Raw genomic sequence first — 51,628 nt, forward strand, 5'->3', positions numbered from 1 at the left:
TGGTACCCCGAAGGCGACCCGATGGGCGGGGTGCCGCCGGCCACCCGCCACTTCCGGAAGACCGTGGACCTGACCGCGGCGCAGCAGCGCCGCGACGGCGGCACCCTCCGGCAGGCATTCCTGGGCGAGCGCGGCCAGCGCGCCGTCGGGCCCCAGCTCGAGGAACCCCGTCACGCCGGCGTCGCGCAGCCAGTCGATCCCGTCGGCGAACCGCACGGCCTCGCGGACGTGCGCGACCCAGTAGTCCGGCGAGGTCAGCCGGTCGGCGAGGGCCCCGGTGAGGTTGGAGACCACCGCGATCTTCGGCGGGTGGAAAGTGAGCCCGTCGAGGACCTGCCGGAATTCGGCGAGCATGCCGTCCATGCGGGCGGAGTGGAACGCGTGCGAGACGTCGAGGCGCTTGGTCTTGCGGCCCAGCCCGGCGAAGTGGCCCGCCGCGGCCAGCACGACGTCCTCGTCACCCGACAGGACCAGCGAACCGGGAGCGTTCACGGCCGCGATCGAGAGACCGCCGGCCAGGTCGACCTCGTCTTCGGTCGCCTGGACCGCGACCATCGCGCCCCCCGCGGGCAGAGCTTGCATCAGCCGGCCGCGCGCCGCGACCAGCGTGCACGCGTCGGCCGGCGACAGGACCCCGGCGACGTGCGCGGCGACCAGCTCGCCGATCGAGTGGCCGAGCAGGTAGTCCGGGACGTAGCCCCACGACTCGGCCAACCGGTACAGCGCCACTTCGAGCGCGAAGAGCGCGGGCTGGGTGTACGCCGTCTCGTCGAGGTGCTCGCCCGATTCGATGACCGTCCGCAGTGGACGGTCGAGGTGCCGGTCGAACTCCGCGCACACCTCGTCGAAGGCGGCGGCGAAGACCGGGAACCGGGCGTGCAGCTCCGCACCCATGCCGGCGCGCTGGGAACCCTGGCCGGTGAACAGGAAGGCCAGCTTCCCGGGCCGGACCGTGCCCCGCACCAGGCCGGGCGCGACGCCGTCCGCGGCGAGCGCGTCGAGGCCGCGCAGCAGCTCGGCCCGGTCGCCGGCGAGGATGACCGCGCGGTCGTCGAGGGCCGCCCGGCCGGTGGCCAGCGACCACGAAAGGTCACGCGGTTCGACCTCGGCCACGATGGACCTCAGGCTCGCGGCCTGTTCCCGCAGGGCGTCGGCGCCGCGCGCCGAAACCAGGAAGGGCAGCTGCCCCTGGACGGCCGGCGGTTCTTCGGCCTCTTCGGCCGCCGGCGCTTCCGACAGCAGGACGTGGGCGTTGGTGCCGCTGACGCCGAACGCGGACACCCCGGCCCGGCGGGGCGCGTCGCGCTCCGGCCACGGCATCGGCTCGCCGAGCAGCTCGACGGCGCCGGCCGACCAGTCCACGTGGGATGTCGGCTCGTCCAGGTGCAGGGTCCGCGGGAGGTGCCCGTGCCGCAGGGCGAGGACCATCTTGATGACGCCGGCCGCGCCGGAGGCGGCCTGGGTGTGCCCGATGTTGGACTTCACCGCGCCGACGCGCAGCGGCCGGTCCGCCGGGCGGTGCTGCCCGTAGGTGGCCAGCAGCGCCTGCGCCTCGATCGGGTCGCCCAGCGTGGTCCCGGTGCCGTGCGCCTCGACGACGTCCACATCGGACGGCGCCAGCCCGGCGGCGGCCAGTGCCGCGCGGATCACGCGCTGCTGCGAGGGGCCGTTCGGCGCGGTCAGGCCGTTGGACGCGCCGTCGGAGTTGACGGCGGAGCCTTCGACCACGGCGAGCACCGGGTGGTTGCGGCGCCGCGCGTCGGACAGGCGCTCCAGCAGCAGGAGGCCGACGCCTTCGCCCCAGCCGGTGCCGTCGGCGGCTTCGGCGAACGGCTTGCACCGGCCGTCGCCGGCCAGCCCGCCCTGGCGGGCGAACTCGAGGAAGACCGCCGGGGTCGACATGATCGTGGCGCCGCCGGCCAGCGCGAGGGAGCACTCCCCCTTGCGCAGCGCCTGGCAGGCGAGGTGCAGCGCGACCAGCGCGGAGGAGCACGCCGTGTCGACGGTGACCGCCGGTCCTTCCAGGCCGTAGCTGTAGGCGAGCCGCCCGGACAGGACACTGCCCGCGTTGCCGGTGAGCAGGTGCCCGGCGACCTCGCCGGTCTCGCTGCCCACGCCGTACCCGGACGGCGTCGAACCGACGAAGACCCCGGCCGACGTGCCTTTCAGGGAGCCGGGGTCGATGCCCGCGCGTTCGAAGACCTCCCACGACACTTCGAGCAGGAGCCGCTGCTGCGGGTCGGTGGCGAGCGCCTCGCGCGGGCTGATGCCGAAGAACGCCGGGTCGAAGGTCGTGGCGGTGTCGACGAACCCGCCCGTGCGGGCGTAGTCGCCGCCGGTGGTGTCCCAGCCGCGGTCGGCGGGGAACGGCGTCATCGCGTCGGCGCCGCTCTCGACGAGGTCCCAGAGCTCCTCTGGAGAGGTCACGCCGCCCGGGAACCGGCAGCCCATCGCCACGATCGCGATCGGCTCCCGCTCCCCCGCCTCCAGGTCCTGGAGGCGTTGCCGGGTCTCGGCGAGGTCGGTCGTGACCCACTTCAGGTAGTCCCGGAGCTTCTCTTCGTTCACCAGCGCCCTCGCCCTTGTGGTCCTCGTGCGGTCCACCACCGGGCGCGGGCATCTCACGACCTGCCTAGCTCCCGGTGGATGAAGTCGAAAATTTCGTCGTCCGTCGCGGCTTCGAGCTGCTGGGCGACCCGGGGACGGCCGTCGTCGGACGCCCGCGCTTCCCCCAGCTTGTCCAGCATGGTCCGAAGGCGGCTGGTGATTTGACCAAAGGCGGCATCCTCTGGGGAAACCCCTGAAACCAGCGCTTCGATCCGGTCCAGCTCGGTCAGGAGCGGGACTTCCTCGCCGACCAGCGCCGCGAGCAGGAACCCGGCCAGCGCCGACGGGGTCGGGTGGTCGAAGACGAGCGTGGCGGGCAGCTTCAGGCCGGTCGCCGTGCGCAGGCGGTTGCGCAGCTCGACGCCGGTCAGGGAGTCGAAGCCGAGCTCCTTGAACGGCCGCTGCGCGTCGATCTCGCCGCCGCCCGTGTGCCCGAGCACCCGGGCGATGGCGTCCCGGACGTGGTCGAGGACCACGCGCTCCTGCTCGACCGGCGGCAGGCCGGCCAGCCGGCCGGTGAACGACTCCGGCGTCGCCTCCGGTTCGGCCCGCTGGGCGTCGAGCGCCCGGCGGACCGCGGGCAGGTCGTCGAGCAGCGGCCGCGGCCGCGCGGCGGTGAAGCCCCGCACGAACCGCTCCCAGTCGACGTCGGCGACGGTGAGCACGGTCTCGTCGCCGTCGAGCGCCTGCCCCAGCGCGAGCAGCGCCCGCTCCGGCGGCATCGCACCGACCCCGCGGCGGCGCAGGTGCTCCTCGGCGTCGTCGTCGCCCGCCATGCCCGCGCCCTGCCAGGCGCCCCACGCAACCGAAGTGGCGGTGAGACCGCGGTCCCGGCGGCGCTGCGCGAGCGCGTCGAGGAAGGCGTTGCCCGCCGCGTAGGCACCCTGGCCGCCACTGCCCCAGACGCCGGCGTTGGAGGAGAACAGGACGAACGCGTCGACGTCGGCCAGGAGTTCGTCGAGGTGCGCGGCGCCGTCCACCTTGGCCGCCACCACCTCGCCGAACTCGGCGAGTTCGGTGTCGTCCAGCGCGGTGCCCTGGACGATCCCGGCCGCGTGGAACACGGCGCGGACGGGCGTGCCCGCTTCGGCCAGCTCGTCGAGCAGAACTTTTACCGCCACGCGATCGGCCACGTCGCAAGCGGCGATCGTCGTTTCGGCGCCGAGCCCGGCCAGTTCGTCGCGGAGCTCGGCCGCGCCGGGCGCCGCTTCGCCACGCCTGCTGGTGAGGACCAGGCGTTGCGCGCCACGGCCGGCGAGCCAGCGGGCGACGTGGGCGCCGATCCCGCCGGTGCCCCCGGTGATCAGCACGGTGCCGGACGGCCGCCAGTCGCGGGCCGGGGCACCGTCGCCGAGCGGGGCGGGCACCAGGCGGCGGGTGAGCACCCCGGACGGCCGCACGGCGACCTGGTCCTCGTCGCCCGCCGCGGCGAGGATCCCGGCCAGCCGCCGCCGGTCGCGCTCGTCCGTCGTGGCGGGCAGGTCGACCAGGCCACCCCAGCGGTCGGCGTGTTCCAGGCCGACGACCCGGCCCAAACCCCAGATCTGCGCCTGTCCGGCGGCGGTGATCGTGTCGCCGCGGCCGGTGGCGACCGCGCCCGCCGTGGCGAGCCACAGCGGGGCGGTGATCCCGGCGTCGCCGAGCGCCTGGGTCAGGAGCAGGGTGTTCGCGACGCCGCGCTGCCCGGCCGGGTCGAGCGCCAGCAGCGAGAGCACGCCGTCCACCGGGCCGAGGTCGACCAGGCGCTTGCCGAGCGTGGCGCGGTCGGTGTCGCCGGCGGTCACCGGGACCACGGACTCGAAGATCCGCGGCGCCGCGTCGAGCCAGGGGTGGTCGCCGCCGTCCGGGGTGACGAGCAGCCAGGTGCCGTCGAGTGGGCGTTCGGTGATCGCCAGGGGCTTCCAGGTGATCCGGTAGCGCCATCCATCCACAGTGGACTGTTCGAGGCGGGTGCGCCGCCAGGACGCGAGCGCGGGCAGGACGTCGCCGAGCGGTTCCGGCGCGATCGCGAGGGTGCCGGCGAGGGCCGTCACGTCCTCCCGTTCCACGGCTTCCCAGAACCGCTCGTCGAGCGGGTCGCCGGCCGGCGCCGCGGGTGGCGCGGGCTTCGGCCAGTAGCGCCGGTGCTGGAACGGGTAGGTGGGCAGGCCGACCGTGCGCGTCCGCGGGACGAAGGCCGGCCAGTCGACGGCGTGTCCCTGCGTCCACAGCTCGGCGACCGAGGTCAGGAAGCGGCGCGGGTCGCCTTCGCCGCGGCGCAGCGTTCCGACGACGACGCCGGGGGTGTCGTCGAGGGTTTCCTGGATCGCGCTGAGCAGCACGGGGTGCGCGCTGACCTCGACGAAGAACCGGTGCCCGCCCTCGATGAGCGCCCGGGTCGTGTCGAGGAAGCGGACCGGTTCGCGGAGGTTCCGGTACCAGTAGTCCCCGTCGAGGGTGGCGGTGTCGACCGGTTCGGCGGTCACGGCGGAGTGGAACGGGATGTCGCCGGTGCGCGGCCGCAGGCCCGCGAGGGCGGTCCGGAGTTCGTCGCGGATGCCCTCGACGTAGACCGAGTGGGAGGCGTAGTCGACCGGGATGCGCCGGGCGCGGATGTCGTTCTCCGCGCAGTGGGTGATCAGCTCGTCCAGCGCGGCCGGCTCGCCGCAGACCACGGTCGACGCCGGGCTGTTGTAGGCCGCGATCGCGACCCCGTCCGGCAGCAGTTCCGCGACGCACCCGGCGTCGAGCGCGACCGAGGCCATGCCGCCGTGGCCGGCGAGCCCGGCGGCGATCGCCTTGCTGCGCAACGCGACGACCTTCGCGCCGTCCTCGAGGGACAGTCCACCCGCGACGACCGCGGCCGCGATCTCGCCCTGCGAGTGCCCGGCGACGGCGTCGGGTTCGACGCCGGCCGAGCGCCACAGCGCGGCCAGCGACACCATCACGGCCCAGGACGCGGGTTGCACGACGTCGACCCGCTCCAGCGCGGCGGCGTCGCCCAGGACGTCGGTCAGCGACCAGTCCACGTACGGTTCCAGCGCGGCGGCGCATTCGGCGAGCCGGCCGGCGAAGACGGGCTCGCCGAGCAGGCCGGCGGCCATGCCCGTCCACTGCGCGCCCTGGCCGGGGAAGACGAACACCGTCTCGCCCGCGGCCGCGGCGGTGCCGGTGACCACGGACGGCCCCGGCGCCCCGGCCGCCAGCTCCCGCAGCGCGTCGCGGTGATCGGCCAGGACGACCGCACGGTGCTCGAAGGTCGAGCGGGTGCCGACCAGCGACCACGCGATCTCGGCGTCGTCCCCGGAGACGTCGGCCAGGGCACCCGCCCGGTCCCGGACGGCGGCTTCCGACCGGCCCGACAGCACCCACGGCACCGGCCCCGAGTGCCCCGATGTGGCCTTCGGTGCGTCCGACACCACCAAGGCCGCATCGGGGCGCGCTGGCTCCTCGACGATGACGTGCGCGTTCGTTCCGCTGACCCCGAACGACGAGATCCCGGCGCGGCGCGGACCTTCGCGCTCCGGCCACGGCCGTGACTCGGTCAGCAGGGAGACCGCGCCGCTGTCCCAGTCGACGTGCCGGGACGGCTCGCCGACGTGCAGCGTCGCCGGCAGCACGCCGTGCCGGATCGCCAGCACCATCTTGATCACGCCCGCGACGCCCGCCGCGGCCTGCGTGTGCCCGACGTTCGACTTGATCGACCCCAGCCACAACGGCTCTTCGCGGTCCCGGCCGTACGTCGCCAGCAGCGCCTGCGCCTCGATCGGGTCACCCAGCGTCGTGCCGGTGCCGTGCGCCTCCACCGCGTCCACATCGGACGGTGCCAACCCCGCCGAAGCGAGCGCCGCCCGGATCACGCGTTGCTGTGAAGGGCCGTTCGGCGCGGTCAGCCCGTTCGACGCACCGTCCTGGTTCACCGCCGAACCCCGCACGACCGCCAGCACCGGGTGACCGTGGCGGCGGGCGTCGGAAAGGCGTTCGACGAGCACGACGCCGACGCCTTCGCCCCAGCCGGTGCCATCCGCCTCGTCGGCGAAGGCCTTGCACCGGCCGTCGGGAGCCAGTCCGCGCTGGCGGCTGAACTCGACGAACAGGCCGGGCGTGGACATGATCGTCACGCCGCCGGCCAGCGCCAGGGAGCATTCGCCCGAGCGCAGCGACTGGGCGGCCAGGTGCAGGGCGACCAGCGACGACGAGCACGCCGTGTCGACCGTCATCGCCGGGCCTTCCAGGCCGAGCTCGTAGGCGATCCGGCCGGACAGGACACTGCCCGCGCTGCCGGTGGCGAGGTAGCCGTCGACGCTCTCTTCGCCGAAGTGCAGGGCCGCGGTGTAGTCCTGCCCGTTGGTCCCCGCGAAGACCCCGACCGGCGCGCCGCGCACCGACAGCGGGTCGATGCCCGCCTGCTCCAGGGCCTCCCAGGACGCCTCCAGCAGCAGCCGTTGCTGCGGGTCCATGGCCAGCGCCTCGCGGGGCGAGATCCCGAAGAACTCGGCGTCGAACCGGTCGGCGCCGGTCAGGAACCCGCCTTCACGGACATACGTCGTCCCGGCGTGGTCGGGATCGGGGTCGTAGAGCGCGGCGGTGTCCCAGCCGCGGTCGGCCGGGAACTCCGTGACGGCGTCGCGGCCCTCGGCGAGCAGGGCCCAGAGCTCGTCCGGGTTGCCCACCCCACCGGGGAAGCGGCAGCTCATGCCGACGATGGCGATCGGCTCGTCGGTGTCCTTCGCGGCGGCCACCGGTGCTTCGTCGACCGCGCCCAGCAGCTCGGCGCGCAGGTACGCCGCCAGCGCGGTCGCGGTCGGGTAGTCGAACGCGAGCGTCGCCGGCAGCCGCAGCCCGGTGGCGGTGCCGAGGCGGTTGCGCAGCTCGACCGCGGTCAGCGAGTCGAACCCCAGCTCCTTGAAGGTCCGGCCGGCCGGGACGTCATCGGCCGAGCGGTGCCCCAGCGCGAACGCCACCTGCTCGCGCACCACCTTCAGCAGCAGCCGCTCGGCGTCCACTGTGGACAGATTGGCGAGCCGGGAGCCGAGGGAATCCGTGGCCGCGGCGGGCCGGACCTCGGGGAGACCGGCGAGCAGCGGGCTCGGGCGGTGCGCGGTGAGCGCGGCCGCGAACCGGTCCCAGTCGACGTCGGCGACCGTGACCGCCGCGCCGCCGCTCTCGACCGCGGCCCGCAGCGCGGCGATCCCCCGGTCGGGCCGCAGCGGGACGAGCCCGGTGCGGCCGAGGTGCTCCTCGGCGGCCGCCGTCGTGGCCATCCCGCCGTCGGCCCACGGTCCCCACGCGATCGACGTCGCCACCAGCCCGTGGGCCCGGCGCTGCTCGGCGAGGGCGTCGAGGAACGCGTTCGCGGCCGCGTAGTTGCCCTGGCCCGCCGCCCCGAAGGTGCCCGCGCAGGAGGAGAACAGGACGAACGCGGCCAGGGGGTGCCCGGCGGTCAGGTCGTGCAGGTTCCGGGCGGCGACGGCCTTGGCGTCGACGACCGCGGCGAGCCGCGCCGGGGTGAGGGCTTCGAGCACGCCGTCGGTCAGCACCCCGGCGGTGTGCACGACGGCGGTCAGCGGGCCGACGGTGTCCAGGGTCGCGGCGAGCGCCGCGCGGTCGGTGAGGTCGCAGGCCAGTACGTCGACGCGGGCGCCGAGCGCGGTCAGCTCCGCGCGCAGCTCGGTGGCGCCGGGTGCGGCGGGGCCGCGGCGGCTGGTCAGGACGAGGTGCTCGGCGCCCGCGCCGGCCAGCCAGCGGGCGACGTGCCGGCCGAGCGCGCCGGTGCCGCCGGTGACCAGGACGGTGCCGCTCGGCCGCCACGGCTTCGCCGGGTGGGCCGTGCGGCGAGTCAGCCGCCGGGCCAGCACCTTCGACCCGCGAAGCGCGACTTCGTCCTCCCCGGTCGCACCGCCGAGGACCGCGGGGAGGTGCGCGGGCACGGACCCGTCGGCGGGCAGGTCGACGAGCCCGCCCCAGCGGTGGGGGTGTTCCAGCGCGGTGGTCCGCCCGAGGCCCCAGACCATCGCCTGCGCCGGATCCGGCTCGTCGCCGTCGACCGCCGCGACCGCGCCGCGCGTCACACACCAGAGGGGTGCGTCGATGCCGGCGTCTCCGAGGGCCTGGACCAGCGCGAGCTGACCCTGGAGGTCCAAAGTGGACACGACGCCGGCGGGGTCGCGGTCCCGCAGCCGGGCGGCCAGGGAGGCCCGATCGTCTTCGGGAGCGACTTCGAGGACGTCGTCGAGGAGGTGAACGGTGCCGGTGGGCGCTACGGCGAGCCAGTTCCCGGGCAGCGTGCCCGCACCCGGGTCGGCGACGGGCTGCCAGGTGACCTCGTACTGCCCGATCGGAGCCGGCCCGCTTTCCAGCCAGAAGCGCCGGCGCTGGAACGGGTAGGTCGGCAGGGCGACCGTCCGGGCGACGTGCCCGGGGTGGGCCGCGCGCAGGACCGCGGTCCAGTCGACGGTGTGGCCGCGGGTGTGCGCGTCGGCCAGCGCGGTGAGCAGGCTCCGGTACTCCGCGCGGTCCTTGCGCAACACCGGCGCGGACGGGAAGGCCGCCAGGGCCGAGAGCACGCCGTCGGGGCCGAGTTCGAGCGCCCGCGTGACGCCGAGCCCGGCGAGGGTCTCGACCGCGGCGGCGAACCGGACGGTTTCGCGGACCTGGCGGACCCAGTAGTCCGGGCGCAGGACTTCGTCGCCGGCGATCCGGCCGGACACAGTGGACACCAGCGGGATCGTCGGCGCGGTGTAGGTCAGTTCCCCGGCCACGCGCCCGAACTCCGCGAGCATCGGGTCCATCGCCGCCGAGTGGAACGCGTGCGAGACGGTCAGCCGGCGGACCTTCCGGCCCAGCCCCGTGAAGTGGCTTTCGATCGCGTCGACCTCACCTGAGACCACGACGGCTTCGGGCCCGTTCACCGCGGCCAGCGACACCCGCTCGTCCAGCAGCGGGACGATCTCGTCTTCGGTGGCCTGCACGGCGAGCATCGCCCCGCCCGCGGGCAGCGCCTGCATCAGGCTCGCGCGCGCGGCCACCAGCGTGCAGGCGTCCTCGAGGGACAGTACCCCGGCGACGTGCGCCGCGGCCAGCTCGCCGATCGAGTGCCCGGCCACGTGGTCCGGAAGCACGTCCCACGACTCCAGCAGCCGGAACAACGCCACCTCGACGGCGAACAACGCCGGCTGGGTGTAGCCGGTCCGGTCGAGGAGCCCGGCGTCGCCGAAGACGACCTCCCGCAGCGGGCGGTCCAGCTCGGCGTCGAGGTGCGCGCACACCGCGTCGAAGGCCTCGGCGAACACCGGGAACCGCTCGTACAGCTGCGCGCCCATGCCGACGCGCTGCGAACCTTGCCCGGAGAACAGGAACGCCGTCTTCCCCGGCTCGGCCAGGACGATCGGCGCCGTCGCGGGGTCGTCCCCCACCACGACGGTCCGGTGTTCGAACACCGACCGCGCGGCCAGCGCGAACGCGATGTCCAGAGGATCGCCGTCGACCGCCGCCAGCCCGCTCGCGGCGTCGCGGACCGCCTGCTCGGTCCGTCCGGAAAGGACCCACGGAACCACGCCGGGTTCCGGGTCACCGTCGGCAGCGGGAACCGCCGGTGGTTCCTCGATGATGACGTGCGCGTTGGTGCCGCTGACCCCGAACGACGACACACCGGCGCGGCGCGGCCGATCGCCGGCAGGCCAGGGCTGTGCCTCGGTGAGCAGCCGGACATCGCCCGCGGTCCAGTCGACCCGGGTCGACGGCCGGTCGACGTGCAGGGTCTTGGGCAGCGTCCCGCCGCGCAGGGAAAGGATCATCTTGAGCACGCCCACGACACCGGACGCCGCCTGCGTGTGCCCCAGGTTCGACTTCACCGAGCCGAGCCACAGCGGGCGTTCGCGGTCCCGGCCGTAGGTTTCCAGCAGCGCCTGGGCCTCGATCGGGTCACCCAGGCTCGTGCCCGTGCCGTGCGCCTCGACGGCGTCCACATCGGACGGTTGCAGTCCGGCGTTCGCGAGCGCCGAGCGGATCACGCGTTGCTGGGACGGGCCGTTCGGGGCGCTCAGGCCGTTCGACGCGCCGTCGGAGTTCATCGCCGACCCTCGCAGCACCGCGAGCACGGGGTGACCGAGCCGCCGCGCGTCCGAGAGGCGCTCGACCAGCACCAGCGCGACACCTTCCCCCCAGCCGGTGCCGTCGGCCGCGTCGGCGAAGGCCTTGCAGCGGCCGTCGCCGGCCAAGCCGCCCTGCCTGCCGAACTCCTGGAACGCGCCCGGTGTCGCCATCACCGTGACGCCGCCCGCGACCGCCATCGACGACTCGCCGGAGCGGACCGACTGCGCGGCCAGGTGCAGCGCCACCAGCGACGACGAACACGCCGTGTCGACGGTGACCGCCGGGCCTTCCAGCCCGAGCACGTAGGACACCCGGCCGGACACGACGGCACCGGCGTTCCCGGTGAGCAGGTGTCCTTCGACCTCTTCGGGCGCTTCGGTGTGGCCGGTCGCGTAGCCCTGGGTGCCGCAGCCGACGAACACCCCGGCGGCGCTGCCGCGCAGCGAGCGCGGGTCGAGGCCGGCGCGTTCGAACAGCTCCCAGGCGCTTTCCAGCAGCAGCCGCTGCTGCGGGTCCATGGCCAGGGCTTCGCGGGGCGAGATGCCGAAGAAAGCGGCGTCGAACTCGTCGGCGTCGTGGACGAACCCGCCCACGCCGGCCACCTCGCCGAGGTCCCAGCCGCGGTTGACCGGGAAGGGCGTCAGGCCCTCGGCGCCCGCCGCGACCAGGGTCCACAGGTCCTCCGGCGACCGCACGTCCCCGGGCAGGCGGCAGGCCATCGACACGATCGCGATCGGGTCGTCGGCGTCCACCCGGGACACGAGCCGCTCGGCCGCCACGGGGCCGGCGCCGATCAGCTCGTGCCCCAGCCGCGCGGCGAGCCGCCGCGGGTCCGGGTGGTCGAACAGCACCACGGCGGGCAGCTTGAGCCCGGTCGCCGCGACGAGCCGGTTGCGCACCTCCAGGGCGATGAGGGAGTCGACACCGAGGTCGCGGAAGGCGCGGTCGGGCTCGACCGAGCCGGGTCCGGGGTACCCCAGCACGGCGGCCGTCTCGGCGCGGACGAGGTCGAGCAGCGCCTCGGCCCGCGCGGCCTCGCTCAGCCCGGAAAGGCGCTGGTCGACCCGCGATTCCGGGGCCGCCGCCTCCGCGCGGCCCCGGCGGACGTCGGGCAGCTCGTCGAGCAGCGGCCGCGGGCGGGCGGCGGTGAAGGCGGGGGCGAACCGCGCCCAGTCCATGTCCGCGACGGACAGGAAGGTCTCGTCGGCCGCGAGGGCCTGCCGCAGCACCGAGAGGGCGAGCGCGGGGTCCATCGCGCGGACGCCGCGGCGGCGCAGCTGCTCGCCGGAGGCGTCACCGGTCATGCCCGGCCCGGCCCACGCGCCCCACGCCACGGACGTCGCGGGCAGGCCGCGGTCGCGGCGGTGCTGCGCGAGGGCGTCGAGGTGTGCGTTGGCCGCCGCGTACGCGGCCTGGCCGCCGCCGCCCCAGACGCCGGCGTTGGAGGAGAACAGCACGAACGCGTCGACGTCCGGCAGGAGTTCGTCGAGGTTCCGCGCGCCGTCGACCTTCGCCCGCAGCGTCTCGGCGAGCTCGGCACGGTCGAGGCCGGCCAGCGCGGCCGAGCGGCCCACCCCGGCCGCGTGCACGACGACGCGGGGTTCGATGTCGGCCAGCAGGGCGGCCAAGGCATCGCGATCGGCGACGTCGCACGCGGCGATGGTCACCTCGACGCCGAGCGCGGTCAGCTCGTCGCGCAGCTCGGCGGCGCCGTCCGCGTCGGGGCCGCGGCGGCTGGTCAGGACGAGGTGGCCGGCCCCGGCACCGGCCAGCCAGCGGGCGACGTGCGCGCCGAGCGCCCCGGTGCCGCCGGTGACCAGCGCGGTTCCGCTCGTGCGCCACTCCCCCCGCGGCGCGCCGGCCGGGGCGGGGACCAGGCGGCGGGCCAGCACCCCGGACGCGCGGATCGCGACCTGGTCTTCCTCGCCGTCGGCGAGGACCCGGGCCAGGCGCCCGAGCGCGCGGTCGTCGAGCGTTCCGGGCAGGTCGACCAGGCCGCCCCAGCGGTCCGGGTGCTCCAGCGCCACGACCCGGCCCAGGCCCCAGACCTGCGCCTGGTCCGGGCTGGCCAGCCGGTCGGACCGGCCGGTGGACACGGCACCGCGGGTCAGCAGCCACAGCGGCAGCTTGTCCACGGCCCGGGCCAGCTCGACGGTGGCGTAGAGGCCGTCCTCGGCGAAGGCGAGCAAGGACAGGACGCCGGTGACGCCTTCGGTGGGCAGCTCGGGGAGTACCCCGCCGGGCTCGACCGTCAGCAGGACCGGCTCGGCGCCGTGCGCGGCCAGTCCGCCGACGAGATCGGCGACCGGGTGACCGGTGGGGGCGACGACCAGCCAGCGGCCGGTGAGGACCGCGTCCGGCGGAGTCGTGGGCCGCCAGGCGATCCGGTACCGCCAGCTGTCCACGACGGACTGCTCTCGGCGGCGCTTGCGGTACTGCGCGAGGGCGGGCAGGACACCGGTGACCGCCGCCGCGTCGACGTCGAGGGAGCCGGCGAGCACTTCGGCGTCACCACTGTCCACAGCGGACCAGAAGTCGCCGTCCGCTCCGGCGGTTCTTTGAGCAGGGGTCAGCCAGTAGCGTTCGCGCTGGAACGGGTAGGTGGGCAGCTCCACCGGCCGCGCGCCCGGGAAGAGGGTGGCCCAGTCGACGACGGCGCCGCGCGTCCACAGTTCGGCCAGGGACGTCAGGAAGCGCGGCAAGCCGCCGTCGCCTCGGCGCAGCGACCCGACGACGACGGGCTCGTCCAGGGTGTCCTGGATCGCCGCGGCGAGCACGGGGTGGGCGCTGACCTCGACGAACGTCGTGTACCCGGCTTCGGCGAGGCCGCGCACGGCCGTGTCGAACAACACCGGCCGGCGGAGGTTCCGGTACCAGTAGCCGGCGTCCATGGCGGCGGCCCAGTCGCCGAGCACCGAGGAGTAGACCGGGATGTTCTCTTCGCGCGGGGTGATCGGGGCGAGTGCTTCCCGGAGGTCGTCCTCGATGGCTTCGACGTGCGCGGAGTGCGAGGCGTAGTCGACCGGGATGCGGCGGGCGCGGATGCCTTCGGCCACGCAGGCTTCGACGAGTTCGTCGAGTGCTTCCGGCTCGCCGGACAGCACGACCGAGCCCGGGCTGTTGACCGCCGCTATGCTGACCCGGCCGTCCAATCGCCCGGTCATCTCGGCCTCGGGCAACGCGACCGACGCCATCCCGCCCTTGCCGGCCAGTTTCTCGGCGATGAGCTTGCTTCTGAGCGTGACCACCCGAGCACCGTCCTCAAGGGACAGGGCGCCCGCGACGACGGCGGCGGCGATCTCGCCCTGGGAGTGCCCGACGACCGCGCCCGGCCGCACGCCCGCCGACTGCCAGAGCGCGGCGAGGGAAACCATCACGGCCCAGGAAGCCGGTTGTACGACGTCGACTCGCTCCAAGGCTTCCGCATCGCTCAGGATGTCGGTCAGGTTCCAGTCCACATAAGACTGCAGCGCCGTCTCGCACTCGGCCAGGCGCGCGGCGAACACCGGGGACTGTCCGAGCAGGTCGACGGCCATCCCCGCCCACTGGGCACCCTGCCCGGGGAAGACGAAGGCGGTCCGGCCCGGCGGCGCGGCGATGCCCCGGACCACCTCGGCCGACGGCGTCGCGTCCGCGATCGCGTCCAGACCGTGGACCAGGTCCTCGACGGTGCCGCCGACGACGGCGGCGCGGTGTTCCCAGGCGGTGCGGGCAGCCAGTGTCCGGCCGACGTCGCGAGGGTCGTCTTTCACGGTCCTGCGCAGCAGGTCGGCCTGTGCGCGCAGGGCATCGGCGGTGCGGGCGGACAGCAACCACGTTGCCGGGCCCCGCGGCGCTTCGGCTCGCTCGGCTGCGGGCTCGGCCGCTTCCAGGACGACGTGGGCGTTGGTGCCACCGACGCCGAACGACGAGACGCCGGCCCGCCGGGGCGTGCCGGTCTCGGGCCACGGGGTGTGCTCGGTCAGCAGCTCGATCGATCCGCGCGTCCAGTCGACCTGGCCGGACGGTTCGGTGACGTGCAGCGTGCGGGGCAGTTCGCCGTGGCGCAGGGCCAGGACCATCTTCATGACGCCGGCCACGCCGGCGGCGGCTTGGGTGTGCCCGATGTTGGACTTGACGGAGCCGAGCCGGAGCGGGTGCTCGCGATCGCGGCCGTAGGTGGCCAGGAGGGCCTGTGCCTCGATGGGGTCGCCGAGGGTGGTGCCGGTGCCGTGCGCCTCGACGGCGTCCACTTCGGACGGTTCGAGGCCCGCGTTGGCGAGCGCGGCGCGGATGACGCGTTGCTGGGAAAGGCCGTTGGGGGCGGTGAGGCCGTTGGAGGCGCCGTCGGAGTTGACGGCGGACCCGCGCAGGACGGCGAGCACCGGGTGGCCGTTCGCGCGCGCGTCGGAGAGCCGTTCGACGAGCAGCACGCCGGCGCCCTCGCCCCAGCCGGTGCCGTCGGCGGTGTCGGCGAACGACCGGCACCGCCCGGACGCGGAAACCCCGCCCTGGCTGGTGAATTCGACGAAGACGGCGGGCGTGGCCATGACGGTGACGCCGCCGGCGAGCGCCATCGAGCACTCCCCCGCGCGCAGGGCCTGCACGGCGAGGTGCAGCGCGACGAGCGACGACGAGCAGGCGGTGTCGACGGTGACGGTGGGGCCTTCGAGGCCGAAGGTGTAGGCGAGCCGCCCGGAGGCGACCGACACGGCGCTGCCGGTGAGCAGGTGGCCCCGGACTTCGTCGGGGAGGGTGTCGAAGTCCGCGGAGCCGTAGGCCTGGTTGCTACAGCCGATGAAGACGCCGGTGCTGCTGGCTTTCAGGGCGTCGCGGTCGAGGCCCGCGCGTTCGAAGGTTTCCCAGGCGACTTCGAGCAGCAGGCGTTGCTGCGGGTCCATGGCGAGGGCTTCGCGGGGCGAGATGCCGAAGAAGCCGGGGTCGAAACCGGCGGCGTCGTCGAGGAAGCCGCCTTCGGCGGTGTTGCTGCCGGCGAGTTCTTCGGCGGTCCAGTTCCGGTCGGCGGGGAAGGCGCCGATGGCGTCGGTGCCGTTCTTCAGCAGGTCCCAGAAGTCGTCGGGGCCGGCGACCCCGCCGGGGAACCGGCAGCCCATGGCGACGATGGCGATGGGTTCGGTGGCGGCCTTGGCGAGCCGGTCGTTCTGTTCGCGCAGCCGCTTGTTGTCCCGCAGGGACGCCCGGAGCGCTTCGACGACTTTGTCCTTGTCCTTGCCCGCAGACAGTGCCACCAGGTACCTCCGGGTTCACGGCGTGGTCGCCCCGAGTGAACCGCATGCGGGACCCGCAAATCCCTAAACTTGGCGCTCGCGGGACTGGTTGTCCCCAGGGGTGGTCGGTTGTGGACAAGTTCGGCTGTGCGATGCCTTGCCCGGCCGTTTAGCCGGGGGTCGGCGATAGACTGGACCGGGGCCGGCCCCCAGGGAGGACGGGCCCCGGTCGGTGCTCAGCCGAGGTCGAGTTCGTCGATCAGGGCGAACATCTCGTCGTCCGTCGCGGACTCCAGCCGTTCCTCGACCGCCGTGACCGGACCGGAGCCGGTCACCCGGGACAGCAGCTCCTGCAGCCTCGACCCCAACGTCGCACGCGCCTGCGCGTCCGCCAGCAGTTCCGGCAACGCGAACTCCACCCGGTCCAGCTCCGCCAGCGCCGGCAGGATCGCCGCCGGGACGTCCGGGACCAGCTCCAACCGCAGGTACTCCACCAGCACCGTCGTCGACGGGTAGTCGAACAGCAGCGTCGCCGGGAGGCGCAACCCCGTTGCCGCGCCCAGCAGGTTCCGCAACTCCACCGCGCTCAACGAATCGAAGCCCAGCTCCAGGAACCCGCGGTCCGGCTCGATCGCGTCCGGGCCCGCGTACCCCAGTACCGTCGCCGCGTGCGTGCGGACCAGGTCCAGCAACGCCCCGTCGCGCTCGGCCTCGGACATCCCCGCCAGCCGGTGGGTCAAGCTGTCCACCGGGTCGACCGAAGCCGGCCGGACCGCGCGGCGGACCGGGGTGCGGATCAAGCTGCGCAGGATCACCGGGATCGCGTCCTCGCCCACCCGGTCGCGCATCGCCTCCACCACCAGCCGCACGGGGAGCAGCACCGCCTCGTCCAGCGCGCACGCGATGTCGAACAGGTCCAGGCCCTCGTCCGACGGCATCGGCTCGACGCCGCCACGCGCGAGGCGCGACAGGTCCGCCTCGCCCAGCTTGCCCGTCATGCCGCTGCGCTCGGCCCACAGCCCCCACGCCAGCGACAGCGCCGGCAGGCCCTCGGCCCGGCGGACGTGCGCCAGCGCGTCGAGGAACGCGTTCGCCGCCGCGTAGTTCGCCTGGCCTGTGCCGCCGAACGTGCCCGCCAGCGAGGAGAACACCACGAACCCGGCCAGGTTCATCCCCGCCGTCAGCTCGTGCAGGTGCCACGCCGCGTCGACCTTCGGCCGCAACGCCGTGTCCAGCTGCCGGGTCGTCAACGCCGACACCACGCCGTCGTCGAGCACCCCCGCCGTGTGCACCACCGCCGTCAGCGGGTGCTCGGCGGGGATCGCCGCCAGCAGCCCGGCCAGCGAATCCCGGTCGGCGACGTCGCACGCGGCCATCGTGACGTCCGCCCCCCGCGCGGTCAGCTCCGCGACCAGCTCGGCGGCGCCTTCCGCCGCCGGGCCGCGCCGGCTGGTCAGCACCAGCCGCTTGGCGCCGCGGGCGGTCACCAGGTGCCGGGCGACCAACGTGCCGAGCGTCCCGGTCGCCCCGGTGATCAGCACCGTGCCTTCCGGGTCCCACGCCGCGACCGGCGCCGGGCTCGCCGCCGGGACGCGGGCGAGGCGTGGCACCTGGATCGCGCCGATCCGGACCGCGACGTGCGGCTCGCCGCAGGCCAGGGCCGACGGCAAAGCCGCGTACGAGACTTCGCGGTCGTCGAGGTCGACCAGCACGAACCGGCCCGGGTTCTCCGACTGCGCCGAGCGGACCAGGCCGACGACCGCCGCCGTCGCGAGGTCCGTGATGCCCTCGCCGACCCGGGTCGCGATCGCGCCCCGGGTCACGAACACCAGCCGTGAACCGGCGAACAGGTCGCTCGCCAGCCACTCCTGGACCTGCTCCAGCGCGCCGTGGGTGGCGGTCCGGACCGCGCGCGTGACGTCCTCGTCGTCGTGCGGGCCGCTGGTCACCACGACGACCTCGGGCACCGGAGTACCCGCGATCACGGCCGCTTCGAGCGCGTCGAAGTCCGGGTAGGACTCGACCGGGACGCCCGCGGTCCCGAGTGCCTTGGTGACGCGGACGCCGACGTCGGACCCGACGACCGCCCAGCGTTCGGCCGCCGAGTGGCTGACCGGCGTGATCGGGGCCATCACCCAGCCCACCCGGAACAGGGATTCGTGGTACGCCGACCGTGCGACGTCGAGCTGCTCGGCCGACACCGGCCGCAGCGTCAGCGAGCCGACGGTGGCCACCGGCAACCCGTCCTGGTCGGCCACCGTCAACGCGACCGTGTCGTCGCCCTGGCCGGTGACCCGCACCCGCAGCGCCGACGCGCCGCCGGCGTGCAGGGTCACCCCGGCCCAGGCGAAGGGCAGGACCGCGCGGCTTTCGTCGCGCAGCGCGACCGTGTGCAGGGCCGCGTCGAGCAGTGCCGGGTGCAGCCCGAAGCGGCCGGCCTCGGCGGCCTCCGGCTCGGGCAGGCCGACTTCGGCGAAGATCTCCCCGCCGGCGCGCCACGCCCGGCGCAGCCCTTGGAACGCGGGGCCGTAGTCGAACCCGTTCCCGGCGATGCGGTCGTAGAGCCCGTCGAGGTCGATCGGCTCGGCACCGGCCGGCGGCCACGTGCCGGTGAGGTCACCGGCGGCCGGGGCGGGCGCGGCGGCGAGGGTGCCGCTCGCGTGCGTGGTCCACGGCTCGTCCTCCATGGCGCCGTCGGCGCGGGAGTAGATGTCGATCGACCGGCCGCCGAACCGGTCCGGCCCGCCGACGGCGACCTGCAGCCGGACGCCACCGGTCTCCGGCAGCACCAGCGGCGCCGCGAGGGTCAGCTCCTCGACGCGTTCGCAGCCGACCCGGTCCGCCGCGTGCACGGCCAGTTCCATGAACGCCGTCCCGGGCAGCAGCACGCTGCCGAGCACGACGTGCTGCGCCAGCAGCGGATGGCTCGACGCCGAGAGCAGGCCGGTGAACAGCGCACCGTCCGAACCGGCCAGGGCGACCGACGCGCCCAGCAGCGGGTGCCCGGGTTCGGTGAGGCCGGCGCCGGTGACGTCCCCGGGCGCGGCCGGCGCGTCCAGCCAGTACCGCTCCCGCTGGAACGCGTACGTCGGCAGTTCGACGTGCCGGCCGGCGCCGAGCATCGCGGCCCAGCCGACGTCGGCGCCCGCGGTGTGCAGCCCGGCGAGGGCGGTCAGCAGCGACCGTTCCTCGTCGTGTCCCTTGCGCAGCAGGGAAACCGAGATCGGGTCGGCCGGGCCGGCGCAGTCCGGGACGAGCGCGGCGAGCACCGCGTCCGGGCCCAGCTCGACGAACCGGGTGACGCCGTCGGCGACCAGCGTGGCGACGCCGTCGGCGAACCGGACGGTCTCCCGCACGTGCCGCACCCAGTACTCCGGCGTCGTGACGTCACCGGCCGCCACGACCGGGATCCGCGGCTGCTCGTAGGTCAGCTCGCCGGCGACCGAGGCGAACTCGGCGAGCATCGGGTCCATGAGCGGCGAGTGGAACGCGTGCGAGACGTCGAGGCGCTTGGTCTTGCGGCCCAGCGCGGCGAAGTGCTCCCGCACGGCCAGCACGGCCTCGGTTTCGCCCGAGACCACGACGGCCGCCGGCCCGTTCACCGCGGCCAGCCCCACCCGGTCGTCCAGCAGCGGGACGACCTCGGCCTCGGTGGCCGCGATCGCCACCATGGCCCCGGCCGAAGGCAACGCCTCCATCAGCCGGCCGCGCGCGGAGACCAGTTTCGCCGCGTCGGCCAGGGAAAACACCCCGGCGGCGTGGGCGGCGGCCAGCTCGCCGACCGAGTGGCCGGCGAGGAAGTCCGCCTGGACGCCCCACGACTCCAGGAGCCGGAACAACGCCACCTCGAGGGCGAACAACGCGGGCTGGGTGAAGCCGGTGCGGTCGAGCCGGGCGGCGTCGTCGCCGAACACGACGTCCCGCAGCGGGACGTCGAAGTGCGCGCACACCGCGTCGAAGGCGTCGGCGAACGCCGGGAACCGGTCGTACAGCTCGCGGCCCATGCCGAGCCGCTGCGCGCCTTGGCCGGTGAACAGGAACGCCGTCCGGCCGGCGCGCGCACTGTGGACAGGCCGGTCCGCGGCCAGCGCCGCCAGTCCGTCGCGGAGTTCACCGAGGGTTTCGCCGACGATCACCGCGCGGTGCCCGAACTTCGCGCGGGCGGCCAGCGAGCGGGCTACCGCAGCGGAGTCCGCTTCGGACTGGGTGAACGCCAGCAACCGACGGGCCTGATCCCGCAATGCGGCTTCGGACCGGGCCGACACCGGCCAGGCCGTGAACCGTTGCGACGTCTCGGCTTCCACCGGCTCGTCACCGGCGGGAGCCTCTTCGAGGATCGTGTGCACGTTGGTGCCGCTGACCCCGAACGACGACACCGCCGCGCGGCGCGGGTGGCCGTTCGCCGCCCATTCGACCGGCTCGGACAGCAGCCGCACACGACCGGCGGACCAGTCGATGTGCGGCGACGGCGTCTCGGCGTGCAGCGTGCGCGGCAGGACGCCGTAGCGCAGGGCCTGCACCATCTTGATGACCCCGGCGATGCCGGACGCGGCCTGCGTGTGCCCGATGTTCGATTTCACCGAACCGAGCCACAGCGGGCGGTCGCGGTCCTGGCCGTAGGTCGCGATGAGCGCCTGCGCCTCGATCGGGTCGCCCAGCGTGGTGCCCGTGCCGTGCGCTTCGACGGCGTCCACTTCGGACGGTGTCAGCGCCGCGTCGGCCAGCGCGGCGCGGATGACGCGCTGCTGCGCGGGTCCGCTCGGCGCGGTCATGCCGTTGGACGCGCCGTCCTGGTTGACCGCGGACCCGCGCACCACGGCGAGCACCGGATGCCCGCGCCGCCGCGCGTCGGACAGCCGTTCGACCAGGACCATGCCGACGCCCTCGGCCCAACCCGCACCGTCGGCGTCCGCGGAGAACGCGCGGCACCGGCCGTCCGGCGACAGCGCGCGCTGCCTGCTGAACTCGACGAACGTGTCGACCGAGGAGATCACCGTGACCCCGCCGGCCAGCGCGAGGTCGCACTCGCCCGAGCGCAGCGCCTTGACCGCCCAGTGCAGGGCCACCAGCGACGACGAGCACGCCGTGTCGACCGTGACCGCCGGGCCTTCGAAGCCGAAGGTGTAGGCGATCCGGCCGGACGCGACACTGCCCGCGCTGCCGGTCGCCAGGTGCCCTTCGAACTCGCCGGGCGCGTGCCGCAGCCGGGCGCCGTAGTCGTGGTAGTTGGAGCCGACGAACACGCCGGTCCGGCTGCCGCGCAACACCGAAGGGTCGATGCCGGCGCGTTCGACGGCCTCCCACGACGTCTCCAGGAGCAGCCGCTGCTGCGGGTCGATCGCGGGCGCCTCGCGGGGCGCGATCCCGAAGAAGGCCGGGTCGAAGTCCGCCGCGTCGTGCAGGAAGCCGCCGCCGCGGGTGTAGAACGTGCCCGGCTTGTCCGGGTCCGGGTCGTAGTGCCGGTCGAGGTCCCAGCCGCGGTCGGCGGGGAACCCGCCGACGGCGTCGACCCCGTCGGCGACGAGCCGCCAGAGGTCGTCGGGACCGGCGACGCCGCCCGGGTAGCGGCAGGACATCGCGACGATCGCGATCGGTTCGTCGGCGTGCACGACCACCGGGGCCGCGGTCTCGGTCACGGTGTCCCCGGCCAGTTCGCGCCGGACGTGCTCGGCGAGCGCGACGGCGGTCGGGTGGTCGAACACCAGCGTCACGGGCAGCCGCAGACCGGTGGCTTCACCCAGGCGGTTGCGCAGGTCGACGGCGGTGAGGGAGTCGAAGCCGAGGTCGCGGAAGGCGCGGTCGGGTTCGATGGCCTCCGGTGCGGGGTAGCCGAGTGCCACCGCGGCCTGGGCCTGGATCAGCTCCAGGACCAGGCGGTGCTGCTCGGCGACGTCGAGCCCGGTCAGGCGCCGGTCCCAGCCGGTCTCGACGGTCTCCGGCGCCGCGGCTTCGGAAATGCCCAGCAACGCGGCGCTCGGCCGGCCCTGCGCGAGGGTCTTGCGGTAGCGGTCCCAGCGGATGTCGGCGACGGCCAGCACGGTCTCGTCGTCGGCCAGGGCCTGTCCCAGCGCGAGCAGCGCCTGCTCCGGGTCCATGGCGGGCAGGCCCTGCTCGGCCAGGCCTTCGCCGCGGCCACCGCGCCACGCGCCCCACGCGATCGACGTCGCGGGCAGGCCCGCCGCCCGGCGTTCGCGGGCGAGCGCGTCGAGGTGGCTGTTGGCGGCCGCGTAGCTCGCCTGCCCCGGCCCGCCGAGCGTGCCCGCCAGCGAGGAGAACAGGACGAACGCCGCCAGCCCGCGGTCCGCGGTCAGCTCGTGCAGGTGCCGCGCGGCTTCGGCCTTGGGCCGGAGCACGTGCGCGAGCCGGTCGGGGGTGAGGCTGTCGATGACGCCGTCGTCGAGCACGGCGGCGGCGTGCACCACCGCGGTCAGCTCCGGCAGCTCGTCGAGGAGTCCGGCCAGCTGGGCGCGGTCGGCGACGTCGCACGCGACGACGGTCAGCTCGGTGCCGAGGTCGGCGAGTTCGGCGGTCAGCCCGGGCAGGTCCCGGCCGTGCCGGCTGGTGAGGACCAGGCGGTCGGCGCCGGCGCGGGCGAGCCAGCGGGCCAGGTGCGGACCGATCCCGCCGGTGCCGCCGGTGAGCAGCACCGTGCCCGACACCCGCCACGGCTGTCCGGCCCGGGCCGGTTCCGCACGGACGAACCGGCGGCCGAAGACCCCGGACGCGCGGACGGCGACCTGGTCCTCGGGACCCGGTGCCCCGAGCACGGCGGCGAGGCGGGCGACGGCGCGGGCGTCGAGGTCGGCCGGGAGGTCGACGAGGCCGCCGAAGCGCTGCGGGTACTCCATGGCCGCGATCCGGCCGAAGCCCCAGGTCGGCGCCTGGCCGGTGGCGCGGACCGGGTCCGCCGCGCCGGTGGTGACCGCGCCGCTCGTGGCGAGCCAGAGCGGCGCGTGGATCCCGGCGTCGCCGAGAGCGTGCAGCAGCGTCAGATTCGGTTCGAGCCCGCCGGCGGCCAGGAGGGACAGCACGCCTTCGCACGGACCCGCCTCGCGAAGCAGCTCGGCGCACCGCGCACGGTCCACATCGGACGGAAGCGTCAGGAGGCGCGCGCCGAGCCCGTCGGCGAGGGCCTGTGCGTCGTGTCCCGCCGGGGCGACGACCAGCCAGTCGGCCACGACCGTCCCGGAGGCGACGGCGAGGGGGATCCACTCGACCCGGTACCGCCAGTCGTCCACAGTGGACCCACTGGCTCGGCGGCCGCCGGCCGGGGCGTCCAGCCAGTACCGCTGGTGCTGGAAGGCGTAGGTCGGCAGCGGGATCCGGCGGGCGCCGGGGAACACCGGCGCCCAGTCGACGTCGACGCCGCGGACGTGCAGCTCGGCCAGCGACGTGCGGAACCGCGCCAAGCCGCCCTCGCCGCGCCGCAGCGTGCCGACGGTGATCGCGCCGGGCACGACCTCGGCGATCGCCGACGAGACGACCGGGTGCGGGCTGACCTCGACGAACACCGCGTCTTCGAACGCTCCGACGGTCTGGGCGAACAGCACCGGCTGCCGCAGGTTGCGGTACCAGTAGCCGGCGTCCAGCGTCGCGGTGTCGATCGGCTCGGCCGAGACCGTCGAGTGGAACGGGATGTCGCCGGTGCGCGGTTCGACCGCGGCGAGCACGTCCCGCAGTTCGCTCTCGATCGCTTCCACGTGCGCCGAGTGCGACGCGTAGTCGACCGGGATCAGCCGCGACCGGACGCCGTCGGCCTGGCACTGCGCGAGCAGTTCGTCCAGCGCGGCGGGCTCGCCGCACACGACGGTCGACGACGGGCTGTTGAACGCCGCGATCGAGATCCGGCCCGCCCATTCGGCGAGCAGTTTTTCCACGTGTTCGGCGTCGAGGGCGATCGAAGCCATTCCGCCCTGGCCGGCCAGGCCGGCGGCGATCGCCTTGCTGCGCAACACGACCACCCTGGCCCCGTCGGCAAGGGACAGTCCACCGGCGACGACGGCGGCGGCGATCTCGCCCTGGGAGTGCCCGACCACGGCGTCCGGCGTGACGCCGTGCGCCTGCCACAACGCGGCCAGCGAAACCATCACCGCCCACGACAGCGGTTGCACGACATCGACACGGTCCAGCACCGATTCGCGCAGGGCGGTGAACGGCGACCAGTCGACAAAGGACCCCAGTGCCGCCGCGCACTCCGCGAACCGCTCGGCGAACACCGGCGACGAGTCCAGCAGCTCCGCGGCCATCCCGGCCCACTGCGCACCCTGGCCGGGGAACACGAACACGGTCCGCTCGGCCGGGCCGGCCACCCCGGTGACGACCGACGCGCTCGGCGTCCCGGCGCCGAGCGCGCGCAGGCCGTCCAGGAGCTCCGCCCGGTCCTCACCGAGGACGACGGCCCGGTGCTCGAACGCGGTCCGCGTCGAAGCGAGGGACCAGCCGACGTCGGCGATGTCCGCGTCACCCGCGAAGCCTGCCAGTTTCGCCGCCTGCGCCGGCAAACCGGCTGCCGACCGCGCCGAAACCACCCACGGCACCGGACCCGGGACCGGCGCACGATCGAGGGCGGGTTCGGGAGTGGGGTCGTGTTCGAGCACGACGTGCGCGTTGGTGCCGCCGACGCCGAACGAGGAGACACCGACGCGGCGCGGTCCCGGCTTGTCCGGCCACGGCGTCGCCGACGTCAGCAGTTCGAGCGCCCCGGAAGACCAGTCGACGTGCGGTGACGGGCGTTCCGAGTGCAGCGACCGCGGCAGCAGGCCGTGGCGCATCGCCAGGACCATCTTGATGACACCGGCCGCACCCGCGGCCGCCTGGCTGTGCCCGATGTTCGACTTGACCGACCCCAGCCACAGCGGCCGTGAGCGGTCGCGCCCGTAGGTCGCCTGCAGCGCCTGCGCCTCGATCGGGTCGCCGAGCGTGGTGCCCGTGCCGTGCGCCTCGACGGCGTCCACATCGGACGGTTCGAGCCCGGCCGCGGCCAGCGCGGAGAGGATCACCCGCTGCTGGGACGGGCCGTTGGGCGCGGTGAGGCCGTTGGACGCGCCGTCCTGGTTGGTCGCGGTGCCGCGGACGACGGCCAGCACGCGGTGGCCCTTGCGCCGCGCGTCGGACAGCCGCTCGACGAGCAGCAGGCCGACGCCCTCGGCCAGGCCCATGCCGTCGGCGTCGGCGGAGAACGGCTTGCTGCGGCCGTCGGCGGCCAGCGCGCGCTGGCGGCTGAACGCGACGAACGGCGCCGGGGTCGACATGACCGCGACCCCGCCGGCCAGCGCGAGGTCGCACTCCCCCGACCGCAGTGCCTGGCCGGCCAGGTGCAGGGCGACCAGCGACGACGAGCAGCCGGTGTCGATCGTGACCGCCGGGCCCTCGAGCCCGAAGGTGTAGGCGACGCGGCCGGAGGTGACGCTGCCGGTGCCGCCGGTCACCAGGTGCCCTTCGACGCCTTCGGGGACTTCCCGCAACCGCGGGCCGTAGTCGTGGCCGCTCGCGCCGACGAACACGCCGGTGCGGCTGCCGCGCACAGCGGCCTGGTCGAGCCCGGCGTCTTCGAACGCCTCCCACGCGGCTTCCATGACCACGCGCTGCTGCGGGTCCATCGCGAGCGCTTCACGCGGGCTGATGCCGAAGAAGCCCGGGTCGAACTCGGCCGCGTCGTAGAGGAACCCGCCCGTGCGGGTGTAGCTGTGGCCGGCGCGCTCGGGGTCCGGGTCGTAGAGCGAGCCGGGCTGCCAGCCGCGGTCGCCGGGGAACTCGCCGATCGCGTCGGCCTCGGCCAGCATCAGCTCCCACAGCTGCTGCGGGCTGCCGACACCGCCGGCGAACCGGCAGCTCATGCCGACGATCGCCAGGGGCTCGTCGGCCGCGACCGCCGACGCGGCGACGGCAGGTGCGGCGGGGGCGCCGAGCACCTCGGCGCGCACGTGCCGGGCGAGGGTCGTCGCGTTCGGGTAGTCGAAGACCAGGGTCGCGGACAGCTTGAGGCCGGTGGCGGCGGTGAGCCGGTTGCGCAGTTCGATGGCGGTCAGCGAGTCGAAGCCCAGCTCGCGGAACGCGCGGGCCGCGTCGACGTCCTCCGGTCCGGCGTAGCCGAGCACGGCGGCCGCGTGTTTGCGGACCATGGCGAGCAGTTCGCGGTCCTGGTCCGCTTCGGACAGTGCGGACAGCTTGGCGCGCAACGCACCCGCCGCGCCGGTCTGCTCTTCGGTGACCTCCGACGCGGCGGCCAGCACGGCCGCGACCTCGGGCACTTCGGACAGCAGCGGACGCGGGCGGGCGGCGGTGAAGACCGGGACGAACCGCTCCCAGTCGATGTCGGCGACGGCGAGGAACGGCTCGTCGTGGTCGAGGACCTGACCGAGGCCGAGCAGCGCGGGTTCCGGGGCCATGAACGGGATGCCGCGCCACTTGAGCTGGTCGGCGACGACGTCGGAGACCATGCCGTCACCCGCCCAGATGCCCCAGGCGACCGAGGTGCCGGCCAGCCCGCGGGCGCGGCGGCTCTCGGCGAGCGCGTCGACGAAGGCGTTGGCGGCGGCGTACGCGCCGTGGTCGCCACTGCCCCACACACCGGCGACGGAGGAGTACAGCACGAACGCGTCGAGGCCGGCCCGATCGAAGAGCGCGTCCAGGTTCCGGGCGCCGGCGAGCTTCGCGCGGGCACCCTCTTCGAACTCGGGCAACGTCGTGCCGGCCAGCGGCGCCAGCAGGCCGACACCGGCGGTGTGGATCACCGCGCGGATCTCCGGCAGGCCGCTGACCAGGGCAGACAACGCATCGCGGTCGGCGACGTCGCAGGCGGCGATGGTCACCTCGACACCCAGCGCTTCGAGTTCTTCTCGCAGCTCGGCGGCGCCGGGGGCGTCCGGTCCGCGGCGGCTGGTCAGCACCAGGTGCTCGGCCCCGCGGCCGGCGAGCCAGCGGGCGACGTGCGCGCCGAGCCCGCCGGTGCCGCCGGTGATCAGCGCGGTCCCGCTCGTCCGCCACTCGGGTGCGGTGCCCTCGACCGGCGCACGACGCAGACGGCGCTGGTAGACGCCGGAGTCGCGGACGGCCAGCTGGTCTTCGTCGCCGATCCCGGTGAGGACCGCGCAGAGCCGGGTCGCGGCGCGCTCGTCGAGGGTCTCCGGCAGGTCGACCAGCCCGCCCCAGCGGTCGGGGTGCTCGAGGGCGAGCACCCGGCCGAGGCCCCAGGTGGTGGCCTGGCCCGGGCGGGGCAGCTCGTCGCCGGGGACGACGGCGGCCGTGCCCTGCGTCGCCAGCCAAAGCGGCGCGGTGATCCCGGCGTCGCCGAGTGCCTGGGAGAGCAGGAGGTTCGCGGCCAGCCCCGCCGGCAGCACCGGGTGCGTCGCGTGCGCGCGCTCGTCGAAGGCGAGCAGCGACAGCACCCCCACGACGCCGGACTCGTCCCGCAGCCGCTCGGCCAGCGACGCGCGATCGTCGGTCTCGTCGACCCGCAGGGTCCGGACGACCGCACCTGCCTTCTCCAGGGCGTCGAGGCAGACCTCGGGCGCGTCCACGACCAGCCAGGTGCCGGGCAACGCCGGGGCCGGCTCGGGAACCGGGTGCCAGGTGATCCGGTACCGCCACTGGTCCACTGTGGACAGCTCGGTGCGGCGGTGACGCCAGCCGGCCAGCGCGGGCAGCACCTCCTGCCAGGGCGTTTCGGCGGTGACGCCCAGCTCGTCGGTGAGGGCACCGTCCTCGACGGCGGTCCAGAACCCGTCGTCCGCCGGAGCGGTTCCGACCGGGGTCTCCAGCCAGTAGCGCTGCCGCTGGAAGGGATATGTCGGCAAAGCGACCGGACGGCCGTGCGGGTGGACGGCCGTCCAGTCGACGTCGTGGCCCCGCGCCCACAGCTGCGCCGCCGACGTCAAGAACCGGGTCAGGCCGCCTTCGCCGCGGCGCAAGGTGCCGACGACGGCCGCCGCGCCGGGGTCGAGCGCCTCGTCGAGGGTCTCCTGGATGCCGCCGCCGAGCACCGGGTGTGGGCTGGCCTCGACGAAGAACCGGTGTCCCTCGGCGAGGAGGGTCCGCGTCGCGTCCTGGAAGCGCACCCGCTGCCGCAGGTTGCGGTACCAGTAAGCGGCGTCGAGGGTCGAGGCGGTCTCGCCGGTGACGCTGGAGACGAACGTGACCTGCGCGGGAAGGGGTTCGACGTCCGCCAGTGCTTCGAGCAGTTCGGCTTCGAGGACCTCGACCACGGCGGAGTGCGACGCGTAGTCGACCGGGATCCGGCGGACACGCAGGCCGTCGGCCTCGGCCCGGGCGAGGGCTTCCTCGACGGCGGCGACCTCGCCGGAGATCACCACGGACGCGGGTCCGTTGACGGCCGCGATGGACACCCCGTCCGCGAGCAGGGTCGCGACCTTCGCCTCCGGCGCGGCGACCGACGCCATCGCGCCCAGGCCCGCGAGCCGGGCGGCGATCAGCTTGCTGCGCAGCGCGACGACCTTGGCGCCGTCGTCCAGGGACAGCGCGCCCGCGACGACCGCGGCCGCGATCTCGCCCTGGGAGTGGCCGACGACGGCGTCCGGCGTGACGCCGTGCGCCGCCCACAGCGCGGCGAGCGACACCATGACCGCCCACGAGACCGGCTGGACGACGTCGACCCGTTCCAGGGCCGCCGCGTCCCCGAGGACGTCGGTCAGCTTCCAGTCCACGAAGGACTCCAGCGCGGCCTCGCACTCGGCCATCCGCGCGGCGAACACCGGGGATTCCCCCAGCAGGTCCACGGCCATGCCGGCCCACTGGGCGCCCTGCCCGGGGAAGACCAGGACCGTGCCACCCACGGCCGTGGCCTCGCCGCCGACGCCCGCGGCGGTCCCGGATTCGGCGATCTCGCGGACGCCCGCGAGCAGCGCGGGCAGGTCCCGGCCGACCACCGCGGCGCGGTGCTCGAACGCCGAGCGCGTGTGCGCCAGGGACCAGCCGACGTCGGCGATGGTCGCGTCCGGCAGCGCCGCCAGCTCCGCCGCACGGGCCTTCAACGCGGCTTCGGACCGGCCGGACAGCACCCACACCGCGGTGTCCACTGTGGATTCTTCAACGCCGGCGGGTTCGTCGGCGACGCCCTCCAGCACGACGTGCGCGTTGGTGCCGCTGCCGCCGAACGAGGACACGCCTGCCCGGCGCGGCGCACCCGTCTCGGGCCACTCCTGCTGTTCGGTCAGCAGGGAGACCGCGCCCGCGGTCCAGTCGACGTGCGGGGTCGGCTCGCCGACGAACAGCGTCTTCGGCAGGACGCCCGCGCGCAGGGCCAGGACCATCTTGATCACGCCGGCGAGCCCGGACGCCGCCTGGGTGTGGCCGATGTTCGACTTCACCGTGCCCAGCAGCAGGGGCCGCGAGCGGTCGCGGCCGTAGGTCGCCTGCAGGGCCTGCGCCTCGATCGGGTCGCCCAGCTTGGTGCCGGTGCCGTGCGCCTCGACGACGTCGACCTGCTCGGGCGCCAGCCGCGCGTTGGCCAGCGCCGCCTCGATCACGCGCTGCTGGGAGAGCCCGTTGGGGGCGGTCAGCCCGTTCGACGCGCCGTCCTGGTTGATCGCCGTGCCGCGGATGACCGCGAGCACCGGGTGCCCGTGCTTGCGCGCGTCGGAGAGCCGTTCCAGCAGCACGACGCCGACGCCCTCGCCCCAGCCCGTGCCGTCGGCGTCGGCCGAGAAGGCGCGGCAGCGGCCGTCGGCGGACAGGCCGCGCTGGCGGCTGAACTCGATGAAGTTGCGCGGGTTGGCCATCACGGTCGCACCGCACGCCAGCGCCATCGAGCATTCGTCGCCCCGCAGCGCGGTCACCGCCAGGTGCAGGGCGACCAGCGACGACGAGCACATCGTGTCGACGGTGACGGCCGGCCCCTCGAGCCCGAAGGTGTAGGCGAGCCGGCCGGACAGCACGGCGGCCGAGCCGCCGGTGAGCAGCAGCCCCTCCAGGCCCTCGGGCGCGGTGACCATGCCGCCCGCGTAACCCTGGTTGCTGGCGCCGACGAACACGCCGGTCTTGCTGCCGCGCAGGGCTGCCGCGTCGAGGTTCGCCCGCTCGAAGGCCTCCCAGGTGGTCTCCAGCAGGAGCCGCTGCTGCGGGTCCATCGCGGTGGCTTCACGCGGGGAGATGCCGAAGAACGCGGGGTCGAACTGCGCGGCGTCGGTCAGGAAGCAGCCGTCGCGGACGTAGCTGCGGCCGACGCGGTCGGGGTCGGGGTCGTAGAGGTCCGGGTCCCAGCCCCGGTCGGCCGGCCACGGCGAAACGGCGTCGCGGCCGTCGGCCAGCAGGTCCCAGAGCTGTTCGGGGGTGGCGACCCCGCCCGGGAAGCGGCAGCTCATCGACACCACGGCGATCGGCTCGGCGCGGCGCTCGGTGACGTCGTGCAGGCGCCGGTTGGCCAGCTTCAGATCGGCCGTGACCCGCTTGAGGTAGTCACGGAGCTTGTCCTCGTTGCGCATCTGCGTCGGCTCCTGTTGTCCGGTCACGTCAAGAGATTCCGAGTTCTCGGTCGATCGCCGCGAACATCTCGTCGTCGGTCGCCGTGTCGAGTTCGAGGTCGTCGGGCTCGGCCGCACCGGTGTCGTCCCACTTCCACAGCAGCTTCCGCAGCCGCGCGGTGACCAGCTCGGGGGGAAGGGCCGCCAGCGCGGCCTCGATCCGGTCCAGCTCGTCGGTGGCGGTCTCGTCGACGACGAGCCCGGCGAGCAGGTGCTTCGCGACGGCGGCCGGGGTCGGGTAGTCGAAGACGAGCGTGGCGGGCAGCTTCAGCCCGGTCGCCGCACCGAGCCGGTTGCGCAGGTCGAGCGCGGTCAGCGAGTCGAACCCGAGTTCCTTCAGCGTCTGCGCGGGCCGGACGGCATCCCGGCCCGCGAAGCCGAGGACTGTGGCGGCCTCGGCGCGGACCAGGTCGAGCACGATCCGCTCGCGCTCGCTTTCCGACGCGGCCCGCAGCCGGCCGGCCAGCTCTCCGTCACTGTCCACAGGGGACTCCTGCCGCGCCTCGGGCAGCTCGCGCAGCAGCGGACGCGGCCGGGCCGCGGTGTAGAGCGGGGTGAACTTCGCCCAGTCGATGTCGGCGACGACGCTCGCCGGAGCGCCGGTGTCGACCGACGGCTGGATCGCGGTGACGGCCAGCTCGGGCCGCATCATCGGCACCCCCCGCCGTTCCAGCTGCGCGCCGACGGTCTCGTCGACCATGCCGCCGCCCGCCCAGGCGCCCCAGGCGATCGACGTCGCGGGCAGGCCGCGATCGCGCCGCTGGTGCGCGAGGGCGTCGAGGTACGCGTTCGCGGCGGCGTAACCCGCCTGGCCCGCGTTGCCCCAGACCCCGGCGCCCGAGGAGAACAGGACGAACACGTCCACGTCGCCGCACAGTTCGTCGAGGTTCCGCGCGCCCCGCACCTTGGCCTCGGCCAGGTGCGCGAAGTCGGCCAGGGTGACGGCGGTGATCGGCCGTTCGACGTCGACCGCGCCCGCGGTGTGGACGACGGCGTTGACCGGCGGTAGCTCCGCGAGCAGTTCGCGCAGCGCCTCGCGGTCCGCGACGTCGCAGGCGGCGAGGGTCACCTTGGCCCCGAGCGCGGACAGCTCGCCGGTCAGCTCCGCGGCCCCCGGCGCGTGTTCGCCTCGGCGGCTCACCAGCACCACGTGCTCCACGCCGGCGGCGGCCAGCCAGCGGGCGACCTGGCCGCCGAGCGCGCCGGTACCGCCGGTGACCAGCGCGGTGCCCTGCGGCCGCCAGCGAGCGGGTGGGGCCGCCGCCGCGCGGACCAGCCGGCGGGCGAACACCCCCGAAGGCCGCAGCGCGACCTGGTCTTCACCGTCGTGGCCGGTGAGCACGGCCGCGAGCCGGCCGGCGGTCGTGGCGTCGGCCGTCGGGGGCAGGTCGACGAGCCCGCCCCAGCGGTCGGGCTGGTCGAGCCCGAGGATGCCGCCGAGCCCCCAGGCCATGGCCTGCGCGGGACTTGCCAGGGGCTCGCCCGGGTCGACCGAAACCGCGCCGCGGGTGGCGATCCACAGCGGGGCGGCGATACCCGCGTCGGCCAGCGCCTGGGTGAGCAGGACGGTGGCGGCGAGCCCGGCGGTGAGCACGGGGTGCTCGGCGTGCGGTTCGTCGTTCACCGCCAGCAGGGAGAGCACGCCGGTGGGCGGCGCTTCGGCGGCCAGGAGCACCGCCAGCCCGGAGCGGTCCTCGGTGGACACTTCGAGGACGCGGACGTCCGGGCCGAGCAGGTCGCCGAAGTCGTGCCCGGCGGGGACGACGGCGAGCCAGCCGGCGTCGAGGCTCGTCCCCCGCGGGGCGGGCAGGGTGCTCCACCGGACGTCGTAGCGCAGGTCGTCCACGGCGGACCGGACGACCGGCGCCGCGGACCGCGGTTCGAGCCAGAACCGCTGCCGCTGGAAGGGGTAGGTCGGCAGGCTCACCGTCCGCTTGACCGGGTAGCGGACCGACCAGTCGACGTCGTGACCGTGCGCCCACAGCTGGGCCAGCGAGGTCAGGAACCGCCGGAGGTCACCCGCATTACGGCGCAAGGTGCCGACGACGGCGGCCGGATCCGGTGCCTCGTCGAGGGATGCCTCGATGCCGGCGCCGAGCACCGGGTGCGGGCTGACCTCGACGAAGAACCGGTGCCCGGCTTCGACGAGCGTCCGGGTGGCTTCGTGGAACCGGACGGGCTGCCGCAGGTTGCGGTACCAGTACCCGGCGTCGAGCGTGCCCGTGTCGACCGGCGTGCCGGTGACCCCGGAAACGTAGGTGATGGCCGACGGCCGGGGCCGGACCGGCGCGAGGACTTCGCGCAGCTCGGCCTCGATCGCCTCGACCGCGGCCGAGTGTGAGGCGTAGTCCACCGGGATGCGGCGAACCCGCAGCTCACCGGCGCCGGCGAGCAACGCGTCGATGGCTTCGGCTTCGCCGGAGACGACGACCGAGCCCGGTCCGTTGACCGCGGCGAGGGCGATCCGGCCGTCGTACGGCGCCAGCAGCGGCGCGATCTCGGCTTCCGGGGCGGCGATCCACGCCATCCCGCCCCGTCCGGCGAGGCCGCCCGCGATCGCCTTGCTGCGCAGGGCGACCACCCGGGCACCGTCCTCGAGCGACAGTCCACCCGCGACCACGGCGGCGGCGATCTCGCCCTGGGAATGCCCGACGACCGCGTCGGGCTCGACGCCGTGCGCCCGCCAGAGCGCGGCGAGGGACACCATCACCGCCCACGACGCCGGCTGCACGACGTCGACCCGCTCCAAGGCCTCCGCGTCGCCCAGGACGCCGGTCAGCGACCAGTCCACGAACGGCGCCAGCGCGGCCGCGCACTCGGCCATCCGGGCCGCGAACACCGGCTCGTCGAGCAGCTCGGCCGCCATGCCCACCCACTGGGCGCCCTGGCCGGGGAAGACGAACACGGTCTCCCCCTCGATCGCCGTGGTCACCGGGCCCCCGGCGGCCAGCTCGCGCAGCCCGGCCAGGAGTTCGTCCCGGTCGCCGACGACCGCGGCCCGGTGCTCGAAGGCCGACCGGGTGCTCACGAGGGACCACCCGACCTCGGCGACGCCGTGCTCGGTCCCGGCCAGCGCCGCCGCCCGCTCGCGGACAGCGGCTTCCGAACGGGCGGACAGCACCCACGTGCCCACGGTGTCCGGCAGTGCGTCCACCGAGGACTCTTCGGGCGCCTGTTCCAGGATCACGTGCGCGTTGGTGCCGCTGATGCCGAACGCCGACACACCCGCGCGGCGCGGCGCCCCGGTTTCCGGCCACGCCCGGTCCCCGTCCGTCAGCTCGACCACGCCGGCGGACCAGTCCACCTCGGCGGTCGGCTCGTCGAGGTGCAGCGTCCGCGGCAGCACGCCGTGCCGCATCGCCTCGACCACCTTGATCACGCCGGCGACCCCGGACGCGGTCTGGGTGTGCCCGAGGTTCGCCTTCAGCGACCCCACCAGCAGCGGCCGCGCGCGCTCCGGGCCGTACGCGGCGATCAGCGCCTGTGCCTCGATCGGGTCGCCCAGCGGCGTCCCGGTTCCGTGCGCCTCCACGACGTCCACTTCGGACGGCCGCAGGCCGGCACCGGCCAGCGCGGCGCGGATCACCCGCTGCTGGGAACCGCCGTTCGGGGCGGTCAGGCCGTTCGACGCGCCGTCGGAGTTGATCGCCGACCCGCGCAGGACCGCGAGCACGGGGTGTCCCTGGCGGCGCGCGTCGGACAGCCGCTCGACCAGCAGGACACCGACGCCCTCGGCGAGGGAGAACCCGTCGGCGGCGGCGGCGAACGGCTTGCAGCGGCCGTCGGGGGCGAGCCCGCGCTGGCGGCTGAAGCCGAGGAACTGGCTCGGCGTCGACATCACCATCGACGCGCCGGCCAGCGCCATCGAGCACTCGCCCGCGCGCAGCGACTGCGCCGCGAGGTGCAGGGCGACCAGCGACGACGAGCACGCCGTGTCGACCGTGACCGCCGGGCCCTCCAACCCGAGGACGTAGGCGATCCGGCCGGAAGCGACGCTGGAGACCGCGCCGGTGACCAGGTAGTCCTCGCCCTCGCCGCCACCGGAGCCGTAGGCCTGGTCGGTCAGGCCGACGAACACGCCGGCCGGGATGCCGTGGAGCGTGGCCGGGTCGATCCCGGCGCGCTCGAACACCTCCCAGCAGACCTCCAGGAGCAGCCGCTGCTGCGGGTCCATGGCCAGGGCTTCCCGCGGGGAGATCCCGAAGAACGCCGGGTCGAACCGGGTGGCGCCGTCGAGGAACCCGCCGTGGCGGACGTAGGTGGTGCCCGGGCGGCTCGCGTCGGCGTCGTAGAGCGAACCGAGGTCCCAGCCGCGGTCGGCGGGCAGGCCGGAGATCGCGTCGACGCCGTCGGTCAGCAGCGTCCACAGCTCTTCGGGGGAGGTGACGCCGCCGGGGAAGCGGCAGCCCATCGCGACGATGGCGATCGGGTCGTCCTCGACGGCGCGAGCGTCGTCCACGGCGGCTTCCGGCGTCGTCTCGGCCAGCAGGAATCCGGTCAGCTTCGCGACGGTGGGGTGGTCGAACACCAACGTGCTCGGCAGCTTCAGGCCGGTCACCGCGTTCAGGCGGTTGCGCAGCTCGACGGCGGTGAGCGAGTCGAAGCCGAGGTCCTTGAAGGCGCGCCGGACGTCGACGGTCTCCGGGCTCGCGTGCCCCAGCGCGGCCGCGACCTGCTGCCGGACCACAGTGGACACCAGCTTTTCGCGCTCCGGGCCGGATTTCGCCGCGAGCCAGCCGGTCGCTTCCGCGGGCTCTTCGTGCCCTCGGGGCCGTTCGGCGAGCAGGGGGCTGGGCCGGACGGCGGTGAAGACCTCGGCGAACACCGGCCAGTCGAGCTCGGCCAGCGCGATGAACGCCTCGTCGTGGTCCAGTGCCTGGCCGAGCCCGGCGAGGGCGGGCTCGGGCTCGATGACCGGGACCCCGCGGCGGGCCAGGACGTCGTGCAGGCCCTCGTCGATCATGCCGCCCCCGGCCCACGGGCCCCAGGCCACCGACAGCGCGGTCCGGCCGAGTGCCCGGCGGCGCAGGGCGAGGGCGTCGAGGTAGGCGTTCGACGCGGCGTAGGCGGCGTGGTCGGCGACGCCCCAGACCCCGGAGATCGACGAGAACAGCACGAAGGCGTCGAGTTCGCGGTCGCCGAGCAGGGCGTCGAGGTGCTGCGCGCCGAGCACCTTGGCCCGCAGGACGTCGGCGATCGCGTCCGGGTCGGTGTCGGCGATCGCGGCGAGCGTCCCGACGCCCGCCGCGTGGACGACCGTGCGGAGGTCGTCGATGCCGTCGAGGAGGGCGCGCACGGCGTCCACGTCGGTGACGTCGCAGGCCACGACGGTGAGCCGGGTGCCCAGCTCGGCTTGGAGTTCGGCCACGCCGGGGGTGTCGGCGCCGCGGCGGCCGGTCAGGACGACGTGGCCGGCGCCGCGGGCGACGAGCCAGCGGGCGAGGTGCCGGCCCAGCGCGCCGGTGCCGCCGGTGACGAGGGCCGTGCCGCCGGCCGCCCAGGTCCGGGCCGGGGCTTTGCCGCTCAGGGCGGCGGGGACCAGGCGGCGGGCGAACACGCCGGACGGCCGGATCGCGACCTGGTCTTCTTCGCCGGACAGCACGGCGGCCAGGCGCTCCAGGTTCCCGGCGTCCCCCGTGCCGGGCAGGTCGACGAGCCCGCCCCAGCGGCCGGGGTGCTCCAGCGCGGCGACGCGGCCGAAGCCCCAGACCGCGGCCTGCGCGGGGTTCGGCGGCGGGTCCGTGTCGAGCGGGGCGACCGCGCCCGTGGTCAGGCACCACAGGGGGGCGTCGATACCGGCGTCGCCGAGGGCCTGGACCAGGACCGCCGCGCGGGTGACCGCGCTGATCGGGTCGTCGTCGAGCGCGGGCAGGGCGAGGACACCGTCGGGGGTCAGGCCGGTCAGCCGCTCGGCGAGGGTCGCGCGGTCGCCGGTCGACGGCACCTCGACGAGGTCCGCGCCGAGTCCGTCGAGCACTCCGGCGGTGGGCGTGATGACCAGCCACTTGCCGGTCAACGGCGTCGCGGACGGCTCCGGCAGGGCGCGCCAGGCGATGCGGTGCCGCCAACTGTCCACATCGGACTGACGGCGCCAGCGGCTCAGCGCGAGGCGGGCGTCGCGCCACGGCGTGTCTTCCGCGACGCCGAGTGTGTTCTCCTCCAGCGCCGTCCAGAATTCGGCGTCAGTTGTCTTGGCCGCCGGTTCGAGCCAGAACCGCTGCCGCTGGAAGGGGTAGGTGGGCAGGCTCACCGTGCGCCGCCGGGGGTACAGGGCCGACCAGTCGACGTCGTGGCCGTGCGCCCAGAGCTGGGCCGCCGACAGCAGGAACCGGCGCAGGCCGCCCTCGTTGCGGCGCAGCGTCCCGACGACGGCCGCGTCCAGGGTGTCCTGGAGCGCGCCGCCGAGCACCGGGTGCGGGCTGACCTCGACGAAGAACCGGTGCCCGCGCTCGGCAAGGACATCGGCGGTTTCGTGGAACAGCACCGGCTGCCGCAGGTTGCGGTACCAGTACCCGGCGTCGAGGGTCGCGGTGTCGACCGGCCCGGCCGTGACGGTCGAGTAGAACGGGATCTCCCCGGTCCGCGGCCGGATCGGGGCCAGCACCTCGCGCAGCTCGGCCTCGATCGCCTCGACGTGCGCCGAGTGCGACGCGTAGTCGACGGGAATCAGCCGGGCGCGCAGCCCCTCGCTTTCGCAGCGCGCGACCAGGCCCTGCAGCGCGGCGGGGTCTCCGGCCACGACCGTCGACGACGGGCTGTTGAACGCCGCGATCGAAATCCGTTCGTCCAGCAGGGATTCCACCCGCTCGGCGTCCGCCGCGATCGACGCCATGCCACCCCGGCCGGCCAATCCGGCCGCGATCGCCCTGCTGCGCAAGGCGACGACCCTCGCACCGTCCTCGAGGGACAGTCCACCCGCGACGACGGCCGCGGCGATCTCGCCCTGGGAGTGGCCGGCGACCGCGTCCGGCGTGACACCGTAGGACTGCCAGAGCGCGGCCAGCGAAACCATCACCGCCCACGACAGGGGCTGCACGACGTCGACCCGGTCCAGGTCCCCGTCCCGCAACGAGATGTCCACGAAGGACTTCAAGGCCGCCTCGCACTCGGCGAACCGCGCGGCGAAGACCGGCGACTCGCCGAGCAGACCGGCGGCCATCCCCGCCCACTGCGCACCCTGGCCCGGGAACACGAAGACCGTGCGGCCGGCGGGACCGGTGACGCCGGTGACCACGGACGGGCCCGGCGTCCCCGAGGCGATCTCGCGCAGGCCGGCCAGCAGCTCGGCGCGTTCGCCGACGACCGCGGCCCGATGCTCGAAGGCGGTCCGCGTCGCCGCGAGGGACCAGCCGACCTCCGCGACGCCGTGCTCGGTGCCCGCCAAGGCCGTCGCCCGGTCCGCCACCGCGCCGTCGGAACGGCCGGAAAGCACCCACACGCCCAGGGCGTCCTCGGCGGCGGGCGCCGGGGCGGGTTCGGGGACCTGCTCGACGATGACGTGCGCGTTCGTTCCGCTGATGCCGAAGGAGGACACGCCGGCCCGGCGGGGCGCGCCGGTTTCCGGCCACGGCTGCCCGGCCGCGGCCAGGGTCACGGCGCCGGCGGACCAGTCGATCCGGGGGCTCGGCTCGTCGGCGTGCAGGGTGCGCGGGACGACGCCGTGGCGCAGTGCCTGCACCACCTTGATCACGCCGCCGATGCCCGCGGCGGCCTGGGTGTGCCCGAGGTTCGACTTCAGCGAGCCGAGCAGCAGCGGCCGTTCGCGGTCCTGGCCGTAGGTGGCGATGATTGCCTGGGCTTCGATCGGGTCGCCCAGCGGTGTCCCGGTGCCGTGCGCTTCGACGACGTCCACTTCGGACGGTGCGAGCCCGGCGTCGGCCAGCGCGGCGCGGATCACGCGTTGCTGGGACGGGCCGTTCGGCGCGGTGAGGCCGTTGGACGCGCCGTCGGAGTTGACCGCCGTGCCGCGCACGACGGCGAGCACCGGGTGGCCGTGGCGGCGCGCGTCGGACAGCCGTTCCACGACCACGACACCGGCGCCTTCGGCCCAGCCGGTGCCGTCGGCGTCGGCCGAGAACGCGCGGCAGCGGCCGTCGCGGGAAAGGCCGCGCTGGCGGCTGAACTCGACGAGCATCCCGGGACTGGCCAGCACGGCCGCGCCGCCGGCCAGCGCGAGCGTGCACTCCCCCGCCCGCAGCGCGCGCACGGCGAGGTGCAGGGCGACCAGCGAGGACGAGCACGCGGTGTCGACGGTCAGCGCCGGGCCTTCCAGGCCGAGGACGTACGCGATCCGGCCCGAGGCGACGCTGCCGGTCGTGCCGGTGAGCAGGTGCCCGCCTTCGCCGCCTTCGGACAGCCGCGGGCCGTACTCGGAGTTCGTGGCGCCGACGTAGACGCCGGTGCGGCTGCCCCTCAAGGACGCCGGGTCGATGCCGGCGTGCTCGAACGCCTCCCACGCGGTCTCGAGCAACAGCCGCTGCTGCGGGTCCATGGCCAGGGCCTCGCGCGGCGAGATACCGAAGAAGCCCGCGTCGAACCCGGCGACGTCGGTGAGGAAACCGCCGTGGCGGGCGTAGGACTTGCCGGCCTCGGCCGGGTCGGGGTCGTAGAGCGCAGCGAGGTCCCAGCCGCGGTCGGCGGGCAGGCCGCCGATGACGTCCCGGCCGTTCTCGACGAGGTCCCACAGGTCGTCGGCCGAGCGCACGCCACCCGGGTAGCGGCAGCTCATCGCGACGATCGCGATCGGCTCGTCGGCGCGGGTGGCGGCTTCGGTCCGGGTTTCGGCTTCGCCGGCCAGCATCCCGGCGAGCCGGGCCGGGGTCGGGTGGTCGAACACCGAGGTGGCGGGAACCTTCCGGCCGGTCGCGGCGGACAGCCGCTCGCACAGCTCGACGCCGGTGATCGAGTCGAAGCCGAGGTCCTTGAACGACGCCGTGGGGTCGATCGCCGCCGGGCCGGGGTGGCCGAGGACCAGCGCCGTGTGGGCGCGGACGGTCTCCAGGAGGTCTTGAGCGGGTCGGGGGCGGGGCTCCGCCCCCCGGTCTCCAGTGTATCGGGGGGTACCGACAGTTCCGGCGGTGTTCCCGTCGAGGTTCCCGTCGAGATTCCCGTCCAGCCAGAAGCGTTCGCGTTGGAAGGCGTACGTCGGCAGGTCGACGCGGTGCCCGCCGGGGAACGTCCAGGCGACGCCGCCGCCTCGGGTCCACAGCTCGGCGACCGACTTCGCGAACCGGGCCGGGCCGCCCTCGCCGCGGCGGAGCGTGCCCACCGCCGCGGCCGGGCGGTCGTGGTCGGCCGCCGTCGCCAGGATGCCGCCGACCAGCACCGGGTGGGGGCTGACCTCGGCGAACACGCCGATGCCCGCGTCCAGCGCGGCGCGCACGGCCGGGTCGAACAGCACCGGCTGCCGCAGGTTCGCGAACCAGTGGTCCGCGTCGAGCCGTCCGGTGTCGAGCAGGCCGCCCGCGGTCGAGGAGTAGAACGGGATCGCCGACGCCCGGGGCCGGATCCCGGCGATCAGCCGCAGCAGCTCGTCCTTGAGCGGCTCGGCCTGCGCGGAGTGCGACGCGTAGGCGATCGCGATCCGGCGCGTGCGGACCTCGCGGGCGGTCAGCTCGGCCTGCAGCTCGTCGAGGGCGTCGAGGTCGCCGGAGACCGCCGTGGTCGCCGGGCCGTTGACCGCGCCGACCGACAGCCGGCCGGCGTACGCGGCGAGCAGCTCGGTCACCTCCGCGACCGGCAGGTCGACCGACAGCATGCCGCCGTGGCCCGCCATCCGGCCGGCGAGCAGCTCGGCCCGGAGTGCGACGATCCGCGCCGCGTCGTCCAGCGAGAGCGCGTCCGCGACGACGGCGGCCGCCAGCTCGCCCTGGCTGTGCCCGAGCACCGCCGCGGGTTCGACCCCGCGCGCTCGCCACTCGGCGGCCAGGGACACCGCGACCGACCAGAACACCGGCTGCAGCACCTCGGTGCGCTCGAGCGAGGGCGTCCCCCGGCGCAGGACGTCGACGACGTCCCAGTCCAGGTGCGGAGCGAGGGCGGCGGCGCACTCGGCCAGCCGCGCGGCGAACACCGGCGACGCGTCGAGCAGTTCCGCGGCCATCCCGGCCCACTGCCCGCCCTGGCCGGGGAAGACGAAGACCACGCGGTCGTCGCTCGTCGCCGCGACACCCTGCGTGACGCCCAGCCCGTCCGCGACCGCGCGCAGCCCGTCCCGGCCGTCGACGACCGCGCGGTGCGCGAACGCCGTGCGACGGTTCGCCAGCGTCCAGCCGACGTCCACGGGGGACAGTTCCGGATGGTCGTCCACATGCGACAGCAGCCGCGCGGCCTGAGCCTGGAGCGCCGCGGCGGTGCGAGCGGAGAGCAGCCAAGGCGCCGCCGCGTCCGCCACCGCGCGGGGTGCGACGGGTTCGGCCGCTTCGAGGACGACGTGGGCGTTGGTCCCGCCCATCCCGAACGAGCTGACCCCGGCGATCCGGTGCCCTCCCCAGTCCGCCCGCTCGGCCACCACGCGCAGCTTCAGCTCGTCGAAGGGGATCGCGGGGTTCGGCGTCGTGAAGTTGAGGCTCGCGGGCAGGGTGCCGTGCCGCACGGCGAGGACGGCCTTGAGCAGCCCGGCGATCCCCGCCGCGCCTTCCAGGTGGCCGATGTTCGTCTTGACCGACCCGACCGGCAGCGGCTCGGCCCGGCCGGCGGCGAAGACCCGGCCCAGCGCGGCCGCTTCGATCGGGTCGCCGACCTTCGTACCGGTTCCGTGCAGCTCGACGTACCCCACGGCGGACGGCTCGATCCCGGCGTCGGCGTGGGCACCCCGGACCGCGGCGGCCTGGGCATCGGCGTCCGGGACGGTCAGCCCGTCGCCGGCGCCGTCGTTGGTCACCGCGGTTCCGCGGATGACGCAGAGGATCTCGTCGCCGTCGGCCCGAGCCCGCGACAGCAGCTTGAGGACGACGAGCCCGCCGCCCTCCCCGCGCACGAAGCCGTTGGCACGGGCGTCGAAGGTGAAGCACTGCCCGTCCGGCGACAGCCCGCCGAACTTCGCCGTGGTGACGGCGTTTTCCGACGCGAAGATCAGGTTGACCCCGCCGGCGAGGGCGACCGGGCACTCGCCCCGGCGCAGGCTCTGCACCGCCAGGTGGACGGCGACGAGCGAGGACGACTGTCCGGAGTCGACGGTGAAGCTCGGGCCGTGCGCACCGAGGAAGTGGGAGACGCGGTTGCCGAGCAGCCCGCGGTTCACGCCGGTGATGGTGTGGTGGCTGATCGACTCGGGGTCGCTCGCGCGCACGAGCGCGGCGTAGTCGTCCCACATCGCGCCGACGAACACGCCCGCGGCGCTCCCGCCGAGGGTGGCGGGCACGATGCCCGCGTGTTCCAGCGCTTCCCACGCCAGTTCCAGCACCAGCCGCTGCTGCGGGTCCATGGCGGCGGCCTCACGCGGCGAGATGCCGAAGAACGCGGCGTCGAAGCGGTCGATCGCGTCGAGGAACCCGCCGTGCCGGACCCCGGTTTCCCCGGCGTCCCAGCGGCCCTCGGGGACTTCGGTGATCGCGCCGCGGCCATCGGCCAGGAGCCGCCAGAACGCGTCGGGGCCGTCCGCGCCCGGCAGGCGGCACGCCAGCCCGACCACGGCGACCGGCTCACCCGGAGTGCTCGCAAAACCCGTCATCTCACGCTCCATCGGCGGGCGGCTTCCTTCCTGTGACGGTGGCTCGACGTCCACGGCACCACGGGCGCGGCAACGCTGTCCACGACGGACAGGTGAGGTCTAGTGCGGTGCCTAAAGGACTTCAGCGTGCCCAGGTGACGGGCAGGGCGTGGACGCCGTAGTGGAGCATGTCGTCGCGCAGCGGCACCTGGTCCGCCGGCACCGCGAGCCGAAGGCCGGGGAAGCGCTCGAACAGCGCCCGGAAGCCCACCTGCATGGTGAACCGGGCCAGGTGCTGCCCGATGCACTGGTGCACGCCGTGGCCGAACGCGACGTGGCCCTGGGTCACGCGGCCGATGTCGAACCGGTCGGGGTCCGGGAAGCGCTCGGGGTCGCGGTTGGCCGCCGGGAGCGCGACGACCACCGTCTCGCCTTCGCGGATCACGTGCTCCCCCAGTGCGACGTCCGCCAGCGCCGCGCGGCTCGCACCGAGGTGCGAGACCGTCAGGTAGCGCAGCAGCTCTTCGACGGCGTTGGGCCACAGACCTGGCTCGGTCTGCAGCCGCGTCAGCTGCGCACGGTGCTCGAACAGCGCGAACGCGCCCAGCGCCAGCATGTTCGTCGTGGTGTCGAAGCCGCCGCCGACAAGCGCCCACGCGAGGTTGACCAGCTCCGGCCGGACGAGTTCGCCGGTGCTGGCCAGCTCGCCGAGCATGTCGTCGCCGGGGTCGTCGAAGGCCGCGTCGACGAGCCGCTCCAGGGTGCCGCCGACGACGGTGATCGCGGCGATCAGCTCCTCGAGGGTGTACCGCATGCGAGCCACGACGTTGAGGTGACGCAGCAGCTCTTCGCGGTCGGCCTCCGGGACGCCGACCAGCTCGCACATCAGCCGGGTGGCCAGCGGCTCGGCGTACGCGGTGACCAGCTCGGCTTCCGTGCCGCGCGCGGCCATCGCGTCGAGCAGCTCGCCGGCGATCCGTTCGGCGGCCGGGACCAGTTCGCGGGTGCGCCGCACGGTGAAGTACTTCGCGAGCAGCTTGCGGTACCGCGCGTGGTCGGCCCCGTCCATCTTGGGGAACGCGCCGGGCGCGGCCGGCTCCGGCTCGTAGGTGTCCATCGGGAACGGCGGCGGCACGGCGAGCGCGACGAGGTCGTTGCGGTGGCTGAACCGGGCGTCGGACAGCACCGCGCGGACGTCGGACAGCTTGGTCACCAGCCAGCCCGTGGCCGGCCCGGGACTGGCCTCGAACGCGAGGCGGCTGACTCCCGGCCGTGCCCGGTACTCGTCGGGCGGGTCGAACGGGCAGCTGCGCTTGACGGGCAGTGAAGACGGCTCGGTCACTTCCGGTTCCCTCCGGCCAGGGGCGCGACCCGCGCCTCGATTTCGGCGGCGGCGCGGACCGCCCCGCCCGCGGCGTGCACCTCGCGCCGCATCAGGTCGACGCGCCGGCGCACGGCGTCGTCGCGGTCGACGGCGAGGACCGCGTCCCGGATGGCCGCGGCGGTCACCGTCTCCTTGTCCAGGGACGCCCCGAGCCCGAGCCGCCGGATCTGCCGGGCGTTGATGTGCTGCTCCGGGTGGTGCGGGACGGCGATCACGGGCACGCCGAAGTACAGCGCCTCCATCACGCTGCCCATCCCGCCCTGGCAGAGGAACACCGAGCAGTGCGGCAGGACGTCGGGGTGCGCGACCCAGCGGTGGGCCTCCACATTGGACGGCAGCGGCCCGAGCGCGGCCGGGTCCACCTTCTTGCCCAGCGTGAGCACGACCTGCCACGGCACGCCCGCGAACGCCTCGGCACAGGTGCGGAAGAACTCCGGGCGGTCGTTCACGGTCGTGCCCAGGGTGATCAGCACGACGGGCCGGCCGTCGGCGGGCGGCGTCCACGAGCCGGCGGTCTCGCCGACCGAGGGCCCGACGAAGGCGAACCGCGCGTCGAACGTCTGCCCGGCCGGCTGGAACGCGCGCGGCAGGAACACCAGCGTGAACTCGTCGCCACCGGTGAAGAACTCCTCCAGCGTCAGCTTTCCCAGGCCGTGGCCGGCCAGGTGTTCGCCGAGCCGCGCGACGAACCGGACGATCGCCGGGTGCGCCGGGTCGACCGCCTCACCGAAGGTCTGGTTCTCCTTCGTCAGCGAGAAGTGCTCGTTCGACGCGGCCGTGGCCGACAGCTGCACGGTCGGCAGCCGCGCCTTCCGGGCGAGCAGCCGGCCCGGTGCCCACAGCGTCGTGTCGTAGACGAGGAGGTCCGGTGTGGACAGCCGTTCCACGGCGGGCAGCACGGCCATGCTCTGTTCGAGCAGGTCCAGCGGCGCCCGCGCGGCCTCGTCGGCGTCGGTGATGTCCGGCTGGGCGGTGGACAGGTCGCAGCCGTAGTCCACGGCACGGGCACCGGTCGCGGCGACCCGGTCCGCGAACTCGCCGGAGGTGAAGCAGGTGACCCGGTGGCCGCGGCGGACGAGCTCGGCGACCACCGGCAGCGCCGGGGTCATGTGCCCGTAGGCCGGGTAGGGCAGGAACGTGATGTCGGGCATGACCGGCTCCTAGCGCCGCTGGTACCGCTCGATCAGCGAAAGCGCGGGCGAGGTGGCCACCGTGGTCACCAGGGTCATGACCACGAGCATCGCGAACATCGTCGGGCTGATCACCTTGAGGTCGAGCCCGATGTTCAGCACCGCCAGCTCGGTCAGCCCCCGGCAGTTCATCAACGCGCCCAGCGACCACGCGTCCCGCCTGCCGATGCCGGACAGCCGGGCGGCGATCAGGCTCCCACCCCACTTGCCCAGCATCGCGACCACGACGATGAGCAGGCACCACAGCCACAGCGTCGGATCGGTGCCGATCAGGTCGAACTTCGTGCGGAGTCCGGTGTAGACGAAGAACAACGGCAGCAGCAGGGTGACCGTCAGCGCGTGCATCTGCTCGGTGGCCTGGCGGATCGGCAGCGACCCGCGCGGCGTCACCGCGCCGAAGAGGAACGCGCCGAAGATCGGGTGGATGCCGATGGCGTTGGTGGTCAGGGCGGACAGCAGGAGCCCGGCCAGCAGCACGGACACCACGGCCGTCGTCGGCAGCGCCTTCTGCCCGTGCTCCGTCGGCGCGAACAGCCGGCGCAGCAGCGGCCGCACGACGAACAGCATCAGCGCGAAGAAGGCGATCGTGAGCCCGACGGTCACCAGCGTGGCGGCCATCGAGGTCGCACTGGCGATTGCGACGACGAGCGCGAGCAGGCACCACGCGGTGATGTCGTCGACGGCCGCGCAGCTCAGCGCCAGCGCGGCGATCGGCAGCTTCGTCATCCCGCGGTCGGTGATGATCCGCGCCAGCACCGGGAACGCCGTGATGCTCATCGAGATCGCGAGGAACAGGGCGAACGGCAGCCGCGCGACGCCGGCGCCGAGGGCGGGGTGGAGCACGAACGCGAGCAGCACGCCGGACAGGAACGGGATCGCGACGCTGACGTGGCTGACCAGCACCGCGGCCTTGCTGCGGCGGCGGACCAGCTCGACGTCGAGCTCGTAGCCGACCAGGAACATGAAGATGACCAGGCCGATCTGGGCGAACGTGTTGATCGTCGAGGCCAGATAGTCGGGGAAGATCCAGTGGTAGGCCGCGGGCCACACCCAGCCCAGGAACGACGGCCCGAGCAGGATGCCGGCGAAGATCTCGCCGATCACCGACGGCTGCGCGAGCCGCTTCGCGACCGCCGAAAGCAGCCGGCAGGCCAGGAAGATCACCGGCAGCGCGAACAGCAGCTTGGCCACCGGATCCGCCGCGCCGCCGGTGTGCCCGCTCGGCGCGTGGCCGTCCCCGCCCCCGGTGCGCAGCAGGAAGAACGCGGCCACGACCGGGACGACCACCATCGCCACGTAGGAGATCCAGGTCCGGCGCCGGCTCGCCGCGACCGAGGTTTCGGCGGTGCGCTCGTCGAGCGATGACATGACTGACCTCTCCGATCACGCTGCCGGAAAAGAGGTCGTGAGTGTTCAGGGCGGCCGGAACCGCCCTGGACACTCACGACCGGGGAGGGAGCTAGAACAGGGCCAGTGCCGAAGAGGAGGCCTTCAGGCTGCCGAGGTGCCCGTGCCACAGGTGCGTGGGGTCGGCCTCGACGGCGGCGACGTACTCCTTCATCGCGGTCAGCGCCGCCGGCTCCTCGGCGTCGTAGACGTCGCCCTGGAGCATCTGGATGACGTCCTTGCGGTAGCGGTCGTCGTCGATGAACGCGGTGAACAGCACGTTCAGCCGGTAGTACATCGAGATGAAGTCGTACCAGATGTTGACGCCCTTGCGGAGCGTGTTCACGTAGTTGTCGAACCGCTCGCGGCGGAAGTCGCCGGCCTGGTGCGCGGCGATGACGTCCTTGGCCGCCAGGCGCGCGCTGTTCATCGCGACGCTCACGCCGCTGGAGAAGATCGGGTCGACGAACCGGGCGGCGTCGCCGATGAGCACCAGCGAGTCGCCGGCGATCTGCTTCATGCCGTAGCTGTAGTCGCCCTCGGTCTTGAACTTCCGCACGCGCTGGGCCTGCTTCAGCGCGTCCAGCATCTCCGGCCGGGTGCCGACGGAGTTCCAGAAGAAGCCCTCGAGGTCGTCCTTGTGCTCCTTGAACTTCTCCTTCTGGGTGACGACGCCGATCGAGGTGATGGTCTCGGTGATCGGGATCTGCCAGACCCAGGTGTTCTCCTGGGGCAGGAAGTGCACGTGGATGTAGTCGGCGTCTTCGGGACGGCGCGCCAGCGACGCGCGGTCCAGACCCTCGAACCACGTGTGCACCGCGTACTGGTTGAAGACCTTGTCCGGCACCTTGACCTTGAGCTGCTGGCCCAGCAGCGTCTGCCGGCCGGACGCGTCGAGCACGCAGCGGACGGCGACCTCGACCGGCTGCTCGCCGATCTTGGCCTGCAGCACCGGCCGGTCGCGGTCGGTGAAGTCGACCCGGTTGACGCGGACGCCCTGGTACACCTTGGCGCCGAGCTCCTCGGCGTGCTTGAGCAGCAGCGAGTCGAACTGGCCGCGGTCGACGTGCCAGGCGTAGACGCGGTCGACGCCGTCCTGGTCGCGCTCCTCGTAGGCGATCTCCGCCACGCCGAGGCCGTGCGAACCGGCGTCGAAGTCGAGCGTGCTGGTCGGGCGGGTGTCGGAAGACGTCCACGCGGCCCCGTACTTGCGGGGGAACCCGGCGGCCTCGACCTTGCCGATGACGCCGATGTCGTGCATCACCGGGATGACCGCGGGGACGAGGGACTCGCCGACGTGCTCGCGGGGGAACGTCTCACCCTCGAAGACGGCCACCGACAGGCCGGCCTTGGCCAGGTAGGAAGCCGCCGTGGAACCGGCCGGGCCACCGCCGATGATGCCGACGTCGTAGTCGTAGGACACGGGTTCTCCGTTTCTGGGTCGGGAAAGGGGTCAGGCGACCGGGGCGCGCAGCGACGTCACCAGGTCGGTGATGCTTTCGATGTCCTTGAAGTGGCGGGCCACCATCTCCGTCGGCGGGACGCGCACGGAGAACTCCTCGCGGATGTAGGCGACCAGCCGGGTCGTTTCGATCGAGTTCAGCAGGCCCCAGTCCAGCAACGGCGTGGTCGTGGTCAGCTCGCCCACGTCCTTCCCGTCCAGCAGGTGCTTCTCGACGAACTCAACGAGCTTTCGCGTGATGTCCACGCGCTCGTCGTCTGCCATGGTTCATTCCTCCAGTGACGGCACAGGTCCAGGTTCGCGGGGGGATCAGTCGGTGCCCGCGTCGTGCGTGGCCTTGTTGCGCGAGCCGCGGCGCGGGCGCTCGAGCAGCACGGTCTCGGCGTTGATGTGCTTGCGCGGGGCGAAGGCGACGTAACGGCCGCCGGACATCTTGGCCTTGAAGTTCTTCATCCAGCCGTGGTGCCCGAAGTTGCCGAACTTGTCGAAGCCGACCAGCGAAATGCCGCTGCGGTCGTAGTGCCCGCCGACGAGCAGGCACCACTGCCGGTAGTCCGGGTACTCGTTGGTCAGGTGGCGGTAGGTGAGCACGAAGGCGAGGTACCGGCGGAAGTCCATGCCGTCGAGACCCTCTTCGTCGTAGACCCGGGAAATCGCCTGGGTGCTCTGGCCGAGCATCTCCGGGATCGGCGAGGCCGAGCAGACGAGCCAGTGCGACTCGTCGGTCATCGGGCTCTTGATCATGTTCTGCTCGACTTCCCAGCGGAAGTTGGTGTTGAGCTTCCCGGTCTCGATCATCTGCGCCTCGGAGATCTCCTGGGGCACGTAGATGAGCATTTCGTTGGTGGTCTCGAGCTCGTCGATCTCGGCCTGCGTGAACGGGCAGGGCTTCACGGCGATTTCAGTGGTCCCATAGACTCCGTAAACCATGTCTTCGAGGTTCTCGGGCATGCGCATGAGCGACCGTCCTGAATTCCATTTATCGCGTGGCTGGATGTGGCGTCGATTGGTTCTATCACGCAGCTGACTGGGGAAAAGCTCAGTAGAACTGGGACTTTTCCGTGGAGTCCATCAGCGCGACCGTGTTGCTCGACGGGTTCACGACCGTGCTCACCAGGTCGAAGTACCCGGTACCCACTTCGCGCTGGTGCCGCGTGGCCGTGTAACCCGCCGCCTCCGCCGCGAATTCGCGCTCCTGCAGCTCGACGTAAGCCGTCATGCCTTCTTCGGCGTAGTCGCGCGCCAGTGCGAACATCGAGTGGTTCAGCGCGTGGAAGCCGGCCAGGGTGATGAACTGGAACTTGTAGCCCATGTGCCCCAGTTCGCGCTGGAACTTCGCGATCGTCGCGTCGTCGAGGTGCTGCTTCCAATTGAACGACGGCGAGCAGTTGTAGGCCAGCAGCTGGTCGGGGTACTCGGCCTTGATCGCCTCGGCGAACCGGCGGGCGACCTCGAGGTCCGGTTTGGACGTTTCCATCCACAGTAGATCCGCGTAGGGCGCGTAGGCCAGCCCGCGCGCGACGCACGGCTCGATGCCGCCGCGGACACGGTGGTAGCCCTCGGGCGTGCGCTCGCCGGTGAGGAACGGCTTGTCGCGGTCGTCGACGTCGCTGGTGATGAGGTTCGCGGCCTGGGCGTCCGTGCGGGCGATGACCAGGCTCGGGACGTCGCAGACGTCGGCGGCCAGGCGCGCGGCCTGCAGCGTGCGCACGTGCTGGGAGGTCGGGATGAGCACCTTGCCGCCGAGGTGACCGCACTTCTTCTCCGCGGCCAGCTGGTCTTCCCAGTGCACGCCCGCGGCACCGCCGGCGATCATGCCCTTCATCAGCTCGAACGCGTTGAGCACGCCACCGAAGCCGGCCTCGGCGTCCGCGACGATCGGTGCCAGCCAGTGCGGCGCGTCCTTTTCGTCCTCGGCCCAGCTGATCTGGTCCGCGCGCAGCAGCGCGTTGTTGATCCGGCGCACGACCTGCGGCACCGAGTTGGCCGGGTAGAGGCTCTGGTCCGGGTAGGTGTGGCCGGAGAGGTTGGCGTCGGCGGCGACCTGCCAGCCGGAGAGGTAGATGGCCTTGAGGCCGGCGCGCACCTGCTGCACGGCCTGGTTGCCGGTCAGCGCGCCCAGCGCGTGGACGTAGTCTTCGCTCCGCAAGAGGTTCCAGAGCCGCTCCGCGCCGAGCCGGGCGAGCGTGTGCTCTTCGGTCACGCTGCCGCGCAGCCGCAGGACGTCCTCGGCGGAGTAGTCCCGGCGGACTCCGCGCCATCGGGGGTCCTCGGCCCAGGACCGGGCCAGGTCGGCCGCCGCGGCTTCGCGGGGCGGCGCTGCGGTGACGGTCATGTCGTTCTCCTGACGTACGACGACGCGCGGCTTCGTGGACGAGACCATTTAGCACCCGCGAACCCCCGCCGGACGCCGCCCCGGCGTGAGGACGAAGCATTCCCCTAGTTCTTGCCGGGCGCGCCCGGTCGCCGCCGTGAGCGGGGCGGATACTCGGTTCACGAGCCACCTCGCGAACGGAAGGCGTTTGATGGCAAAGGATCTGCGGACATTCCTGGCCGAGCTGGACCCGGGCCAGGTCAAGGTCGTGCGCAAGCACGTCGACCCCGAGTTCGAGGTCACCGCCGTCGTCGACCGCATGGAGGACGACCCGGCCTACCCGGGGTTCCCGGCCGTGCTGTTCGAGAACGTGGGCGGCTCCGAAATCCCGTTGCTCATCAACCTGCACGGCACCTACGAACGGCTCGCGCGCAGCATCGGCGCGGACGTGCACTCCATGGTGCCCGAATACGCCCGGCGCGAAGGCTCGGGGATCAAGCCGGTCACCGTGGACAGCGCGCCCGTGCAGGAGGTCGTGCTCACCGGCGACGACATCGACGTCGGCCTGCTGCCGCTGCTCAAGCACCAGGAACTGGACGCGGGCAAGTACATCACCTCGGCGGTGACCATCTGCCGCGATCCGGACAGCGGCAAGATCAACGCGGGCATCTTCCGCCACCAGGCGCAGGGCCGCGACCAGGTCGGCATCCAGGTGAACCCGGCCCACCACACCGCTTACGTGCTGCGGAAGCTGCGGGAGCAGAAGAAGCCGATGGAGGTGGCGCTCGTCATCGGCCACCACCCGGCGCTGCTGATGGGCGCGGTGTCCAAACTGGAGGGCATCGGCGGTGAGCTCGACGTCGTCGGCGGCCTGCTCGGCGAGCCCCTCGAAATGGTGCCGTGCAAGACGGTGGACCTCGAGGTGCCGGCGCACGCGGAGATCGTCATCGAGGGCGTGATCGACACCGACCCCGAAGCCACGGCCGTCGAAGGCCCCTTCGGCGAGTACCCGCGGTTCTACACCCGCACCGGCCCGCAGCCGTACGTGAAGATCACCGCGATCACCATGCGCCGCAAGCCCATCTTCGTCGACGTCTTCAACGCCCACACCGAGCACAGCATGCTCGGCGGGCTCCCCCGGATGGGCAGCATCCACCGCCGGGTCACCGAAGCCGTGCCGACGGTGACCGGCGTGCACCTGCCGCTGTCCGGGATGGCGCGGTCGCACCTGTACCTGTCGATGAGCAAGCGCGTCGAGGGCGAGCCGAAGCTGGCGGCCTGCGCGGCGCTGGCGGTGGACCCGTTGCTCAAGCACGTCTTCGTGGTGGACGACGACGTCGACGTGTTCAACGAGGTCGAGACGCTGTGGTGCCTGGCGACGCGCTTCCAGGCCGACCGCGACCTGACGATCATGCCGGGCTTCCTCGGCGGCCAGCTCAACCCGGTGACCTACGGGCACAACCGGGAGGAGAAGGGCCCGATGGAGACGAAACTGATCTTCGACTGCACGAAGCCGGTGCCGCCGGCGGTGTTCCCGCCGTCGTGCCGGGTCCCGCTGGAGGTCGTCGAGCGGGTGGACCACCGCGCGCTCCTGGAGGACGTGCCGGCGTCCTATCTGGACTGAAGGTCGCCCGCGCCGTCGACGACGCCGGTGCGGGCGACCTTCCACCAAGCCGAAAGGCCCCTTCCGCGGGCGGATTCGAGGGGTCGTTGCAACGCAGGTGATTAGCTGGCTTCGGTCAGGAGTTTAGCCAAGCGCTCGGCTGGGGTGTCCCAGCCGAGTGTTTTGCGTGGGCGGCGGTTGAGCTGGGCGGCGATGGCGGCGAGGTCTTCGGGGCTGTGGATGGCCAGGTTGCTGCCTTTGGGGAAGTACTGGCG

11 protein-coding genes and 2 pseudogenes are annotated in these 51,628 nt (G+C 73.9%); 1 reads left to right on the forward strand and 12 read right to left on the reverse strand.

The genetic code is table 11. The features are described from left to right. The 11 genes and pseudogenes from ACWEVP_RS48850 to aceA all read right to left on the reverse strand — a co-directional run. A pseudogene (locus tag ACWEVP_RS48850) lies at positions 1-2,571 on the reverse strand (type I polyketide synthase); the annotation flags it as partial. 50 nt (positions 2,572-2,621) lie between these two features. Then, the gene (locus ACWEVP_RS48855; protein ID WP_452069453.1) at positions 2,622-15,908 is read right to left on the reverse strand and encodes a type I polyketide synthase; all 13,287 of its coding nucleotides are present in this window, start codon (positions 15,906-15,908) and stop codon (positions 2,622-2,624) included. A gap of 215 nt (positions 15,909-16,123) precedes the next feature. After that, the gene (locus ACWEVP_RS48860) at positions 16,124-30,352 is read right to left on the reverse strand and encodes a type I polyketide synthase (protein WP_452069454.1); all 14,229 of its coding nucleotides are present in this window, start codon (positions 30,350-30,352) and stop codon (positions 16,124-16,126) included. 1 nt (position 30,353) lies between these two features. After that, on the reverse strand, positions 30,354-42,035 hold the full coding sequence (locus tag ACWEVP_RS48865; protein WP_452069455.1) for a type I polyketide synthase: 11,682 nt from the start codon (positions 42,033-42,035) through the stop codon (positions 30,354-30,356). 121 nt (positions 42,036-42,156) lie between these two features. Further along, positions 42,157-43,356, reverse strand: a complete 1,200-nt coding sequence (locus tag ACWEVP_RS48870; RefSeq protein WP_452069456.1) for a cytochrome P450 — start codon at positions 43,354-43,356, stop codon at positions 42,157-42,159. Beyond that, positions 43,353-44,549 carry a macrolide family glycosyltransferase gene (locus ACWEVP_RS48875; protein ID WP_452069457.1) on the reverse strand — a complete coding sequence of 399 codons (1,197 nt, stop codon included), beginning with the start codon at positions 44,547-44,549 and terminating at the stop codon, positions 43,353-43,355. Before ACWEVP_RS48875 ends, ACWEVP_RS48870 begins: the two co-directional genes overlap by 4 nt. Positions 44,550-44,558: 9 nt before the next feature. After that, the gene (locus ACWEVP_RS48880; RefSeq protein ID WP_452069458.1) at positions 44,559-45,956 is read right to left on the reverse strand and encodes a cation:proton antiporter domain-containing protein; all 1,398 of its coding nucleotides are present in this window, start codon (positions 45,954-45,956) and stop codon (positions 44,559-44,561) included. A gap of 91 nt (positions 45,957-46,047) precedes the next feature. Beyond that, positions 46,048-47,397 carry an NAD(P)/FAD-dependent oxidoreductase gene (locus ACWEVP_RS48885; protein WP_452069459.1) on the reverse strand — a complete coding sequence of 450 codons (1,350 nt, stop codon included), beginning with the start codon at positions 47,395-47,397 and terminating at the stop codon, positions 46,048-46,050. 30 nt (positions 47,398-47,427) lie between these two features. Next, complete coding sequence (locus ACWEVP_RS48890; protein WP_436387320.1) at positions 47,428-47,700, reverse strand: phosphopantetheine-binding protein; 273 nt, start codon at positions 47,698-47,700, stop codon at positions 47,428-47,430. Between the two features lie 45 nt (positions 47,701-47,745). After that, the gene (locus ACWEVP_RS48895; RefSeq protein WP_372666802.1) at positions 47,746-48,366 is read right to left on the reverse strand and encodes a hypothetical protein; all 621 of its coding nucleotides are present in this window, start codon (positions 48,364-48,366) and stop codon (positions 47,746-47,748) included. Between the two features lie 109 nt (positions 48,367-48,475). Next, positions 48,476-49,771, reverse strand: a complete 1,296-nt coding sequence (gene aceA, locus ACWEVP_RS48900; protein ID WP_452069460.1) for an isocitrate lyase — start codon at positions 49,769-49,771, stop codon at positions 48,476-48,478. A gap of 190 nt (positions 49,772-49,961) precedes the next feature. Between aceA and ACWEVP_RS48905 the strand changes: the two genes are divergently transcribed. Next, positions 49,962-51,374 (forward strand): UbiD family decarboxylase, encoded by a 1,413-nt coding sequence (locus ACWEVP_RS48905; protein ID WP_452069461.1) that lies wholly within the window; start codon positions 49,962-49,964, stop codon positions 51,372-51,374. A gap of 101 nt (positions 51,375-51,475) precedes the next feature. Here ACWEVP_RS48905 and ACWEVP_RS48910 read toward each other — a convergent pair. Then, positions 51,476-51,628 (reverse strand): annotated as a pseudogene (locus tag ACWEVP_RS48910) (IS30 family transposase); the annotation flags it as partial.

The sequence above is a fragment of the Amycolatopsis sp. NPDC003865 genome (assembly GCF_053605345.1).

Excerpts from the sequence above, each read along its gene's own strand:
- ACWEVP_RS48865 (WP_452069455.1), bottom strand. The coding sequence starts at position 42,035 with ATGACGGGTTTTGCGAGCACTCCGGGTGAGCCGGTCGCCGTGGTCGGG.
- ACWEVP_RS48875 (WP_452069457.1), bottom strand. The coding sequence starts at position 44,549 with ATGCCCGACATCACGTTCCTGCCCTACCCGGCCTACGGGCACATGACC.
- ACWEVP_RS48880 (WP_452069458.1), bottom strand. The coding sequence starts at position 45,956 with ATGTCATCGCTCGACGAGCGCACCGCCGAAACCTCGGTCGCGGCGAGC.
- ACWEVP_RS48890 (WP_436387320.1), bottom strand. The coding sequence starts at position 47,700 with ATGGCAGACGACGAGCGCGTGGACATCACGCGAAAGCTCGTTGAGTTC.
- ACWEVP_RS48895 (WP_372666802.1), bottom strand. The coding sequence starts at position 48,366 with ATGGTTTACGGAGTCTATGGGACCACTGAAATCGCCGTGAAGCCCTGC.
- aceA (WP_452069460.1), bottom strand. The coding sequence starts at position 49,771 with ATGACCGTCACCGCAGCGCCGCCCCGCGAAGCCGCGGCGGCCGACCTG.
- ACWEVP_RS48905 (WP_452069461.1), top strand. The coding sequence starts at position 49,962 with ATGGCAAAGGATCTGCGGACATTCCTGGCCGAGCTGGACCCGGGCCAG.